The sequence below is a fragment of the Propionibacterium acidifaciens DSM 21887 genome (genome assembly GCF_000426605.1).
In the GTDB taxonomy this organism is placed as follows: domain Bacteria; phylum Actinomycetota; class Actinomycetes; order Propionibacteriales; family Propionibacteriaceae; genus Propionibacterium; species Propionibacterium acidifaciens.
In genome coordinates this window covers 1-57,671 of sequence record NZ_AUFR01000018.1, presented here as the reverse complement: position 1 = coordinate 57,671, position 57,671 = coordinate 1, and the positions used below count along the sequence as shown (strand labels likewise).

Here is a 57,671-nt window from a genome sequence, read left to right as displayed (position 1 = left end):
CGGTGTGGACCTCCCAGCCCTGGCACGACAAGCTCTTGACCTGGGGCGTCGCCCAGGCCGCGCGTCTGGTGGTGGCCGGCTCGTCGCGGTGCTCGTCGAACGGGTCGGGCGGTCCGGGGTTCGGCCCGCACAGGCGCAGGAGCAGCCGGTACGAGGAGTCCGACTGGTATTCCACGTCGAACAGGGTCTTCACGGCGTCACGTATCGCCGGGACGTCCCAGAACCCGGCGCGGACACCAGACCGGGAGAGCGGTCGGGCGAGAGTTCTTCCTTCCGGACGCGGGCGGGTTCCACCGCGTCCTGGTTCCCCGCATGCCCGGCCGGGACCCGGCGCATCCTGGTGCCCCGCCACTCGGCCAGCCATTCCTGCACCGTCCTCCCAGTGCGCTCAACCATCTTCGCGATGATGCCGATTCCGACTCCTTCAGAGGCGTACAGGATCGCTTCTGCTTTCATCCGTACCAACACATGATTGTCGGAACGCTTCCTCCACCTGATCAGGACGGCTGTTTCTTCCAAGGTGACCTCAACCTGCACGCCCCCACCGCATCCGAAACGGCACAGGAAATCCACGAAAAATACGGTTTCGTCTCATGCCGGCTATATCAACAAACCACTATACACCCCACTCAATCAATCGCCGAGCAAGGTCAGACGCGAGAGCAGCGACACCCGGCTCGAACATCATCGTGACGTGATTACCCTTAATTGGCACAATACGTAGCCCAGACAAGTGTTGTCCCCAGCCCAGATCCTCACTGGTGTTCATGGTCTCGCTCGTCCCGAGGGACTGGTCCGTCGCTCGGTAAAGAATCGCTTCCCCGTTGAACACGGGTGCCCGGAATGAACTCAACAAGCTAATACTCTTGCGGTAGGCTGACTTGAGATCACGGAGCACGTCGGCGACCCCCATTCCGTCCACATTTGACTCAGCGATGACCCTTTCGACGAATTCGTCGTCTGTGCCCTCATCACCCATCTCGTTGGCCACCTCCGTGACTCTGGGTCCGAGGCGATGCGACAGATAGAGTGCAAATCGAGCTCGATTCAACCCAAATCCCATCTGTGGATCAGGAACCGACGCGTCCATGATGACCAAGCGAACTCGGTGTCCCCGCTCGGCCAGCAACTCGGCCATTATCGAAGCGACAACGCCGCCGAACGACCAGCCACCCACCACGCAAGAGCCGTCTGGATTCAGGTCGAGCACCCTTCCTACGTAGTACTCAGCAAGCTGCTTCAGGGATGTGAGTTCGGTGTCGCTGTCAGGTTCCTGCAAACCGTAAATCCTCGTACCGCTGGAAAGCCCCTGCACGAGGGGAAGGTAGGCCATCGCATTACCGGCAGCCGCATGGACAAGGAAGACCGGCTGTGACGAGCCATCCTGAAGCAGCACCACCGTGTTCGGACGACGTCTTTTATCATCGAACGCCTTCCGAATCAGTCTCGCCATGCGGCGCGGTGTGGGTTCCTCCAGTAGTTCCCTAAGCTCAATGCTGACGCCGAAGCTCTCGTTAACTCTCGAGCACAGGGCCATACCCAGCAATGAGTTGCCACCGGCGTGGAAGAAGTTGAGGGTCACTGGAAGCGGAGAGGCGTGGAGAACCTCCCCGAAGAGCCGCGACACGACGAACTCGACGGCGTCGGCCGCGTCAGCGTCAGCTTCGGTCCGCTCGATGGAAACCGGATCCGGCAGACGCGCCTTGTCGACCTTGTTGTTAGAATTCATGGGAAGCTCCGCCAAGACAGTGATGCTGTCTGGTCTCATATGCATCGGCAGAGTGTTTTCGGCGAGCCGGTACAAATCCTCCACGACGCGCGTCTCCCTGCGTCGTTCGAGCGGTGAGTTCACGCCACGATTCGCCTGCGTCCCGTCTGCGAATTGCGACGTGAGCGCAGCCCGCGCTTCCACGCTCAGGCCGCGTGACACCAGCAGCCGAAGCGCTCCCGCTTGGTCGCCTAAAACAGCGTCCATCTCATACCCCATGCCAGCCAGCCGCACAGCGACATCTGCCACATCGACCGGCTCACCGCCGACGGGGGATTCTCCTCTGTCGAGCGCCACCCACTCATCAACAAGGGCCACCGTCCTGGAATCGCGAATGCCCTCGACGAGGATGATCGGCAAGTTGTCACCGATCGCCCTCCACAAGCCATCAAGGCCCCTTACTTCACACGTCCTCGAGGGAAATTCGGCTGACCCAGCTAGATCTCTCACCCTGAGGATGCGAACATCGTAACGAAAAAGCGACATCTCGTGGAAATCTGGTAACTGCTTGGCGACTGGAGAAACTCTCGCGTCAGGCTTGTCCGCTGCCCACGAGGAGAAGAAAGAGGGGCTGAGAACCAGCTCTTCGTCATCGCGCATCGCAACTCGGACCCTTTCGACGGTGACCGGATCACCGGATTTCCGCTCGTGTTCAGCCAGTCGGGCGAGATGGAATTCTGGCAGTAGCTGCAAAGACCGCACATCACCTACGAACAGCTGACCGCCCGGACGTAATTTTGACCATGCCAAGTCCAAGACGCGGGTGAGATAGTCCGACGAGGGGAAGTATTGAACCACCGAGTTCAAGACGACAGCATCGAAGGTCTCGTCGATGTCGGCTATGCCATCAGCGGAAGCCGCTTGGAGGTGGATCTGGCCAGCACCAGATCCGAGCGCGTCAGTGCTGCGGCGGACCTCGTCGAGGGCACGCTTGGAGATATCGACGCCGGTGACGTCGACCCCTGCGACAGCAAGGGGAAGTAGGATGACCCCTGTGCCGCAGCCCACGTCGAGCACATTCGCGGGCTCGCTCGCCAGAACCCGAGAGACAGCCTCGGCGCCCCATCGACTCATCTGATCGGTGGGAATCTTCTGGTTTCCGAACGAGTCCCGCCAGCCGACGAAGCGTCGATGCTCATCGTTCTCATGATTGGCCGTCTCGTAGATCGCCTCGTAGAGCTGACGCCATGATTCGACACGCTCACTGGCTGCCTCCGAGCCAGCTTCCTGCTCCGGATTGAGGACCACGTACGCGCTAAGGCCACGGTCGACTCCAGAACCGCGTCCCACAACGACAACTCTGATGACCTCAGGATGCGCGAGCAACGCATGTTCGATCTCGGCAGGCTCAACCCGGAAACCACGCACCTTGACTTGATCGTCCGTGCGTCCCTTGAACAACACAAGCCCGTCATCGCGCCTACTGACCAGATCACCTGTTGCGTAGAGACGGCCGAGGCGTGTCGTCTGGAAGGCCCGCTCGGTTGCGTCGGGCTGCTTGAGGTAACCGCGGGCCAGGCTCGCGCCCCCAAGGAACAGCTCGCCGGGCGTTTCGAATGGAATCTCTGTGTGGCCGGGACCAAAAATGTTAGCTTGGGTGTTGTAGGTCGGTGTCCCGATCGGGGGATCTCCCTCAGAGGGGGTGCAGTAATGATCAAGAGTCACGATGCTGGCCTCCGCCGGGCCGTACAGGTTGAGCACCCGGTAGCGTCCCGCGTACTGCTCAACGAGGTCGAGGGAACACTTCTCGCCCACCAATCCGAGCATCTGCAGCGAGGGGACCTCCAAAGGAACGGGCAGAGCAGACACCGCCGACGGGGTATAGATCGCATGTGTAACTCCGAGGCGACGCATGAATTCCACCATGCGTCCGGTGGGGGCCACGTCCTCGTCCCGCCCGACCACCAGCGTCGCCCCTACGCCGAAGGTGACAAAGACCTCCAACACGAAGACGTCAAAGCTGATCGCACAGAATTGTAATACCCGATGCTCCGGCGCTAGTTCCATCCGGTCGATCTCGTGGTCCACGACGTTGCGTAGGCCGCCATGAGTGACCATAACTCCCTTGGGCTTGCCGGTCGATCCAGAGGTGAACACGATGTAAGCCAGCTGGTCAGCATCAGTGGTCGTGGGGAGTGAGACCTCAGGCCCGGGCGAGGCAACAGAGTCCTCGAACACAAGAACGTCCGGATCATCTACCAAATCGTCGGGAATCTCATCCCTTCGCACGACCACAACAGCGGGCTCAAGATCCTCGCGGAGAATCTCCCAGCGCTGGGCCGGCTCCTGGGGATTCACGACGCAGAAAGCAGCACCCGCGCGATGGGTAGCAAGCATTGCCTCAACAAGGTCCGAGGAGCGTCCCATCACCAGCGCAACGATGCGCTCGGGACCTGCTCCCGCCGCGACCAGCCATGACGCGAGTCTTCCGGTTCGCTCCTCCACCTCGCCATAAGTGAGCTGTCCTGAGATACCATCGAGCGCGACCCGAGTGGGTTCTGTATGAGCTAACTCGACGAAACGATGGTGCACGCCGGGAATGCCGACCGTCCTGTCCGTCGCATTGGTCGAGTCGACGAGCGCTCGCTCAGAGTCAGTGAGTAATGGTAGCTCGTTCACCAGCGTCTCCGGAGCTTCGGCCATGGCCCTCAGCACGACAATGAAATGGTCGAGAAACTTCTGTGCCACTGAGCGTTCCACCCGATAGGGGTCAAAGATGCAGCGCAGCCGCAAACCTTGGTGAGTAAAAGCCATCAGCATGATCGGAACCCCGGTGCGGACGAAGAAATCCACGCTGTCGATGCGGAGGTCAGCGAAGTGGTTCCAAGCGTCCCCGTCTTGCAAGGAGTTCTGGAGCACCACCGAGTTCTGCAGCAACGGTACCCCGACCGAGTCCGGTGACTTCGGTAATTCACGATCACCGGAGAAGCTGTGCTCCATCACGGCACGTGACTGTTGTTGCACCTCGTGTAACCACTGGCGGACGGTGACGCCCTCGGGGGGAGCCAGCCGAAGCGGTGCCACATCGACATAGACGCCGACGTGCTGGGTTGCCCCGGGAAGGTCCAACGGGCGGCTAGCGTTCGTGAGGCCGACGACGGTTTCTGCCGCACCAGCATGGCGCTGGACAGTGATCGCCCAAGCGGCAGTCACCAGGGCGGACAGAGTGATCCTCTCCCCAGCCAAGCTCTTCTCCCATTGTCGCAAGATAACTTCAGGTATGGTGTGCTGCACCCACGAGTCGACGTCGGGATCGGTCATTTCGCTTCCAGGAATCGACCCGATACCTGGAAGAGGTTCGGGAACATAGCCGGACAGCTGCTGCTGCCAGAACTCCCGTCCTTCGGAATCATCGCGGGCAGCCAGCCAATCTACGAACTCGTGGTGAGCCCGGCCCTGCGGGGTGGGTTGGTCTCCGTCCGCGTAAGCCTTGGCGACCGTGGTGACGAGCAAGGCGACGCTCCAGCCGTCCATGATCAGGTGATGGTGCGTCCACACAAAAGCTTGTGAATCATCGCCCAAGAAAAACAGCGCAAAACGCGTCAGCGGCCCACGGCGCAGATCAAAGCCGGCAGCACGGTCAGCGACCACGAAGCGACGGATCTCGTCATCTTGCTGCTGGACAGTGAGCCCGCTGAGGTCTCGCACGTCCCACCCCGGCTCGATCGAGCGCAACACGACCTGCAGCGGTTCGACGCCGCGCCACGCGAACACAGTGCGGAGAGGAGGGCACGCCTGCATGACCTGCGCCCACGCTCGTTGAAACCTTGTAAGATCGAACGCTCCGGTGAGACGTAGGACTATCTGTTCGACGTAGAGACTACGATCGTCGGAGGCAAGGCATTCCGACAGCATACTTGCTTGTGAGGGGACTAATCGGTAGGCGTCCTCGATTCGCGCAACCCCTGACGCCGTGAGGGGGATCGTCATGATTTCCTTCCTCTATCGCTGTTATCGCTGTGGACGTGCATTCACGAGCATTCACGAGCCTGACTTGGCCTACAGACCGAGCTCGTCAGCAAGCGATTCTCGGAGCTCCTCGGGGAGCTCGTTCGACCGCGACCGCTCCCTGAGAGCCTCAACGAAGTCATGCTGCAGCGCCTCGACCTCTCCGGTCTCAACTACTGTCGTGTCATACCACCAGACGGCTGTGATCTCGTCGTCCTCGCGTGTCACCTCAACCTGCAACTCGTGGCCAAGACCAGGTGGCACCTGCGCCTCCAATGCGCTGGACCGCACGATCTCGATTGAGGCAGCGACGGGCGCGGGATCCACCGCACGATAGTAGAGCAAAACGCGCGCCTGAGGAGGCCACTTCGGCGCCTGGTCAGGCGCGAGACGGATCGCGTCGTATCCGAACCCCTGCAGCGGCGGAGCCGTGGCCCCTTGACCCTCGTGCCACGCCACGGGATAAATCGTCGTAAACCAACCTACGGTACGGGAGAGATCAGATCCTTTCACCCGAAGGGCACGCATCGTGCCTTCGAGCTCGATTGTGACCGTACCTGAGGATGAGCGGTTAGCAAGGACCTCACCCAACGCATCGGCTAGGATGGCCTTCATCGTCACGCGGCTCGATTGCTGGGCGGCGACCAAATCAGCGGCAAGGTTGGGTTCAAGAGGCAACACAGAACGCTGATAGCTTCGCTGCATCGGTCGTCGAACCGAAGCTCCTGCGGAACGCTGCTCAGTCCCCTGGGTGACCAGCGGATGCTTGGCCAGACGCGACGCGAGCCGCGTCCAAGAAACCCAGCTTGAAGTGGTGGGAGGCAGGTCCTCGACGCCGTCGAGCAACTTCGCGAGCTCGTCGAGCAAGATGACCTGCGAGGCGTCGTCAACGAAGGCGTGAGGGAGAGCGAGGCCCAGCAACGATCCGCCCGACTCGCCGTCCCAAAGGTGCGCCTCAACGACCGAGTCGTCCGCGGGGGGCTTCGCGCAACAAGTGGCGAGAATCTCCTCTGCATCAGACACCTCGCCAGCGCCGTGGAATGTCATTGGCACGCGACGGTCGGTGTCAAGACGTCCCGTCAGTGGCAAGGTGGTGGCGTCGATGGCAAGGCGCAAAATGTCGTGGCGTCGTACCAAGCTGGCTATGGCCTGCTCGACAGTGTCCTGGCCGAGCCGAGTCTGGCTTCGGACCAGCAGCGGAACCCGCCAAGCACTCCATGGCCTAGCGCCCTCGTGTAGAAGACGAAGCTGGGTGGGGACTAGATCAACCAGCACATGGCCGTCTTCGTCAGTGTCGGGGTCGATCAGCCCCTCGCTGAGGCGGGTAGCAAGGTAACCGATGCTACCGGCTTCGAGAACGTCCTGGGGGGTCAGGGACCAGCCCAACTGAGTCATCTCCGCTGCTAATCGGATCGCGACGACCGAGTCACCGCCTAGGGCAAAGAAGTCATCCTGGGCGGTAACGCCCGTCAGACCCAGCGTCTCTTCGACCCGCGTTATGAGAAGATCGGTGATGCTGCTGAGCGACTGCGCTTCCTGCTTGTGGGCAGCAGTCGTGGTGCGAGAGGGCGGTGCAGTCGCAGTTCCGCTTCGGGGCTGCGGGGCGTGCCAGTACTTGGCTCGCTCGAACGGGTACCCGGGGAGATTGATCGCCCGAACTGCGCCCGCGCCGACGTCGCTGGCGACAGCTCTGCCATTAGCCCACAGGTCACCGATGCAGCGCGCAAGATCGTCGCCATCTTGCGGGGCGCTCTTCGGTCCGAGCGTGAGCACACCTCGGTGCTTTGAATCGTCCCAGGATGCCGATATCTTCGCAGCGGATGTGAGGGCACGTCCCGGACCAACTTCGACGAGAATCACGGAACCACGCCCGAGAACCAGATCGAGGTCGTCCGCGAAGCGCACTGTCTGACGAATTTGACGTCCCCACCTCTCGGGGTCGATAGCCTCGGCGGCGGTGAGCCACCCGCCAGTAAGGTTCGACGTCATTGGGAGCTGAGGCGCTCGCAAGGCGGCCGCCCGCATGCTGTCTACGAAGGCGGCCGCTGCCGGCTCCATCGCCACCGAATGGTAGGCATGACTGGTGACCAGTCTGTGCACTGTGACCTCGGCGGACGAGAGTCGGTCCACCACCCGTTCGAGCCTCTCCGCGCTGGCAGCGAGCACGATGTCATGGGGCGAATTGATTGCGGCGACATCCGCTTTCTCTACCAAAGCTGCGTCTAAAATTGTGGTGCTTTCTCCCCGAAAGGACATCATCGCGCCGGGTGGACAGGCGGCCATGAGTCGCCCCCGCTCACAAACGAGGCGTGCAGCGGTTTCGAGATCCATGACCTTGGCCGTCGTTGCTGCAGCAAATTCCCCGATGTCGTGTCCCACTACTATTTCTGGCACGAGTCCCCGTGTTTCGAGCGCCTTCGTCCAAGCGTACTGAACAGCAAAAAGGAGGGGCTGGGAGAGATCGGTTCGGTTGATCTCTGCGGCGGTGGCGGTGGCCAAGACGTGCGCGAGATTTCGACAGCTGATCTCGCTCAGGTGGTCTAGGGCCTCGTACAACGGCGCCGCGAAGTCAGGTTCGGCTTGAGCAAGCTGCATTCCCATCGCGGGGAACTGAGCACCTTGGCCAGCGTACACAAAGACCAAGGAGCTCGATTCGGCGCAGGGAAGGGCCATCCGCTGGATCACTGGCCCTTGAAGTCGGGAGGCGGCGTCGTTGACCGTGCGAGCCACGATTGTGCACCGATGCGAGTGGGTTCGGTGGCGCCGCTCTAGGGTGGTGGCGACGGCGTCAAGACAGGGACGCTCCCGGACGAGGTGGTCAGCGAGTATCAGACGTGACCTAGTGAGCGCTTCTTCCGTCGCAGCGCTGAGCCGCAGCATCGCGGGACGTTCTGCGGAGGCCGTCGCCTCCGGATCCTCGGCGGACTGCACCACGAGGTGAACGTTAGTTCCGCCGACGCCGAGCGACGTGACGCCAGCCTTGCGGGTTACATCGCTCCACTCGCTGGGCTCGGCGGTGATCATGAACGGCGTCCCATCGAGCCGAAGCTCCGGATTGGGAGCCTCGTAGTGGCAGGTGCCGGGGATGACGCCGCGTTGAAGCGTGAGCACGGTCTTGATGAGGGAAGCCATTCCGGCTGCTGCCTCAAGGTGACCGACGTTGCCTTTTACCGAACCCAGGACGCAGGGAGTCGATGACCCGGCAAACGCGCGCATGAGGGCCTGCACCTCGACGGGGTCGCCGAGCGGCGTGCCGGTTCCGTGCCCCTCGATGAACCCGATTTCCGCTGGTGTCACGCCTGCGATCGCGAGTGCGTCTGCAACAACCTGAGCCTGCTGCATCACGCTGGGTGCGCTGAACCCCATCTTTAGGTTGCCGTCATTGTTGATGGCGCTTCCCCGAATAATGCCCCGGATGGGATCTCCATCCTCAAGAGCCGTTTGGTAGGACTTGAGGACCACAGCACCCACTCCACTGCCAAAGACAGTTCCGTCCGCCGCAGCATCGAATGGGCGGCAGCGTCCAGTCGGAGACATGATAGATCCTGGCTCGGCGAAGTAGCCAACATCTTGCGGCACACGCACCGACACCCCGCCCGCGACCGCTGCGTCACAGTCGCCAATCAGCAGTGACTGGCAGGCCAAGTGGACAGCCACAAGGGAACTTGAGCACGCCGTTTGCACGCTCATCGCAGGGCCCGTCAGGTTGAGCGTGTGTGCAATGCGCGTCGCGATGTAGTCCTTGTCATTGCTGAGAGCGAGCTCGACCGCGCGCATGTTTGCCCCGTACGCCATTGAGTCGTTGGGGTCGCCACTCATCAGATTGTTGAGGAGGTACGCGCTGGTGCCCGTCGCCGCGAAGACCCCAGTACGCACCGGGACGGACCATGGGTCGATCGCGGCGTCCTCCAACGCATGATGTACCGTCTGAAGAAAAAGTCGCTGCTGAGGGTCCAAGACAACCGCAGTCGCGGGCGTGAATCCAAAGAGCGAGGCATCGAATTCGTCGACGCCGTCGAGTTTGAAGGTCCGCTTTACATACCGAGTTGCACCAGCTATTTCGGCCGGGACACCTGCCTCGATGATTGCGTCCAAGGCGAGATCGACTCCTGCATCCCGACCACTCACTAAAAGGTCCCAGTAGGAGTCCAGATCGGGGGCGCATGGGAACCGGCCTGCCATGCCGACGATAGCCACCCAAGATTCGGTTGAATCGAAGACATCCTTCATCGTTGCACCTCCATCTCGGAGGTGCGAGCATGCATGACAAAGGCGCTGTCCTCGCTAGGCGCGGCGCACATCTCGCCGAGAATCTGCTCAGTTTCCTTCCACAGGAAGAAGTGACCGCCCTGGAATCGATGCATCCGTAGCGGGTGGACGAATAGGGACGCCCACGCCTCAAGGCTACCCGGCTCAACCATCTGGTCATCGCTGCCACTGAACACCTCTGGGATCGGCGTCGCGAGCGGCTTGGTGGCTTGGAATCGATAGGAATCGGACAGTTTGAGATCCGCAATCAAAGGCTTCATTAAGAGAGTTGTCAGCTCCTCATTCGCCAAGATCTCGCGAGGGATACCACCCAGCGCGGTGAGCACTTTGAGTAACTCGTCTTGGGGGAGCATACTCAGTTTCACTCGAGCTTGGTGCTGTGGAGCAGAACGCGCAGACAACCCCAAACGCAACGGTGCCACCCCCGCACGAAGTTCCAAGTTTTGAGCGACCAAGAACGCCACGAGAGCGCCTAGAGAATGCCCAAAGAACATGAAAGATCTGCCATCGTGCTCCTTGATGAAGTCACGCGCGAAATCGGCAGCCATTTGCTGCATGCTGTCTGGGTGAGGTTCCCAATACCTACCGTGACGCCCCGGCATCTGGCAAGCCACCACCTCGACGTCCGAGGGGGCGCGCATCGCCCAATCACGGTAAGCAGCAGCCCCACCCCCGGCGAATGGGAAACAGTAAAGCTTTCGAGAGGCACGCGGTCGTGGGTAAAAAATCAAATATCGGCCGGGGCAACGGTTTATCATGAGCGCTTCCCTCTCTTTCTGAGCCGGTTGAGATGCGCGGAACGGATTTCAGCGCGAGTCTCAGCAGTTTCGCCAGTTGTGGTTGTGTTCACTGAATCATCACCAAGGGTGGTGTTCGGCAGCATTTTCGAGGCGACGTGCTCGGCGATCTCTGTGGTCGTCGCTCCCTGCAGGAGCGCGGCAACGCCAAGCTTCACGCTAAATACATGTTCGATGCCCCGCACGATGCGAAGCACCAGCAGTGAGTCGAGTCCTAGGTCCGTGAGCGGCTGGTCCCTCGGAATTTCAGAGTCGCCATAGCCCAAGAGCTGCGCTACGACACGGGTCACTCCCCTCTGGATTTCAGCTTGGGCCTGGGCCGGAAGCATCGCCCGCAGGGCGTCAACACTGATCGAATCTTGGGCTGCGCCCGAAGCGATCAGGGAGGCGTAGAAAGGTTGATCCGCAACTTGAGGGAAATTAGCCAACAGGACCGACTCGTTGAGCCGGGCGGCAAGGGTTTCTGGACGATCGGCAACAATTAGCCGTCTCAGGATCGCGACACCTTGGTCCGGCGGGATCAGATCCATCATCCGGTCACGGGCGTCGGCGGCCATGCCGACTTCCCCCCATCGCCCCCATTGGACGATGGTACCCGGAAGACCTCGACGTTGACGATCAGCGACAATCCCTTCCATCGCAGCGTTAGCTACGACATACCCGGCCTGACCCGGTGATCCCAGGATCGTGCCGGCGGTCGAGAACACGATGAAGAAGTCGAGTGGGTCGTCCGCTGTATCGGCGTCAAGGCGGATGACTCCGCCAACCTTGGGCCGCCACATCCTATCGACCGTCGTCGAGTTCAGCCCCGCAAAGGTTTGATCAGCGACAACGCCGGCAGCGTGCACGACTCCTCGCAGCTCCAAGCCGCGACTGAACACCTCAGCTCGGCACTGACCCACAGTGTCTTCGTCAGCGATATCTCCCAGGACGATTACTACATGCTCGTCCCTGATCAATTTGTCGAGGGCAGCGTTGCTGCCGGGCTGGGGACGGTTGCGCCCGTTCAGGATCACGCAGCCAGCCCCCTCGCTCGTGAGAGCGGCCGCGATTTGGAGGCCGAGGCCACCCATTCCCCCGGTGACGAGGTAGGCACTGTCCGGACGGACCAGCATTCCTTCAACCGTGCGTGGAAGTGACGCACGGACGCACCTCGCCATCTCCGTGCCCTCAGACGTCAATGCCAGCGAGTCGGCGCCCCATAACCTAGTGAGGAGAGAGCCCAGCTCCTCGGAGTTGCGTGACGCGCTAACGGTGCGAATGGGCAGATCGGGCACCTCTAGGGCGGCGGTACGCACGAGTGCGCGCGCGGCGCGGGCCGCGCCATCACCACGATTCCCCAAGGTCACAAGGGTCACCAAAGCGGGTCTCGATTCCGAGGCTACCAGTGAGGCCACTGAGTCCAAAAGCTCCCTAGCGGCGTCCTGACGCGTCGACGCTGCCCCATCGACCACGATGACGGTATGGCCGGGACCGAATCCTCCCTGGTCACGAGCTGCTATCAATCCGTGTGCGACCTCCTGGGAGGCCTCCGACGACGTCGCATCAATTACTGTCAGGTTCGTGGGGGCAGTTCCTACATTGGCCGGATCGGCCTCAGCCACCCATTCCACCTCGTATAGGGAACTCGACCAAGAGAAGGGCGCCTCCGCGCGACCCAACGGCCGCGCCCGAAGGCCGCGCACGCTGACGACAGGCTCTGTTTCACCGTCAGCCCATAGATCGAGATCCATGCACCAATCGCGGCCCTGCTGCCGTCCTTGGCCCACGACTCGGACCACCTGGCTTCCTGGGGAACCCACGAACATCCGATCGACTGAAACAGGGATGATTACTTGTTCTTGGGCGCCATCAGGAAGGGCGGCGGCCATCATCTGGATGGCCGCATCCAGCGTGCGGGGATCGACCACGAGTCCCCGGGGCGCTCCCTTGGGCTGCGCGACCGAACCTTCCACCCAGCCATCGCCGAAGTCGATCACCTCAGTCAACAACTGGAAGTGGGGTCCGTACTCCTGTCCGGCTCTACGAGCTCTCGACAGCAACTGCTCGGGCTCAATCCGTCGAGCCGACGCCGTGCCATCGAGTGACGGTGACACCAAGGGCGTGGGCCATTCTCGCTGCTCAAAATCGACGTGCGCAGTCGCATGCGTAGTGGTGGATGTACCGTCAGGTGTGGTGATCACCTCGACCGTGTGGTCATCCTGACTGACGAGGACTGTGATGGTCACGGAGTCTTCGAGGGGCAGCATGCCGAGAAACCGAACGTCATGCAGGTTGACTACGGATCGTTCCGGGCTCGCAGCGACCGCAGCCGAGGCGCACAGTTCCATTAGCGTCGAGCCTGGCGCCACGGGAGTTCCAAACAGACGATGGTCAGCGAGCCAGGGGCACCGCTCCGATCCGAGATCCCCTTGCAACACGTGACCCTGGCCAGGGAGCGAAACATGCATGTCAACCAGACCCCACTTTGGGTCAACGCGTTGTGACACCTGGGTGTTGTTGTACCAGAAACGCTGGTGACGCCAATGCGGCGGCCGTACTTGGATGGCACGCGTCTTCACGCCCAAGCCAGTGTCCCGGTCCACCGCGTCTAATAGCACCGGATGCGGAGAGACTTCGGTGAAACGATTTGCGCCTTCCGCCACCGCTTTGGCGACGGAGTCCGAGAACTTGACGGGCTCTCGCAGGTTGGCAACCCAATGCTCCGCACCCCAGTCGTCGTCGAGGCTGCAAGTACTAAAGATGGGGTACCGGGGCGGGCGCGTCGGACCCAAATCGTACAATGCGTCACGTAGCTGCTCGAGGATAGGGTCGACGAAACGGCTGTGGGACGCGACATCCACCCGAATGACTGAGACGGCTGGCCCGCGCTGTGTCCGGCATTTTTCGGCGAGTGCGTCGATGTCATGGACTGAGCCAGCCAGCACGGTGTCCTGAGGACCGTTGAGTGCTGCCACCTCGAGTTGTCCGTGATCTAGCTGGCTCCAACGACGAATTTCGTCACCTCCGCAACGCACAACGGCCATCGCGCCACCGGATGGCAATTCACTGAGCAACCTCGATCGTTCTGCAATGACTCGCAATCCTTGTTCCTGGGTGAGAATGCCGGCAACCACCGCGGCGGCCACCTCCCCCATGGAGTGGCCAATCACTGCGGAGGGAGCACCCTGCGTCGCCTCAAGCATGGACGCCGCGGCGAGCTGAAAGCCGAAAAGAGCGGGTTGTATCGTACCAATCCCCTCCAGCTCCGCGGAACCGTCGAGCGCAGAGCGCAACGAGACCCCGACCACGGATCGAAACTGCGGATCGAGCTCGTCCACCTTGGCTGCGAAGTGCGTGTCTTCGTGAAGGAAGCGGCACCCCATGCCCGCAAACTGACCGCCCTGTCCCGGGAAGATCCAGACGCTGGGCCACTCCGTGTCGACATGCGTGCTGAGCAGAGCATGAGCGTTGGTGCCCCCGAAGCCAAACGCAGATACGCCGGCGACTACTCGTCGCGCCTCGCCCGGTAGCTCCTCAAGCCGAGTAGGGACTACAAGACGTGTACCTGAGATCTCCATCGCAGGATTCCACGAGCGGAAGTGCAGATTCGGCGGCACTTTGCGGTGACGGAGGCAGGAGATCGTCTTGACGACCGACAGCGCCCCCGCAGCCGCCTCAAGGTGCCCCATATTGCTCTTGATTGCTCCAACGTAGCAGGTCTTGGTGCCGGCGCCGTACACGTTGGCAATCGCACCGAACTCAACTGGGTCGCCTAAGGGTGTACCCGTGCCATGGGTCTCGATATAGACAACCTCGCGGGGGTCGATGCCCGCCCCAGACAATGCCTCGCGCATCACGGCGATCTGCGATGCTTGGTTGGGCGCAGTCAAACCGTTCGAACGCCCATCTTGATTCACCGCAGAGTTCAGAATGACCGCCAAGATGCGGTCACCATCGGCCTCAGCATCCTTGAGCCTTTTGAGAACTAGCACGACGCAGCCCTCGCCACGCACAAATCCGTCCGCTCGAGCATCGAACGCTTTGATCTTGCCCTCAGGCGAAAGCATGGACCAAGCCTCCAGAGCCTCAGTACTGTGCGGATCCAGCATGAGATGGATGCCCCCTGCCAAGGCCAGAGCACACCGATTTTCTGCGAGACCGTGCACTGCCGTGTCGATCGCCACGAGCGACGACGAGCAGGCCGTATCGATCGCAAGGCAGGGGCCGCGCAGGTCGAACTGATACGACACGCGTCCGACAGCTACCGAGTGCGGATTTCCTGTCGCCGAGTAGGCATCTATCGGAGTGTTGGTCTTCGCGCCCACAGTAAGGTAGTCGTTCGAAGACAGGCCCATGTAAACACCGGTCCGTGATCCCCGCAAGGACTGTTCGCGCAGTCCGGCGTGAGCAATCGCCTCAGCTGTCACTTCCAAGAGGTGACGCTGCTGCGGATCCATCGTGATTGCTTCTAGCGGAGAAATCCCAAACCGGCGAGCGTCAAAGCCAGCCACGTCGTCGATGAAGGCGCCCCAATCCCGCGCATTCGCGGACCTGTCGCGACGACCGGGCCAGCGGTCCGCTGGCACCGGTCCAACGGCGTCGCCGCCACGCGCAAGGAACTCCCACAATTTTTCCAGGGACGTGATCGCCCCAGGCAGGCGAACCGCCGCCCCGATCACCGCGACGAAGTCAGAGGATTCCCTCGGGTCTTGACGATCCAGTTCCTGTCGCAGTGCTTCGCGGGCTTGCGGCGTCAAGGACGACACAATATTCGCGATCTGATTCATGCTTATCCCCCCTCGTCGCCGCGCAGCGCCTCAGCCAAGTCGAGGATCATCTGTGCGTCTTCATCAGAAATTGCGGGTTCGTTCACTGGTCCGTCTGCTGGTTGTTGCTCATCTGGCCGCATTGCACCCAGCAGGGATTCCGCAAGCTGCTCCACCGTTGGCGACGACCAGATGACAGTTACTGGTAGTTGAACGCCGCTGGCTCGTTCCAGCCGATTCCGCAGTTCGAGCGCCATCAGAGAATCGAGCCCGAGGCTGGCAAAGGGTGACTGCGGGTCGATGATGTTCGAATCACAACGCAAGACCGCGGAGAGCTCTTGGGCTACTAGGTCGCGCACGCGCTCGCGTACCTCTGTCTCTGACATCACGCCAGCCAATAGGTCGGGACCGGACTCGTCGGAGTCGAGGTTAACCTCAAGATCCGAGAAATAGGGAAGCTCACTGACCGCCGGGTAGGACTGGAACCACTGCCGAGCGTCAACGTCAAAGACGCCAGCCCGCTGCAAGGAGGAGCAGATAATGCGATTCAACGCATCGAGGCCCTCGGCGTTGCTCAGCGCGTGGTAACCCAGCGTCGTGAAGTTTGTGGCCAGCCCGGTCTGCGCCCACGGGCCCCAGTTGATAGACTGGACCGTCATCCCCTCGTCGGCGTACTGCTGCGCAAGAGAGTCCATGGCTGCATTTGCCACCGCGTAGGCGCCCTGGCCGGGAGAGCCCAAGAGGACCGCCGCCGATGAGTAGAGCACGCAGAAGTCGAGTGCATCGGGCAGGACCGCGTCGAGGATCAATTTCGCACCAACAAGCTTCGGACGGAGGACGGCACGGATGGTCTCTTCGTCGACGTAGCGGATGGTTTTGTCCTGAACCACTCCAGCGCTGTGGATCACCCCATGCAAGGACCCGCCCGCCCGGGCACGGTCCACAAGCTCACTGACCGTGGAGGAATCGGCGACATCACCCAGAACGATCTCCACCTCAATCCCGCTTTCACGCCATTCCTCAATCATCGACGTGCGGTCGGCATCCGGCGGCCGGCGCCCATTGAGCACGAGCCTGCGGGGTTTCTGTGCGGCGAGCCAGCTTGCGGTCTGCCAGCCAAGCCCGCTGAACGCGCCCGTGACGAGATACGCGCCGTTCGGGCGAACCACCCGACCCGCAGGAGGCTGGGCCTCAAGTCCCGCCTCAGCGGTCACGACGATCTTGCCTCGATGCTCCTTCTCGCTGAATGCGCTCAGCGCCTCATCAAGGCTCCGCATCCCAAAGGTCCTAGTGGGAAGCGGTATCACCCAGCCAGCCGTGAGGCCCGCGACGACCTCACTCAGCAACCGACGAGTAGTGTCCCTGTCGTGATGCATGAGGTAGGCCAAGTCCACGGCGCTGAAGCTACCGCCCCGCGCGAGGGTGGCCAAGTCAAGCGCATGGTGTCCGAAGGTCGCGTCCTTGCTCAATTCAACGAACCGACCGCCTGGCCGCAGGGTACTGAGCAGCTGTCGAAAGGCCGAACCGGTCAGAGTGTTGAGCACGACATCGACTCCACTGGTGCGCTCCATGATCTGCTCGCCAAGGTCAAGGGCATACGAGTCTAAGACATCGTCCAGCCCCAGTTCTTGGAGGAATTCTCGTTTCTCTGCTGTGCCAGCCGTCGCGATGATCCGAGCTCCGCGCCTCCTTGCGACCGCCACGGCCGCCAGCCCTACGCCCCCCGAGGCGGAAGTGATGACGACTGTTTGGCCATCTCGAAGGTGTGCAACCTCGTCAAGGCAGTGCACTGCCGTCGTGTACGCCACCGGGAGTGCAGCGGCATCAATGGCCGACATCCCATCCGGTACCTGGCTGAGAAGGTCGGCTCGAGTGCGAACCATCGTGCCGATGCCACCCGTCGCTAGTCCAAACACCTTGTTACCCAAGTGGAGGGTGACGTCAGGACCGCAGGCGACGACGGTGCCAGCCACCTCACCCCCGAGGACAGGATGCTCGCCATGGTGCAGCGGATAGGCTCCGCGCCACTTGAGGACGTCTGAGAAATTCAGCCCGGCCGCCTCCACCTGCACCAAGACTTCCCCGCTCTCGAGCACGGGGCGGGCTTGTTCGACCCAGGCAATCTCACCGTCGGAGACCTCTGCCCGTACGACGTTGGATTCCGTGACCGGCAGTGTCAAGTCGCGTAACGGTGCCTGAACCTGCTGGATCCTCAACGCACGAGCCCCGTCCGCAAAGAATGCCACGTCTGTTTCCGGCGTGTTCGAGCGGACCAAAGACGCGAGCGCTAACTCAGATGAAGCGTCGAACGAGACCACAGAGGCGCACAAGTCGGGATGTTCATACGCAAGTACCCGACAGAAGGCTCTCAAGGCCGCCTCAATCTGCCCAAGAACACCCGACGGAGTGACGTTCACCAGACAGTAGACGCGTGGTGTGTCGCGCAGCCCCCACCCAAGCACGGTCATTACAGTGCGTTGAACCGCCATGAGGCATCCGACCACATCAGCGGAGGCCCTGCCTACGGCGTTAATCACAACACAGACCGCATCAGGGACGCTGTCAGAGCTAACCGTGGAGTCGAGCTCGGTCAGGCCGCTGCCAAGCGAAGTAGCCACACGGGCTGCGAGCTCAGAGGACGCGGGCCCTTCCGCCACAACGCGAATTTCATCGACCGCAGGCCCAGAATGGCCGGGTAGCGAGACCCACTTCTGGTCGAACAGCGGGAGACGTGCGCTTACAGGCGCGTCCATTTGACACAGCCGGATGCCCGATACGTCGATACGCCCACCCTCGGCAAGCATCAATACGTTGCCGGTCGCGAATCCCACACTGTCTCTCGTTAGCTTGGCCCACGCCGTCGCCTCCCCGACGAACTCGCCGGACACGCGAATAGTGCCGATCTGCTCGGGCAGGACGAACCCAGCTGAGTTTTCGGCCAGCGATGACACCGCCAGCGTCTGAAGAGCTCCGTCGAGCAGGGGAGGAAAGACGCGTGCCCGACGATCCACTCTACGGGTAGGGTTCGCTCTGAGGTGAGTCGTAGCGATGCCGTCAGTGCTTAACCACGCCTCCGTGATGGGCGCGAAGATTCCGCTGTGCTGCTGGCCAACGCTGCGGAGCCGCTCATACAGTCGTGAAACTGGAAACTCAGCCCCGGCCCTCGATGCGGGCTCAGTGTCGATCGCAGGTTCGTCCTGGGGCGTTAGGACGGTGACCTGCGCCGAGGCGTGGAGCTGCCATGAGGGAGTTTGTGAGCCAATGCGCACCGCCCAAGCGTTCTCGCCCACCGGTCGCAACGAGGTCGTCACAGGGACGGAGCTGTCCGGAATGTAAGCGCTGTGCAGCTTCAACCCGCTGATTTCCACGCAGGTGGGCGACCCCTTGATAGTGTCGACGGCCTCGACGATCATCGCCGCCCATCCCGCCAGCGGCATGACAGGAACTCCATCGACCCGATGCTCGGATAGCCACGGAGCAGTACGCATGAGATCAGGGTTCGTGAACACATGCTCACCCGAGGGCGTCAAGGCATGCTGGCCCAGCAGCGAACTGGTCTCACCCTCGCGGACGGTCGTCTCAAACCAGTGGCGCTTGCGGTGCCAAACGACAGGGGGAAGAGGGGACCGTAGGTTGGGGCGCACTGACGGATCGTGACGGCGCATACTCGGAATGAATGTTACTTTCCGACCGTCTGCGCAATCCATCACTGACGCGCCAAGCAGCGGATGTGGCGACATCTCGACGAAAAGGGTCTCGCCCGTCGCCATCGCGTTCTGCAGAGACTGCATCAGTCGGACGGGTCGCCGGAGGTTGTCAGCCCAGTAATCAGCGTCAAATCTCGGGTCCTCGGCGACAGTCGACAGGAACTTGACCCGAGGCTGTTGCGGCATGAGCTGTGCGAGTTCCTTTCGGAGATCGGACAGAAGCTCGTCCGCTTGGGGAGAGTGTGAGGCCACGTCCACAGCGATCTCACGTGCGAACAGTCCACGAGCCTGAAAATCCGCCGTAATCGCCCGGATGGCTGTGGGGTCGCCCGACACTACGGTCTGCCCGGGAGAACCCAGGACGGCGATGTCGACACCTGGATGACCGCGGATGATCTCTCGCGCTGCCGATTCGCTGGCCTCAAGCATGGCCATGAGACCCTTACCCGCGATCCTCTTGAGAAGACGCGAGCGGCGGGCGATGACAGCCATGCCGTCCTCGGCCGTCAGAGCTCCCGCGACCACGGCGGCCGCGACCTCTCCCATGGAGTGGCCTATGACCGCCGACGGTTCCGCTCCCAGCGCCCGCCAAGTTGCGGCGAGTCCGACTTGCATGCAGAAGATCGCAGGCTGCACAAGATCGATACCAGCAAGCTCCGCTTCGCCCCGAAGGAGCGGAAGCAGCGCGCGACCGGTCTCACGCTTGAAATAAGGCGCGAGATCCGTGATGGTTTCAGCAAAGGCTGGGCTGTCATCGAGTAGTCCTGCACCCATTCCATCCCACTGCGAGCCCTGACCTGAGAAGAGCCAGACGCCGCCCTGCGATGCAGTGACTGAATCTGAAGCGCTGGGCGCCTCTTCAAGGACCACGTGCACATTCGTGCCTGAAGCGCCGAAGCTCGACACGCCCGCGCGCGCCGGGTGACCCGTGCATGGCCACGGCACCAACGTCGTTGGGATCTCAACTCGCGAGCCCCGAAGCGTGACCTGTGATGTCAACCTTTCGAAGTGAAGGTTCGGTGGAATCTTGCGGTGCGACAGGGCCAGTGCGGTCTTGATGATACCGCCAATACCCGCAGCGGCCTCCATGTGGCCAGTCACACTCTTCAGCGCCCCGATGATGATCGGGTTTGTACGGTCACCAAAAACCTCGCCGAGCGCCTCCAGCTCAATCGGATCACCGACAGCGGTCCCGGCACCGTGGGTCTCGACGAAATCGATGTCGTCTGCAGTGAGCCCGGAACGCGAGAGAGCATCTGAGATCACGGCTGATTGCGCGGCGCCGTTAGGAACAGTCTGACCCGCGCTCTCACCGTCTTGGCCGCATGAGCTTCCCCTCAGCACCGCGACCACGCGATCACCGTCCCGAACAGCAACAGACAACGGCTTCAGCATGATCATTCCGGCGCCCTCGCCGCGGACGAACCCATCGGCGGACTCATCGAAACTCGCGCAGACGCCTCGAGGCGACAGCATGCCCCAACGGGTAAACGAGACGGAGGTGTCGGGGGCCAGCATAATGTTCACGCCGCCGACAAGCGCGGCGTCACAGGTTCCGGAGCGGAGCTCACCCAAGGCAACATGCAGTGCAGTCAGGCTGCTGGAGCAGGCCGTGTCAATCGCCATCGCTGGACCTTGAAGTCGCAGCTGGTAAGACACACGACCTGCGGCAAAATTCGCTGCGCTTCCCGTGCCCGTGTACGCATCGATATCCTCTAGACTCGTGGCACGAGTCTGCCTGACCATGTAGTCGCGCGTGGTGATGCCAACAAACACGCCTGTGCGCGTTCCTTGAAGGCCTAAAGGAGCCAGTCCAGCGTCATTGAGTGTCTCAACGGCCAACTCGAGCATAAGGCGTTGCTGGGGGTCCAGAGCGGCAGCTTCACGGGGCGATATCCCGAAGAACTCAGCATCAAATTGCGTGGGATCCCATCCAGTGAGGAAGCCGCCGCGATCAGTTCGAATTGCTCCAGGCGTGGTCGGGTCAGGATCGATCAGGCTTGCAGCGTCCCACCGCTCAAGAGGGACCGTACTGATGGCGTCGCGCCCGGTTGACAGGGTTGTCCAGAACTCGTCGAGACTTTCTCCTCGGGGGAAGCGGCACGCCATGCCAACAATCGCAATCGGATCGTCAGACAAGGCCGCAGGCCGGGCCGATTCGCGACGTTCCTCGGTCGCGCCCCCGAGCCGCAACCGCTCCAAGATCTGCGACGCGAGAGCTGCGACTGTCGGATGACTGTAGACGACGGTCGGGGACAGCCCTACCCCGAAGTCTTCGTTGAGAGCTCGCTGCACCTGCACGCTCATGAGCGAATCTAGGCCTACATCGAACAGTCCCTTATCCACGGGCAACTGCTCAGGGTTGCGCAAGTGCATGAGGTTAGCCACGACTCGCCTCACCCAAGTGACGACAGCATCACTGCGTTCCCGTGGAGGGGTAGCAGCCAACATCGATGCTCCTCGAGCCTCGGGTTCCGCCTCGTTGCTCGGCCAGAGCAGCTGATCGACCAGAGTAAAAGAGGTTCGTGTCGAGTACGCGACCCGGACGAGTTCCCAGTCCGCGTCCGCAACCATGACCTGACAGAATTCGTTCTGGGCCAGCAGCTGGTCAAGGGCATATATCGCGAGCTGATCATCCATCGCTTGCAAACCGGAACCCTCGACGTGGCGGCGCTCGTTGTCTGAAGTCTCATCCAGCCGGCCTGCCCAGATGCCCCAGTCGATGGCGAGCGCCGGCAACCCGCGCTCGCGGCGGTGGTACGCAAGTCCATCGAGAAAACCGCTGGCTCCTGAGTAGTGAGCGAGCTGCCTAGAACCGAGGCACCCCGTCGTTGAGGAGAAGAGCGCGAAGATCGATAAGTCAAGTTCTGAGGTAAGTCTGTCAAGGTAGACGGCTGCGTCCACCTTCGGGCGATACATCGCGTCGACATCCTCGGCCGTCAGGTCCTCAAGGGAGCAAGGACCGCCAGCGAACGCCGTCAGGAACACGCCGTCCAGCTCTGGACGGTCCCGCCCGAAGCTGCTGATCACATCTCGCATCTGAGACGGGTCATCAGCGTGAGCCAGCGTCCATTCCACATCAACTCCCTGTCGATGAAGAGCGTCCATGCGGAGGTTCAGAGGCTCCTTCGGTTGACCGCGACCGGTGAGAGTGAGGTACTTGGCCCCACGCTCCGTGAGATAGTCGAGCAGCGCGAGGCCCACAGGGCCGTTCGCTCCGATCACAAGATAGCTCCGATCTTCCCGGAGACTGGCTGGTCCGGCCTCTGTCAGGCTTTCGGGCGCCGGGACGAGTCGGGGGACGAGGCGTCGGCCCTCACGCAGGACCATGAACAGCTCGCCGTCATCAGATCCCAAGTGGGTCGCCACTGCTTGGGCAAGCCCCTCGACATCGTCTGCGTCGACTGCGCCAGCGAAAGTCGGCCCCAACTCAAGGGCGCAGGCTCGGGCCCAACCCCACCACGAGGCGGCCACGGGATCGATCGATGGCCCGCGCAGGGCGCGTTGCGTTGCGAAAAGGATCTGATGGTCGGTCTCGCGTCCGCATCGTGCGGCGACCTCCGCCAACATTGACGCCTCATCTTTCAACCCCTCCAAGTCGGCGAGGTCATGCCCCGTCTCGGGAGTGACCACTGCGATGACGGCGGGATCCGGTTGCCAGAACTCGAAGCTTCCCGAGATCGTCACCGCACCGAGCGCTTGAAGAGCGTCCGCAAGCGTTGACGCCGCCACCCCTGAGGCCGATCGGACATCAAGGCGTAAGCCATCGAGCGGGACAGCCTCAGCAGGAGCCTCGACGAGATCAGAGATCAGGAACCAGTTCTTGGGGGTCCGAACGCCTCGACCAGGAAGAGGCCACGACGTATCATGATTCCATTGGCGCGGATGCCTTCGCGGCCAAGCCGCCGTGCTCGATCCCTCCTCAAGAATGACGTGCGCATTGGTACCGCCGAAACCAAAGGATGAGACCGCGGCCCGGCGCGGCCTGGTCGACGGCCAAGCTAGAGGCTCACTCGCAATTCGGAGTCGCGTGGGCCGCTGAGGAATATGGGGATTAAGACGCTCGAAGCCAGGATTTCTAGGGATACGTCCGGACCCCAGCACGAGCATCGCCTTGATAAAACCGACGATACCGGCAGCGGCCTCAAGGTGGCCGATGTTCGATTTCACAGCGCCAAGCACGCATGGGTCGCTGGTCGTCGGAATTCCATAGGTTTCATGGAGAGCTTCGTACTCAATGGGGTCACCGAGCGCTGTTCCCGTGCCATGCGTCTCGACGTAGCCCACTGATTCCGCCGAGATCCCTGCGTTCGCCAGCGCTTGTTGGATGACGGCGACCTGAGCGGCCCCGCTCGGCGCAGTAAGTCCTTGGGAGCGTCCATCCTGATTGATAGCGCTTCCACGGATGACAGACAGGACCTCGTCCCCATCCCTGAGCGCATCAGAGAGCCTCTTCAAATAAACGGCACCGGCTCCCTCACCGCGAACGAAACCGTCAGCGGCAACGTCGAAGGAGCTGCACCTCGCGCGTGGCGACAGCATTCCCCATGACTCGAGACTGTCGTGCGTGCGACGCGACAGCATCACGTTGACTCCTGCCACGATCGCGCCATCGCATTCCCTCATGGCAAGGCTGCAGGCCGCCTGATGAATCGCAACCAGCGAGGTGGAACAGGCCGTATCGAAGCTAATTGCGGGACCGCTTAAGTCTAGGATGTAGGCGAGCCGCCCCGCAGCAATAGAGTGAGCGTTTCCACTCGCCGCGTAAGGGGATGGCGCAGAGATAAACACTTCCTCGAAATCGTGGTGGTAGATTCCGAGGAACAATCCCGTGGCACTACCACGCAGGTCGTCTACACTACGGCCTGAATCCTCAATCGCTTCGACGGCGATCTCCAGCGCAAGTCGCTGCTGAGGATCAAGCGATTCAGCCTCGAGAGGCATGATGCCGAAGAAATCCGCGTCGAAGACGAGGGGGTCCGAAAGGAAACCCGCTCGGATGCCGTGCGAATCTCCAATCCAGCGCCGTGGATCAGTCTCGGTGATTGGCGTAGCGCCCTCGGTGAGCAGTCTATCGAAGTCGTCGACTCCGGAGACGTCGCCTGGCAAACGCACTGAGACCCCCAAGACGGCTATCGGCTCGCCTCGCAGCTGGGATGATGCGGAAGAAAGAATCTCGATGATCCGATCGCGTTGGCTCTCCTGCAAAACGGCCAAGCGGGCATAGGTCGACTTCTCGGTCATTGTTCCTCGATCTCTTTCAGAAGTTGTCCGAACGCCGAAGCCGTGGGGGTCGGATCCGACTGATCACTGCCTTCGGGATGAGGGCCATCGAGTGAGTCACCCAGTTCGAGGGCAGTCGCGATTGCGTTGACCGAGGGGTGATCCCAAAGGAAACCGACGGGCAGCTCCTGCCCAACGAGGTCGTTGATGTTGCGCAGCATCCGTAGAGCGAGAATCGAGTCCATCCCGTATTCAGCCAAGGGCCGATCGCGCGAAAGGCGCTCGTTGGTGATTCCTAAGTGGCGGCGGACGATTTCCTCAATCAAGCGAACCCGCTCGTCGGTGTCGGCGTGTGTCCACACGCCAGAGCGGTTATCTTGCTCAACGACCTCACCAACGATGACTGTCTGCGTAGTCTCGCTACTTAAAGCCCAGGCCAAGGCTCGCAGCGCCGCGTCAGGCTGCAGATCTGTCCAGCCAGCCAGCCGGAGTACCTCCGAGGCCGCTTCAGCCTGGGCGCGGCCAGCCAATCCGACCGATGCCCAAGGACCCCAGTTGATGACCTGCCAGCGTCCCCCACGGCTGACCACGCTACGAACCATGCCGTCTACCAAGGCATTAGCCGCAGCATAGGCGCCTTGACCCGGCACACCGCTGACCGAGGCAGCCGACGAGAACACCATTCCGCGAACGTGCTCACCACAGGCATCTAAAAGATCACTCAACCCGCCCGCCTTCACGGACAAGGACCGCTCGATCTCTGACTCGGTGAGGTCAGCTACGGAAAGATCCGGCGAGTAACCCGCCAGATGGAAGACTGTGCTGATCGTGTCCCCATGGATGCTTCTCCACTTCTCCAACCACCTGGTGAGTGACCCGCGGTCCGATAGGTCAACGGGAACCACCCAGACTGTGACTCCAGCTTGGTGTAATTCGTCTAAAATCGACGCGTCTGGTTGGCCGCGAGTCGTGAGGATCATTGCCCGCGCCCCGTGCTCCGCCAAGTAGCGAATCAGGAGCTGACCGATCCCACCGAAGGCTCCGGTCACTAGCACGACGTCGTCTTCCGTGAATCTCAGAAGTTTCGGCTCAGGCACAGGGACGAACGAGCCGCTCGACAGCGTCCATCCCTCAAGCCTAGAGGACGAAGACCCTGTCGGAGAGTCGACGATGCCAGCCCAACGATCTGGCTGCTCGGCAGCTATCACACCTGCAAGCCCCCACAACGCGCAAGCCGGTTGCGCTGACGAGTGCGCGTCCTTGACTCCATGGGTGATGACTGCCAAGCGCTGGTCCGGCCCCAAGCCCTCAAGTCGTCGTTGTGCCTCGCAAATCAGGTCGGCAGCAGTGCCGACCTGATCATGAGTTGATACGGACGGCACGTCCCACACGTCGGTCCGGGTGCAGTCAAGCGCGGTCAGCTCCCAAGTAAGCTCGGCCCTCATCGCTTGAGGGTTGCTCTCGCGCAGATCGTAGGCAGCCAGATCAGATAAACACATCAGAGATGTGCCAGACTCGTCCCTTGCGACAACGTGCCAGAGGTCGCCCTCGCGCATTCCGAGTACCGTCGCCACCCCACAACATATTTCGTTCGAGCAGCCGACAGCTCCAACGCCCACCGGGGTCATCGGACCGTCAGCGCTGAGCGACGGGAGAATGCACCCCGCATCAAGCAACGCTGCCAATGCAGAGTCTTGGTCCGCAGGTAGTTCCAGACGCAGCGCGGCCCAAGCGCCCCCACGTGCCCAGCCAACTACCCGGCCCCGAGCCGTGAGCGCGTTTTGGGCGCCGTCATCAGGCATCTCCCACTGTTCCGGCTCAAAGAACGTAGGCGCGGTCAGTTGCTGCCCTGATTTTCGAGCGGACGCAACCAGCACCGCTTCGGTTCCACCGGAAGAGGTCGCATAGATTGACAGGAGTTCTCCGCTGGCGGTGGTCAGCACTTCTTGTTCTTGGTCCTCGTTCAAGGGAGAATGCAGTCTGACATCTTGGAGAGAGCTGCCACCAGCTGCCAGTAGCGTGGTCAGCAGCCTCCAAGCGGGCACTACTCGCCTGCCCTGCACCAAGTGCGCCGGGAACCCATCTGAATGCTGCGGCACGAGTGTGGCACGCCAGATTCGCTGTTCCACCTGACCCGGCAATCGTGTCATCGAACCCAACAGGTTGCCAGGGCCGCAGGCCAACGCGGTCCTCCCGACACGTCGCCGCGGGCGAATGTAAAGGTCAGCGTCGCGGCGCCACTGCCGACGTGCTGGTTGATCCTCCTGGATGCCCCGCATCAGGCCGGCACGCACCGTGATGGGCTTGGGTCGAGCGGTCTCGACGATCGGTGTCAGAAGCGACGGGTGCGGTGATACCTCCACAAACGCCCTCACGCCCAAGGTCAAACACTCGGCTACGGCTTCCGCGAAGAGGACAGGTTGCCTCAAGTTGGTGATCCAGTGAGATGCTCCGTCGCTCGGGTGACTGTTCGCGACCGTGCTGATGAGCGGTATCTCGCCCGGGAGAACCTCTAGATCGGAGATCATTTGCCGAAATGGCTCGAGGATCCCCTCGACCAGCGGACAATGTGAAGCGAAATCGACGTCCACGCGGCGAGGGTCGTAGCCGGCGGCATCCAGACGCTCCTCGACCTCCTCGATGGCCATTGGTGCCCCAGAGACGATCGTCGTAGTGGGACTGTTGTGCCCGGCGAGCCACGCATTATCGATCTCGTGAATTATGGCTTCAGTCTGGTCAGCCGATGCATGGCTGATCAACATAGCACCGGACCCAGAGAGCGATTCGACGAGGCTGGCACGGTGGCAGATAAGACGGGCGGCGTCCTCCGGCGAGAGGATCCCAGCGACGCATGCCGCAGCCACCTCGCCCATGGAGTGTCCGATCACGAACGCCGGTTGTTCGCCGCGATCGCGCCACAAAGCGGAAAGCGCCACCTGCACCGCGAAAAGGGTCGGTTGCACATGCGTGAGGCCCGTGGGTAGACGTCTTTCACTCAGTAGATCGAGCACCGAGAATCCACTGTGTTCGTAGATGACCGGATCGATTCGTTGGATCATTGCTCTGAACCCAGTCTCGTTGAGCAGATCATGCGCCATGCCAGCCCAGCGAGAGGCCTGCCCAGAGAACACCCACACCGGGTCGGCGCCCGAACCGTAGCCAGGCGAATCCTCAAGAATCACGTGCGCGTTGGACCCTCCAAACCCGAACGACGAGACGCCAGCGCGATGCAGACCTGAGTCATCGAACCAGGGGCGAAGGTCTGTAACGACTTCGAACCCTGCGAAGTCGATGAGGGGATTAGGGGTAGTAAAATGTATGGAAGGAGGTAATAAATCGCGGGACATCGCCAGCAAAACTTTGATGACACCTGCCATACCGGCCGCTGATTCGAGGTGACCAATGTTGCTCTTAACCGAGCCGACGAGCAGCGGCTTGCTGCTGCTTCTCCGACCATAGGCGAGAGCAAGTGCCTCCAGCTCGATGGGGTCTCCGAGAGGGGTCCCCGTGCCGTGGCATTCGACATATGAGACGTCCTCGGGCACAACGCCCGACCGTGTCAGGGCTAGGCGCTCGACCGCCGCCTGAGCAGAAGTGCGCGGTGCCAAGAGACCGTTGGAGCGACCATTCGTATTCACAGCCGTGCCGCGCACGACCCCCCAGATACGGCTGCCGTCGCGCAGCGCCGTGTCGAGGGGCTTCAGAACGAGGACACCGCATCCTTCACCTCGGACGTATCCATCCGCCTCAGCGTCGAAAGTCTTGCAGCGGCCATCGGGCGCCATTACGCCAGCGCGACTGAACGACAGACCACCGGCGGGTGAAAGCAGGACATTCACGCCGCCGACCAGCGCCGCCTCGCACTCGCCCGATTGGATACTGGTCACGGCTTCGTGCAAGGCGACAAGCGATGACGAGCACGCAGTATCGATGGCCATGCTGGGTCCGGAGAGATCGAAGTAATAAGAGATCCGGTTGGCCAGCATAGCCGCCGAGGCACCTGAGTTAGTCCACGCGTCGACGTCGGCGAGGTTAGTCGACGCGGCCAAGAGATGGTCATGCCCACTGACGCCGACGAAGACTCCAACGGGTCGCTCCGCAAGCTGTTCTGGAAGCAGACCAGCGTCCTGCAAAGCGTCGCTTGCTACCTCCATCAGCATCCGCTGCTGTGGATCCATGCTCGCCGCCTCAGCAGGGGAGATCGCGAAGTACTGTGAATCGAAACCGAAGGGATCATCGACCAGACCCGCGAAGCGTGGCACGCCGAGTTGTCGTAGATACTCCGGATCAGAAGCGGAGTCGCCCCACCGGAAGCCGGGAACCTCGCGGACCGCGTCGGTGCCGGACGCCAGCAAGTTCCAGAAGGCCTCGTGACCATTCCCGGCACCCGGAAACCGACACGACATACCAACCACCGCAATGGGGCCGCACTGCCCCGATGTTGTCGCGTTCTTGGATGCCGATTCGGATGACTGCTCTCCCGAGAGACGCTGGGCCAGCTGACGCACAGTCGGGTAGTTCCAAGCCGCTGCCACTTCTAAAATCAACCCGCTTGACTCCTCGACGGCAGCGGACAACGCGACCAGGTCGCGCGAACCGAGTCCAAGATCCGACCAAGTGGCCGTCGAAGATACGTCAAAAGACAAGTCGCCGAGTTGTCGTCTCACCCAGCTCTGCAACCAACGTTCCCATTCGGATGTTGTTCTCATGCCTAGCACCCCTCAACTCCGTAAACGATGCTGTTGTGTGCCGCAGCGTCTCGCACTCACGCTCAGTCGGCCCAGTCAGCGCACCACTTGGCATAGGCCAACGGACGCTGGATCTTCCCACTCGTCGTCAACGGGATGAAGTCAGGTGGGACCAAGGCGACGATCGACGAGGCGAAGCCATGGTTAACTGAGACCGCCGAGCGGATGCGCTTCGAGAGCTCCTTAATATCGGCGTCCGTCCGCGTACGGGTTTCAGCGATGATGAGTGGAATTTCCGTCGATCCAGTGTCGTGAGCGACGACAGCGACCCTGCCAGGTCGAATACGCGGATCGACCTGCTGAACGGTGCGTTCTAAGTCCTCTGAGTAGTGGTTCCGCCCGTCGATGATAAGCATCGACTTGAGTCTGCCGACAACGTAGAGACTCTCATCGCACACAGCAACGAGGTCACCGGTCCGGAGCCAGCGCTCATGGAGGTCATGTCCTGGCAACTCGACAATGGTTTGCTCGGTGTGGATCTTGTCACCCCAATACCCGCGAGTGATACTCTGTCCGCGTAACCACAGCTCACCAACACGTCCAGAAGGAAGCACAGCGAAAGTGACAGGATCGACCACGACGTGGTCGGTGCCTTCGGCGATGCGGCCGCAACTCACCAATTCTGTGCTGTCATCCTCATCCTTCGGGTCAGCCACAAACCCATTGGTCAGTCTTTGCCGGGAGATCATCCTCGTCTCGAGGTGCGGAGCAGCCGATACGAAAACGGTCGCTTCAGCCATCCCGTATGAAGGTCGGATCGACCCACTAGGCAATCCGTACCTGGCTAACTCGGCTTCGAACCGCGTAACGGTTGATGGACGCACAGGCTCGGACCCACTCAGGAGCCATTGCACCCTTGACAGGTCCAAGTTTTCACATACCCCACCTAAACCCTGTTGAAGCGTGTACTCGTAGCCGAAATTGGGTGATGCACTGATCGTGGCTTCGGTGCGGTCCAATGCCCGGATCCAACGACTCGGGCTGCATAAAAAAGAATCGGGAGACATCATGGTAACCGGGATTCCCGTGACGATCCCAAGGCCCAGCGCGAACACCAGTCCCATGTCATGGTAAAGAGGAAGCCAAGTTACCGCGCGGTTCTCACGGGTGATTCCGAGGGAGTCGCAGGACTGCTTTAGGTTGAACTCGAATGCTGCATACGTGATCTCAACACCCGATGGGCGCGAGGTTGACCCCGAAGTGTACTGCAGGTAAGCGACATCGTCGGGTCCAGGCCCGGAAGCAGCTAGCCAATGCTCAATGGGCGCCTCATCCTCGGGACTACCCATCAGTGCGTCAACGTCTAGCACGCGTGTCTGCGAACCCACATACTCAGATATCACTGACAGTGATGCTGAGTTCGTAAGAATGACGCGCGGCTGGCAGCTCTCAAGCATCGAGTTGATGCGTCGGTGATCCGTACGGTCGAGCGTTGGCTCAAACAGCGGGACAGCGATCACTCCAGCGAGTGCGCAGGCGATGAACGCGACCCAGTACGCGCGAGAAGTGGGAAGCATGATGGCCACTCGCTCCCGTCCATCCTGCGATCCGACCCCTACAGTCTCGGCCACGCGGGAGGCTTGATTAAGTAGCTCCTGCCAACTGGCCGTTTCTCGTTTCTCGGTACCTCCAGGGAAGGTTAGCCATTCGATCGAAGGGGTCAACGAATCTTCTTCAAAACGTGCAGCAACCAAGTCTCTGATAGTCATCGATGCCTCTTGACGGTGTGGATATAGTGGAGTGTCAGGGCTCATTTGTTTGTTCCTATTTGCGCACCCCTTCGAGAAAATTTCCAATTTCAGCATAACTCAGGGCGATGACATGTCAAGGAGCGAACAGGAACGCGACTTGGTCTTGCGGTACTAACCCGGGAGATCCCCCTGCGCGCCCGGACCCGGACGAGCCGTTCTGCAGCCCCCGTCGAACATGGTGCGCATCGCCCCGCACGGGCCGGACGCTCACCCCAGCCGTTCGCCCGGGCGCAGCCCCGCCTCCTCGGCGGCGGCACGGGCCGCGGCGAGCACGTCGACCACGGGCCTGTTGAGCCCCGCGGCGAGGGCCCGCACGTCGTCGAACTCAGGCTGGGCACGGACGATGGTCCCGTCCCGGTGACCGATCTTGACCCACACCGCATGGCCGTCGACGGCGACCGTGCGCCAGTCGCGGGCCAGCACGTCGCGGACCACCCCGCTGTAGCGGCGCACACCGAAGGTGCTCGTCAACGCCATGATGCGGGTGCTCAGGGCGTCGGCGCGCCCGGGCGCGCAGAGCACGTGGAGGACGTGGGCCGGGCGCCCCTTCTTCATGAGGGCGGGCTCGGCCCAGACGTCGAAGGCGCCCTCGTCGAGGAGAGCGGCGAGCACCTCGGGCCACACGCGGGGGTCGAGGTCGTCGACGGTGGCGGCGAGCTCGCAGACCCCGTCGGAGCCGGCCGGCCGGGCGTCCTCGTCCCCGACGAGGACGCGCACCACATTGGGACGCCCCGGCGTGTCCCTGCTGCCGGCGCCGACGCCGACCGCGCGGGTGGTCATGGCGGGCTGGGGGCCCGGTCGTTCGGCCAGGACCGCGACGAGGGCCATGCCGGTCGGGGTGCAGAGCTCTCCGGGCAGCGGGCCCTCGGCCCCACCCTGCTCGTGGTGACCCGCGGCGTGCTCGGCCGCGTGGCCGCCGCCGTGGTGGTGCCGATGCGCGTGGGCGTGCTCGTCGTGACCGGGATGATCGTCGCCCTGCTCGTAGTGGGCATGCGCCGGTCCGGGATGCCCGTGGTCATGCGCCGGGTGGCCGTGTCCCGGCGCGGGGTGGTCCTGGTGCTGCCCGTGGTGCCCGGCCGGGACGACACCGGCCGCCGTCGGCCAGCCCAGCGCGAGCTGCGCGACGGCCGGCACCGGCACGGGCATGAGCCCGTGGGCGGCGCGGACGCTGCCGGCGCCGACGGCGACGGGCGTGGCGACGACGCGGTCGACGCCGAGCAGGCGCAGCCCCTCGCAGCAGGCGACGACATCGGCGATCGAGTCGAGCGCGCCGACCTCGTGGAAGTGGATCCGCTCCGGATCGACGCCGTGCACGCGGCCCTCGGCGCGGGCGATCGCCTCGAAGACGGCCAGCGCGCGCCTCCTCGTGTCGGGCGCCAGCGCGGCCTCCTGGAGGGCCGCCCGGATGCTCGTCCAGGTGCGCCGCGGCGGGTCGTCGACGAGCACCTCGACCTCGGCCTTGACGGCGCGGATGCCCCCACGGACGGTCGGCGCCGCGGTGAGCCGCACCGAGCCCGGCACGACGGCCTCGACGGCCGCCTGGAGGGCGGCGAGCTCGGCGCCGGCGTCGACGAGCGCGCCCATCATCATGTCGCCGGCCATTCCGGCGGATGCGTCCAGCCACAGGGTCGTCATCGTGCTCTCCTCACTGATCGGCTCGTGTCATTGACCGGTTCGTTGGTCGTCCGGGTCGAGGTTCGCATGCGCGATCTGCGCGGCGAGGTGCCCGGCGCCGTATCCATTGTCGATGTTGACCACCGCCACCCCCGGCGCGCAGGCGTTGAGCATGGCCAGCAGCGCGGCCAGGCCCTCGAAGGACGCCCCGTAGCCCACCGAGGTGGGCACGGCGACGACGGGCGCGGCGACGAGCCCGGCGACCACCGAGGCCAGCGCGCCGTCCATGCCCGCGACGACGACGACCGCCGCCGCCCGCTCGAACAGCTCGCGGCGGGCGAGGACCCGCTGCAGCCCGGCGACCCCCACGTCGACGAGCAGCTCCACGCGGCAACCCAGGTGACGGGCGGTGAGCCAGGCCTCCCGGGCGACCGGGATGTCGGAGGTGCCGGCGCAGGCGACGACGACGAGCCCGCCCCTCGGGGCGGGGGGCTCGCCCGGCCAGGCCAGCAGACCGGCCCGCTCGTCCCAGCGGGCCCCGGGCAGCACCGCCGCGACGGCCTCGGCGCGCGGGGCGTCCATGCGGGTGAACAGGGCCGTCCGCCCGTCGGCGCGCCCGCGCAGCGCCGTCGCGATGGCGACCAGCTGCTCCACCGACTTGCCCTGCCCGTAGACGGCCTCGGAGATGCCGCGGCGGACCGCGCGACCGGCGTCGAGCTCGGCGACGCCGGGCAGCCGGTCGACGGCCCGCCCGTCGGGCCCGGACTCAGTCATGACGCCCCGCGGCCACGAGCGGCAGGGTGAACGCGCCCGACTGGATGCCTGCCAGGTCGAGCGTCACGAAGCGGAACCCGGCGGCCCGCACGCCCTCGACGAGACGGCGGCGCAGCGCGGCGTCGGCGAGACGCCCGAGCTCGTCGGCCGGCACCTCGATGCGGGCGACGGGGCCGTGGTGGCGCACCCGCGCGTCGCTGAAGCCGGCGGCCAGCACGACGTCCTCGGCCGCGTCGATCCGGTGCAGCTTCTCGGCCGTCACCGGATCTCCGTGCGGGACGCGGCTGGCCAGGCAGGGCGCCGCCGGCTTGTCGGCGACCGGCACCCCCCAGGCGCGGGCGAGGGCGCGCACCTGCGTCTTCGTGGCGCCGCAGTCGGCGAGGGGGCGCAGCACCCGGTGGGCGGTCGCGGCCCGGGCGCCGGGACGGTCGGGCCGCATCCGGTCGTCCGCGTTCTCCCCGTAGGCGACCGCGGCGAGCCCGTACTGCGCGGCGAGCTGCTCGTCGATGACGGTGAACAGCTCGTTCTTGCAGAAGAAGCAGCGGTCCGCGCCGTTGTCCGCGTAGCCGGCGACCTCGCCCTCGTGGGTGACGACCTCGACCAGGGGCACGCCGATGGACTCGGCCGTGGCGTGGGCGAGCCGGCGCTCCCGGGAGGCCAGCGAGTCGGAGACGGCCAGCAGCGCGAGCACCCGGTCGGCCCCGAGGGCCCGCACCGCGGCGGCGCACAGCAGGGCCGAGTCGACGCCGCCGGAGTAGGCGACGCCGAGTCGGCCGGACGGCAGCGCCTTCCGCAGGTGCGCGATGAGCCGCTCCGCCATCGAATCCGCGCCGTCGCACGGGGGAACCGGTGCCGTGCTCACATGCGCTCCGGGGCCTCGATGCCGAGCAGGTCGAGGCCGGTGGCCAGCACCCTGCGGGTGGCCGCGCACAGGCCCAGGCGGGAGGCGAGGACCTGCCCCGTGCTCCTCAGCACGGGGCAGTTCTCGTAGAAGACCGAGTACTTGGTGGCGAGCTCGAACAGATAGGTGCACAGCTTGTGGGGAGCCAGCTCGTCGGCGACCTCGTCGACGGCCTCGCCGAAGCGGGTCAGCCACAGGGCGAGCTCCTGCTCGGCGGGCTCCTCGAGCACGGTGACCGGGCCGCTCGTGCGCCCCTCGGCCTCGGCACGGCGCAGGATCTGGCAGACCCGGGCGTGCGCGTACTGCAGATAGGGGCCGGTGTCGCCGGTGGTGGCCGTCATGCGCGCGGGGTCGAAGACGTAGTCCTTCTGGAGGGCGTTCGACAGATCGGCGTACTTGATCGCGGCCAGGGCGATCTGGGGGGACGCGTGCTCCTCGGCCTCGTCGAGCAGGTCGTCGAGGTGAACGGCCGTGCCCTCGCGGGTGGAGAACTTCTTGCCGTCGGGGCCGAGCACCATGCCGTAGCCGACGTGGCGGGCCTCGACGCCCTCGGGTAGGTAGCCGGCCCGGCGGGTGAGCGCGAAGACGAGGTTGAAGTGGCGGGTCTGCTCCGAGCCGACGACGTAGACGAGGCGGTCGGCGTGCAGGTCGTCGACCCGGTGGCGCACGGCGGCCACGTCGGTGACGTCGTATCCGTAGCCGCCCTGCGAGTTGCGGAGGATGGCCGGGGCTTCGTAGCCGTCGACGAAGGCGACGAGGGCGCCCCCGTCGCGCACGGCGATGCCGCGGGACTCCAGGTCGTCGCAGATCTGCGGGAGCATGTCGTTGTAGAACGACTCGCCGTCGTAGTCGGCGTCGGTGAGGCGCACGTTCATCCGCGCGTAGGTGCGGTTGAAGCCGGCCTTCGACAGGCCGACGAGCGCGCCCCACATCCCGCGGGTGGGGCCGTCACCGGCCTGCAGGGCGACGACCCGGTCGCGCGAGCGATCGGCGAAGTCCTCGTCGGTCTCGATGTGCGCATTGGCGCGCTTGTAGAGCTCCTCGGCGCCGGCCAGGTCGAGGGTCGACAGGTCGAGCCCCTCGTCGAGGGCCTGCTCGATGAGCATGCCGAACTGTCGGCCCCAGTCGCCGATGTGGTTCTGCGGGATGACCGTGTGGCCCTTCGCCGCGAGGACGCGGTGGAAGCAGTCGCCGATGATCGTCGAGCGCAGATGCCCGACGTGCATCTGCTTGGCGGCGTTCGGCGCGGAGTAGTCGATGACGACGCGCTGGGGCCGTTCGGCCTGGACGATGCCGGCGTGCTCGTCGGCGTACTGGTCGTTGACGGCGGCGGCCAGCACGTCGGGGCGCAGGCGGAAGTTGATGAACCCGGGGCCGGCCAGCTCGGGGGGCTCGCACAGGTCCGAGACGTCGAGCCGGTCGATGATGCCGGCCGCGAGCTCGCGCGGCGGGCGCCCCTCTGTCCTGGCCAGGCGCAGGGCGACGTTCGACTGGAAGTGCCCGAACTGGGGTCTCGTCGCGGGCCTCAGTTCGGGATCGGCGCCGGCGACGGCCTCGATGCGGGCGGACAGCTGGGACGGCAGAGACGACATGACCTCATTGTCCCACGGCCCCCGGCGGCTTGACCCGCTCGTTCTCAGCCGCGCAGCGGTGGACCGGTGCCGCCTGACGCGAAGCCGCCCGAGAACGCCCGACCAGCGCCACGACCCGCGATGTGCGCAGCCGCCGATCGTGGCGGGGACGGCCGTTCCGGCACGCAGCGGCTCTGGGCCCGCTCAGCGCGCCAACGAATCAACCACCGTGCCCCGTGGTACCGGCTCAATACTGCCGGTAACCGGTAACATGACTGGCGCCAGTCAAGGGTGCAGCGCAGCGCGCAGCGCGACCTGCGCCCCAGGGAAGCCGGTGAGAGTCCGGCACTGACGCGCAGCGGTGAGCGGTGACGGGCGGGGCATGAGCCACTGGGCCACAGGTCTGGGAAGGGCCCCGTTCGGATGACCCCGAGTCCGAAAACCTGCTGGCCGGCGCATGCACCCGCATGAGTCGTGACGGCACGCAGGCGACGCACCGATGCGCATGCCCCGCCTCACGTGCCATTCGATGCTCCGCGTCTGAGCCATCCGGAAGGAACCTCATGTCACCGACCCCTCACAAGCCCGTGTTGGCCGCCCAGGCAGCACTCCTGTCCATCCTGCTCGTCGGCTGCTCCCAGCCGCCAGCGCCCACCACGGCCTCACCGGAGGCGACCGGCTCGGGCCAAGGCAGTGTTCAGCTGACCAACTGCGGCGAGGAGAAGACCTACGACACCCCGGTCGAGCGCATCGTCGCCACCAGCAACTCGTCGAATGTCGGCACCCTGCTCGATGTCGGCGCCGTCGACCAGATCGCCGCCATGTCGCTCAACGAGAACAACGACGAGGTGTTCCAACAGCTCTACGGCGTCGACGTCTCGGCCATCCCCCGTCTGCAGTCCCCCATCCCCCTCGAGTCGATCGTCGCGAAGAACCCGGACCTGCTCATCGGTTCGTACTCCGGTTTGTTCGCCGGCTCCAGCGGCGTCACCCCCGAAGTGGCGAATGCCAACGGCATCCCCACCTATGTCATCTCCGACTCCTGCCGACAGGACCCGACAGACCCTGGCTCGAAGCTCGGCGTCATGGGGCCCTGGGATGCCGTGCGCACCGACTTGGCCAACTACGGTGAGCTGACAGGTCACCAGCAGCAAGCCGAGGAACGGATCGCAGACCTCAACGCCCGGCTCGACGCGCTCGACGCCGCACCCCGGCCAGAGGCGGCGCCCAAAGTGCTGCTCTTCGACTCCGGTACCGATGACCTGTACACCTCCGGGGGCAACGGGGCGCCGCAGGGCATCATCGAGAAGGCCGGCGGCCAGAACATCTTCGCCGATCAGGACACCACTTGGTTCCACGCCAGCTGGGAGTCCGTGGCCCAGGCCCAGCCCGACGTCATCGTCATCATGGACTACCGCAGTGGCAACGCTGACGAGGTCACGACCAAACTCGACACCTTGCGCAACCAGGAGGGGCTGAAGAACCTGCCGGTCATCGAGCAGAATCGGATCATCGTCCTGCCGCTGGCTCTGTTCACCAGCGGCTCCCCGAACATCGCCGCCGCAGAGTCGCTGCGCCAGCAGTTCGACCAGATGGGCCTGACCCCCGACTCGGGGATCACTGGCGCGTTCGGCGGGTACGGCGCGTGAGCCACTCGCAACACCGTGGTAGCCAAGTCGGCCGACCACGGGCGCGGCAGCTGCCCGCTGCGCCCGTGGTCATCGTTCTGCTGGTCGCGATTCCCCTGAGCATCGCCGCTGCCACTGGCATCGGCGCCTCGGACGTGCCGATTTCCGAAGTCATCTCCGTCATCGTCAACCGTCTGAACCATGCCGGGGCCCCCAACGTGGCGGACACGATCGTCTGGAACATCCGTCTGCCCCGGGTCCTGCTCGCAGCCATCGTCGGCGCGGGACTTTCCCTCGCAGGTACGATCATCCAGACCCTCGTGCGCAACCCGCTGGCGGACCCCTTCCTACTCGGCATCTCCTCAGGAGCAGGCATGGGTGCCTCTGCTGTCATCACGTTGGGCGTGTTCGGCGCCGCCGGCCTGTGGGCGCTGTCGCTCGGTGCACTCGTCGGCTCGCTCACAGCAGCAGCCCTGGTGTTCGGGATCACGCTCCTCCAGGGCGGGCTGACCCCGTTGCGGCTGGTGCTGACGGGCACCGTGCTCAGCTCGGCGTTCTCTTCGGTGTCCAGCTGTCTCATCTTCCGCAGCGCCGAACCTCAGGCCGCGCAGTCGGTCCTCTTCTGGTTGCTCGGCAGCCTGTCGGGGGCCGACTGGAGCAAACTGCTGCTCCCCTTCCTCGCGGTCGTCCTCGCCCACGGAGTCGCCCAGGCCGCTGCCGGTTGGCTCGACGCCCTCGCCACAGGTGTTGATGCCGCGCTCTCGCTCGGGGTGCCCGTCAGACAGTTGCGCGTGCTGTTGTTCGTCCTGCAGTCCGGGCTTGTCGGTGTCGTCGTGGCCGTCTCCGGGGGCATCGGTTTCGTCGGTCTCGTCGTGCCGCACATGGCACGCATCCTGGTCGGGGCAAGGCACCGGTCGATGCTGCCGGTCTCACTGCTGCTCGGCGCTTTCCTCATGATCTGGGTCGACGCTGCGGCGCGTGCCACGGCGGCACCGATGGAGGTACCGCTGAGCGTCGTGACAGGCCTCGTCGGGGCCCCGGTCTTCCTCCTGCTGCTCGGACGACGGCGCTACCGGTTCGGAGACGAGTCATGAGCAGGCAGCAACCATTCCTCAGCGCCACAGGGCTCTGCTTCGACGCAGGAAGGCATCGCATTCTCGATTCCGTCTGCCTGGCGTGCATGCCCCACGAGTTCCTCGCAGTGATCGGGCCCAACGGGTCGGGCAAGTCGACGCTGCTTCGCCTGCTCGCAGGGCTACGGCGCCCGGCCAGTGGGAACATCGAGCTCAGGGGCCGACCGCTGAAGCAGTGGCCCTTGCGGGAGCGCGCAAAACAGTTGGCCTTCGTCGAGCAGGAGGCCCTCGGCCGCCCCGACGTACGGGTCAGCGACGTCGTCGCGCTCGGTCTGCTGCCGCACCGTCCCCCGTGGGGACCCGGGGACGGTGCGCAACGGCACGTCATCGACGAGGCATTGCGCGAGGTCGACATGCTCGACTTCGTCGACCGACCCATGAGTGAGTTGTCCGGCGGGGAACGGCGCCGCGTCCTGCTCGCCAGGGCCCTGGCCCAACGCACGCCGCTCGTCATTCTCGACGAGCCCACGAACCACCTCGACGTGCGCTACCAGCACAGCTTGCTGCACACGGTACGTGGCAGTGGGCGCACAGTCATCGCCGCCCTGCACGACCTGGGAATGGCGATGAGGTACGCCGACCAAGTCGTCGTGCTCGACCACGGACAGCTCGTCGCGCACGGCGCCCCGGACGAGGTCCTCGTCCCCAGCGTTCTGGAACCGGTCTTCGGTGTGCTGATCACCACTGTCCATCATCCTGTCACCGGGGAACGGCGCCTGCTCATGGACCCGAGCTGGGAGGAGCAGGGCCCCTGACCGGAACCCGCTGGCCAGTCCGTCCGGGAACGGCCACGCCAGCGCCGAGCCGAGCCGCGTGCGAGGGTCCGCGTCAGGCTGGCGATCATGATCGGCGACAGCAGCCACGGCCCCATCGGGACGGGGTTCAGCGCCCGTGACGGGCCAGCGCATCGGTGACCGAGGTCTCCTTCCCGCCCATGATGGTGGCCTCGCGGCGCCTGAGCAGGTCGACGGCGAGCTTCACGTTCGACCCGAGCTCGCGGACGACGCCCCGGCGCCAGGTGCTCGTGCCGTGGGGCTGCTCGTTGCCGACGCCGATGGCGTCCAGACCGAGCATCCGGCAGGTCGTGACGGCGCGGGCGATGTGGTAGCTCTGCCCGATCACGGTCACCGAGGAGACGCCGAAGATGTCGCGCGCCCGGTAGCAGGAGTCGTAGGTGTCGAGCCCGGCGTAGTCGGCGATCACGTCGTCCTCGGGGATGCCGCGGTCGATGAGGTAGTCGGCCATCGCGCTCGGTTCGGAGTACGAGGTGGTGCGGTTGTCCCCGCTGACGAGGACGACGCTCACCGAACCGGCCCGGTAGAGCGCGATGGCCTCGTCGAGACGCCCCGACAGGTACGGCGACGGCGTCCCGTCGGACGTCAGACCAGCCCCCAGGACGAGGGCGACGTCCCGGTAGGGCGCCTCGCCCGCGCTGACGACGCGGTCGCGCGCGACCGTGCGCACCCAGGCGAAGCAGCCCACCACGACGACGACGGCCAGCACGATGACGGTGCCGATGAGCCGGCGTAGGAACTTGATCACCGTGAGGCTCCTCTCGAGGTCGGGCTGTTCCCCGTGGGGAACCCCTCCGAGGCTACCCGCGCCCGGGGCGGCTGCCGGAACCCGACCGGCGGCCGGGCGCCGCCGACCCCGGCGGCGCCCCGAGCCGAGGCGGACAGCGAGTCCTCCAATGATGCTTCGAGGCTTGCTCGCAGCACCCATGGACCCAGCCACGACCAGGGGTCATACCTTTCGCCGAGCCTCCTGCGAACAAACCCTCCCCTCGGAGGCGGCGTCCCGGGGCGGGCCGACCGCACCTTGCCAACCGACCGCACCTTGTCATGCTCCGGCCGCATTGCAGCGCGTCCCCGGGCCGGGGCGAGCCGACCGGCGACTAGCGGGGTCGTCGCTCGGGGTGCAGGAACCACTCGCGCAGCGCGGCGGTGCGCTCGGCGACCTGCTCTGCGGTGCACCGGGCCAGGGGCGGGCCGCCGCAGTGGCGGCGCAGCGCGGCGTGGACGTGCGAGTGCGGCACCCCGGTGGTGCGGGCGTACTGCGCCACGAGCGAGTTCAGCTCCTTGCGGGAGGCCTCCAGCGCCTTGTGCAGACTCACCTGCTCCGGCACCCTGGCCCGGCGGTCGGCCTTCTCGTGACGGCGCACCTGCCGGCGCTGCCGCTCGCGCAGCAGCGCGCTCACCTGGTCGGGTTCGAGCAGGCCCGGCAGGCCCAGGTAGTCGGCCTCGTCCTGGCTCGTGGCGTCGGCGGGCAGCCCGTAGGCCTGCGAGTCGTACAGCACGTGGTCGAAGGAGGCGTGCGCCTCGAGCGCCTCGAACTGGCCGAGCAGGTCGTCGACGGCCCCCTCGGCGCGGTTGGCCTCGGCGATGAGCGCCTCCTCCGGCGCCCACAGGTCCCCCTCGTCGGTGCGGGGCCGGCCGATGACGTGGTCGCGCTCGCGCTCCAGCAGAGCGGCGTGGGAGAGGATGATCGGCACCGTCGGCAGGAAGACGGTCGCCAGCTCGCCCCTGCGTCGGGTGCGGACGAAGCGCCCGACGGCCTGGGCGAAGAACAGCGGCGTCGAGGTGCTCGTCGCATAGACGCCCACGGCCAGACGCGGCACGTCGACGCCCTCGGAGACCATGCGCACGGCGACCATCCAGCGCTCCGTGGACCGGGAGAATCCGGTGATGCGCTCGCCGGAGCTCGCGTCGTCCGAGACGACGAGGACCGGCGGTTCGCCGGTGATCCGGTGGAGGATCCGCTGGTAGGCGCGGGCCAGCTCCTGGTCGGCCGCGATGACCAGACCGCCGGCATCGGGCATGTGGACGCGCACCTGGCTCAGGCGGGTGTCGGCCGCGCGGAGCACCGAGCCGATCCACTCGCCCTTCGGGTCGAGGGCGGTGCGCCAGGCCGAGGCGGTGACGTCCTTCGTCAGCGGCGCGGCCAGGTCGGCCTCGACCTCGTCGCCCATCCTGGTGCGCCAGCGCATCGTGCCGCCGTAGGCCATGAAGACGACCGGGCGGACGACCTGGTCGCGCAGCGCCTGCGCGTAGCCGTAGGTGTAGTCGGCGTGCGAGTGGAGCGAGCCGTCGTCGAAGCGGTCGTATCGGATGAACGGGATCGGCGTGTCGTCGCTGCGGAAGGGCGTGCCGGTCAGGGCCAGCCGCCTCGTGGCCGGCTCGAAGGCCTCGGCGATCGCGTCCCCCCAGCTCAGCGAGTCGCCGGCGTGGTGGATCTCGTCGAAGACGACGAGCGTCCGGGCGTTCTCGGTGCGGGCCCGGTAGTGGAAGACGCGGGCCGCGACGCCGGCGTAGGTGACGACGACGCCGTCGTACTGGCGGCTGCGGCCCCGCCGACCGCCCCCGCCCAGGCCGGGGTCGAGCTGGATGCCGACCTTGGCGGCGGCCCGGGCCCACTGGGTCTTGAGGTGCTCGGTGGGACACACGACGATGACGCGCCGGACCGTACGGGCGCTGAGCAGTTCGGCGGCCACCCGCAGGGCGAAGGTCGTCTTGCCGGCTCCGGGGGTCGCCACGGCGAGGAAGTCGCGCGGCGCCGACGCGGTGTAGAGGTCGAGGGCGGCGCGCTGCCAGGCGCGCAGTCGGCCCGAGGTGCCCCACGGGGCGCGGCCGGGGAAGGCCGGAGACAGATGCTCGAAAGCCGAGGCGCTCACCGAGCCTCCCCTCGATCCGATCGTCCTTCCCTGCCAACGTCCGTTCCGGGACGCCTCGCGGACCGTTCGGCGGGTGCCGGGGGCACCGTCGGAGCCCGGACCGCAAGGCCCCTCATGCTAGTCGCCCCGGGCCCCGGGAGGGAGGCCCGAGGTCCGCGGACGGTCGCGGGCCCGCTCAAGGAGCTCCCACCCGGGCGGAACACCACCCCTCATGACCCCCGGAACGGACCCCGTTGACTTGGCAGACGCATTCCCGCGAAGGACAATGGATCTGTTCGGCTCCTCTCGGGTCCGCGCGGCCACACGGCCGGAGGTGAACGGATGAGTGTGAGAGAATTCCGGGCACCGTCTCACAGACGCTCCGCGACCAGTGCACAGTGCCGAGCGACCGGAACGCGCTGGGCTGAGGCTCGTACGAGGCGGTCCGCACGGGGCAACCGGCCTCGCGAACCGGCGGGCAGGGGCGAACGCGACGAAAGGCGAGCATGAGCGAGAACAACGGCCACAGCACCCCTCGGCCAGACGCTCAGAACGAGGCGGGCGGCCCCGTGCAGGGACCCGCCGGCGGCGAGGGCGCCGACGAGACGCGCGTCCGGGGCGCCGACGAGACCGTCGCGTTCGGCCCGGACGAACAGCACACCGTCGCATTCGGCCCCGCTGCCGACCAGACGATCGCCTACGGCTCGCCGGGGGAGCCGCCCTGCGAGCAGACCCTTCTCGACGCGACGGGACAGGGCCCCGGAGCCCCGGCGCAATGGCCGCAGCCCGACCCGTCGACCCAGTGGACCGGCCAGGCGGCCTCCCCCGGTGCGGGACAGCAGTCCCCCTGGGGCCCGCCGACCGACCCCTGGGGCCGACCCGTCCAGCAGAGCCAGCACGGTTACGGCCCCTATGGCCAGGGCGACGGCTATCCGCAGAACGGCTACCAGCAGGCCGCAGGCCAACCCGATCCTTACCAGCCCTACCAGTCGGGCGATCCCTACCAGTCGGCCTGGTCCGCCGGCACGACCGGCGCCGACCCCCAGCAGGACCAGAGCGGGTACCCGCAGAACGGCTACCAGGACCAGGGCCGGTATCCGCACGGCTACCAGCAGGACGCCGACTACCAGCAGCAGGCGAGCTACCAGCAGGACGCCCAGGGCGGGCCCTGGGCCGGCCCGTACCCCCAGGGCGCCGGCGAGCCCGCCTGGGGCGCCGCCGGCCAGTTCGGCCCCTACCCGCAGTCGAACCCGCAGGTCCAGGGCTACTACGACCAGTTCGGCCAGTGGATCCCCTACCAGCCGCGGAAGTCCCGGTCGACGTCGCGCGCCGTCGTCGGCATCACGATCGCCGTCCTCCTCGGGCTGGGCGCCCTGACGGTGGGCGGCCTCTGGGCCCGGAACGCGGCGAACCCCGGATCGAGCGGCAGCCCCTCGCACTCGCACTCGAACGTCCAGTTCCCGGTGCCGAGCTCGAGCTCGAGCGCCCCGACCGGCGAGCAGACCAACGCGAACGATGCCCAGTCGAGGGGCGTCGTGATCATCGAGAGCGAGCTCACCGACGCCACCTCGGCCGGCACCGGCATGGTGCTCAGCTCCGACGGCTACGTGCTGACGAACTACCACGTCGTCCAGTCGAGCACCACGATCTACGCGAAGGTCGCCATCACGGGCGGCACCTACAAGGCCACGATGGTCGGCCACGACGCCACCAACGACATCGCGCTCCTCAAGCTCACCGACGCGAGCGGTCTCGACACGGTGACGGTCGACTCCGACGCGGTCGCCGTCGGGGACTCGGTCACCGCGGTCGGCAACTCCAACGGGCAGGGCTATCTGTCGGCCGCCGACGGCGCGATCACCGACACCGCAACAACCGTCACCGTCGAGTCCGAGCTCGCCACGAGCGGCGAGGAGACCCTCACCGACGTCTACGAGACCACCTCGCAAGCCGTCCCCGGCGACTCGGGCGGCCCGCTGTACGACTCGGAGGGCGAGGTCACCGCCATGACCACCGCCGGCGAGCAGAAGAGTGGCTACGGCGCTTCGAGCACGACGCTGCGCAGCTGGGCCATCCCCATCGCGAAGGCCATGTCGATCGTCGACAAGATCAAGAGCGGCGACGAGTCCGGCACCGTCGAGATCGGCCCGAAGGCCTACCTGGGCGTCAACGTCCAGGAGAGCACCGGCGGCCTGTCGGTCTCCTCCGTCGAGGACGACGGCCCGGCCGCGCGGGCGGGCATCGGAACGGGCGACCGGATCCTCTCGGTCAACGACACGGCCGTCGCCACCGAGAACGAACTGTCGACCGTGCTGGCCGGCCTTGAGCCCGGCGACGACGCGACGGTCGAGATCACCACGGCGACCGGTTCGTCCCAGACCGTCCACGTGACCCTCGGCGAGAGCCCCGTCAACTGACCACGCCCGGGCCGGCCGCCGGAGGGCGGGTCCGGCTGGTCATGTTCGCGGCCATTGCGCCGGGGCGGGCCGGCTCCGGTGAGGTTGGTGTCGGTGAGGCTGACCACGGCTGTCACATTCACGGTCATTTTGCCGAGCGGGTCTGGCTGTGCGGGCCGGCGCGGGCGAGAATGGACGCATGACCGCACAGGATCGTTCACGCACCAACGCCGCAATCAACCTTCGCCTGTCGCTCTTGGGCCTGCCCCTTCCGGACGATGCCGACGGCAGCGCCGAGACCGCCATGGTCGCGCCCCTCCTCGCCCGCCAGCGCGAACTGAGCCGGCGTCTCAAGCAGCAGCTAAGCGCTCCCGACAAGCGCATCCAGGCCTTCCTCGACGCCTACTTGGCCGACACCGGCCTGCAGCCGCAGCTGCCGCGCACCACCCTCGTCCTCGACGAACCGGGCCTGGCGCGCGGTCTGTCGCTGCCGGTGGACGGCGACGAGTTCCACTCCCCCGTCATCGAGTCCTACCGGCTCGTCAACGGCATCCTGCACAACCCGAAGAACGACCGACGCACGACCGCCGGCGTCTTCCACATCGCCACCGGCGGCCTGCCGATCCCACAGGACAAGATCGAGGTCGACAAGACGGTCTTCGCCCGCATCCTCGACGCGGCCCTCCAGGCCCCCGACGACGAGCTCATGCTGCCGTACACCGCGACCATGGACACCCCGGCCCACTGCTGGGTCTCGCTGCTCATGCGCCCGGTCGTCGTCCCCGAAGTGCCCGGGCGCACCCGCCGCCGCAGCTACGAGGTGCGCTTCATCGCACCGGGCGGCCTCGTCGCCAACCTCGACTTCGTCGAGGTCGTCTTCGGCAACGGCGGCGACCCGTACCTGCCCGAGAACGACGCCTCCCTCGACCCGGCCTCCTGGACCGGGACCACCGGCTGCGTCATCCTCGCCCCCCATCTGGTCGGCACCCTCACGAAGAAGGGCCTGGGCCTGCCCGCCTGGGACGACGCCACCGAGCGCCAGCGCCGCGACGGCCAGTGCTGGCGCGATCCCGACGAGCTCTACAACGACGGCAGGTCCTTCAAGATCTGCGCCCGCGACGAGCGCGGCGTCATGGTCACCGTGCTGGCCGACAACTACTTCGGCTACTGCAAGAAGGAGGTCAAGACCCAGATCTCCTACTCGGCGAATCTGCTCGGCTGCGCCGAGGAGGAGCACTCCGGCGGCGCCATCACCTACCCGGCGTGGAACCTGGGCGTCGAGTTCACCGACCGAACCCCCGACGAGTGGACCCTCGACGACGCCCTGGCCCGCGACCCGGACCGCTTCGAGGTGCAGCCCGAGGGCCACGCCATCGACCGGAAGTGGCCCAACATCGTCCTGCTGCCCGAGCACGCGCACTTCTCGATGCGCGACCAGCGCATCACGTGGACCCGCAACGGCGTCGAGCAGTCGATCAAGCTGCTCGCCGACAAGCAGTACCTGTCCCCCGACGGCTACCGCGTGCACGCCAAGCACCGCGAGATGGACGCCACCCAGTGGCACCTCATCGGCGTCTCGCAGGACCCCACGCAGTGCCACAAACCGGCCACCGTCTCGGGCGGCGGCAAGTCCGAGATCTCCAAGTCGATCGCCGACGCCTTCCAGTTCGGCAACGCCTACACCTACGACTTCGAGGCCGACATGGACGCGGTCGACGAGCTCTTCGCCGGCGACTACTCCAACCGTTTCGCCGACGCCTCCAAGAACGGCACCGACCACCGGCCCGTGCTGAGCACCGAGCGCAGCCTCGGCTCGGTCATCAAGCTGCTGACCCCCTCGCGGGCCTACACCGACGAGTACAACGCCTTCCTGCGCGGCATCCGCCAGGACGTCAAGGAACTGGCGTTCATCGTCAAGCGCTACCACCGCCCCGAGTGGGGCTCCGACTGGCGCTCGCACTTCACCGTCAGCATCATGAACGGGCGCCACGGCAACATGGTGCGGCTGGACGGGGAGAAGGTCATCGTCAACATGCTGCGCGTCGGCTTCGAGCCCGACGGCTCATGGCGGCTGTTCAGCCTGCGCCCCGACTTCTCCCCGGCGGTGAAGGTGCAGTCCGAGGACGACATCACGGCCAGCACCGTCACCCCGCCGTGGGAGGACCCGCAGGGGATCCCCCGCAAGTACGTCGAGAACTGCGAGATGCTGCTCTTCCAGCGTCCCGACGACGCCATCCACCGCGGCTACGACAAGCAGGCCGAACGCGATCTGTCGAGCGGGGACGACACCTTCATCTCGAACTTCGAGCCGCTCACCAGGGCGCAGGCCCGCGAGATGCTCACCGACGTGCAGGCCCTCAGCGAGTTCACCGAACCGGTCCAGGAACTCATCGCCCGGGCCGCCGCGGGCGCCGACGACGAATCCCCGGCCTTCTGGACCTGCTCGGACGAGTCGCGCCACCTGCCCGACGGCACCCGTTCGAAGAACCCGCGCTACCTGCAGAAGCGCCCGGTCGACGCGAACCCCGAGATGACAGCGGTGGCCGACGTGGCCAGCAGGCTCTTCCGCAAGCTGCCGATGGAGGGGCCGGCCCCACTGCCGATCGACCTGGTCGCCGCGGGCCGCCGCAACAACCCGCCAGAGGAGAGGATCCCGGCGCTGTGCGCCTACAACCCGCTGCACTACATGGAGCTGCCCGAGCTGTTCATGGAATTCATCAGCTCGATGACCGGCAAGTCGCCGTCCACGACGGGCGCGGGCTCTGAGGGCGCGCTGACGAAGGGCCCGTTCAACGCACTGGCCCCGATCGTCGACCTCAACGCGGCGCTGCTCAGCTACGTGCTGACCGGCTACGACGGCTGGCTGAGCTCTGCCGGCTGCATCGGCCCGAACGTGCGCGTCGATCACGACATCACGATGCTCGTGCCCGAGCTGTTCAGCCACATGAAGCCGGCCGAGCGCGACGCCCGGACCCTCATCGAGCAGGGCTTCCTCGACAAGCTCGAGGACTTCGAGTTCAACGGGCGCACGGTCCACGCCTCGCGCCTCGGCTACCGCATGAACGACCGCCTCGCCACCACCTACTTCGGGCGCATCTTCCTGCACCCGGACGTGGTGTTCACCGACGAGATGCTGCGCCCCGAACTGCAGGACGAGCAGATCTACGCCGACTCGCTCGACGTGATCGTCCAGACCCACCAGCGCGTCGCCCAGCTGTACATCGACGACGGCACGATCTCGGAGGCGGTCCCGCCGCTGCGGGGCCTGCTCGAGATCATGGCCACCGGGAGCACCTCCGAGGGCTGGACGCTCGACTCGCCCGAGTTCCGCGCGCTGTTCGCCCGCGAGTCGGTGCTGGCCTCCGACTGGTACGCGGCCCGTCTGGACGCCAAGCAGGCCGAGGACCTGCGTCTCGCGCACGAGGGCATCGAACGGCTGCGCGAGTACACCGACCGTCCGGACGCCGTCAGCACGGCCGAGCGCATCGGCCTGCCGCAGCGTCTGGCGGACCTCGAGGAGACCGCGCAGCGCATCGCCTCGGAGGAGTACCGCGCCTCGCTCGTGGGCACGGTGGGCCGCCAGGTGGACTTCCACTGACCGGACCCCTCGCGGTGGGGCCGCGCGATGCGCGGCCCCACCGCCGCGTCCGCTCAGGCTCCCCCGGCGGCCGTCATGAGCGGGGCGAGCCCCTCGGCGCGGGCCGGGGCCCGGTCGTCGCCGCAAACGGCGAGCCAGTTGGCGAGCATGCGGTGGCCGCCCTGCGAGAGCACCGACTCGGGGTGGAACTGCACGGCCTCGACCGGCAGGGCGCGGTGGCGCATCGCCATGATGATGCCGTCGTCGGCGGTGGAGCTGACCTCGAGCTCGTCGGGCACGGTGGCGGGGTCGACGGCCAGCGAGTGGTACCGGGTGACGGTCAGCGGATCGGGCAGGCCCGCGAAGCAGCCTCGGCCGTCATGGGTGATGACGCTCGTCTTGCCGTGGCGCAGCTGCGGAGCGCGGGTGACGGCGGCGCCGAAGGCGACGGCCATGGCCTGCAGGCCGAGGCAGACGCCGAAGACCGGCAGGTCGGCGCCGGCGCCCCGGATGACGTCGACGCAGACGCCGGCGTCCTCGGGGGCGCCGGGGCCGGGCGAGAGGAGGACGCCGTCGAAGCCCTCGCGCCAGTCGTCCCGGCCGAACCTCGGGTCGTCGTTGCGCCGGACGTCGACCTCTGCGCCGAGCTGGGCCAGATACTGGACGATGTTGTAGACGAACGAGTCGTAGTTGTCGATGACGAGGATCCGGGACATGCCCGAAGTCTAGGTCGGACGCCGACAGGGGACGCGCCGCTCCCGCGCACGAGCCGCCCGACCCGGGCTCGGCCAGGGGCACCCGGGCAGACCGCGCACGAGTGCCCGGGAGCGGTCCCCTGAGATGGTGCAGGGCGGGTCGAGCACTGCTCGCTGCCCGAGCGCGCCGGGCCCCGGGGCGGCCGTCCTCGGCGACGCCCGGTCGAACGCCGCTCCCGCGCACGAGCCGCAGCCGTGACACCCACAGCCGGGTGGACGGCCAAACGTCGGCCACTCCCGCACACGAGCCGCAGCCGTCCCGGCCGCCCGAGCCCTGCTCTCCCCGCCCCGGCACCGACGGCCCCCGGGCCGACCCACCGGCCTGCCCGGCACAGCCACCGGCCGACCCCATGCCGACGGATACCGCCGGGCCGGGTCGAGCGGTCCACTACTCTTGGTCGTGGTGCGCCCCTGCCGGCGCAGTCGTGTCGTCGTTCCGAGGAGAGCTCACCGTGCCCGAATCCAAGGCCCGCAAGAAGGCCGTCGACAAGAAGAGGTCGAAGAACAGGGCCAAGGAGAGGGCCGCAGCGAACAAGAAGCTCCAGTCCGTCCGCATCGCCGACCGCGCCTGGGTGCCCTACGTCTTCGTGCCGGTCGGTCTCATCGGGGTGATCTGGCTCGTCGTCTTCTACATCGCCGGCGCGACGCTCCCGTTCATGGCGGTGCTCGGCAACTGGAACTTCCTCATCGGCCTGGGGCTCATCGCCGCCAGCTTCTTCATCGCGACCTTCTGGAAGTAGCGTCACCGCGCCCCCTGCACACACGCCCCGCACCAAGGCACTCCCCGGCCCGGGTGTCGTCCCTGAGTGCACGGGTGACGCCGACCTCTCCACATCACGGGCCACCTGCTCGAGGCGTCGTCCCTGAATGCACGGGTGGTGCGTCGCCCGTGCACAATCCGCGGGCGGCGCACCGCAGCCGCATTCGGATCCGCCGACCGGCGGATCGGGTCGACCGACCGGGCCGGACCAGCACCGACGGGATCGGGTCAGTACATCATCGCCAGCCCGGGATCGGTGATGAGGGCGGCCAGGTCGGCCAGGAAGCGCGCCGCCTCGGCCCCGTCGATGAGCCGGTGGTCGAAGGACAGCGACATCGCCGTGGTCCAGCGCGGCTCGATGAGCTCCTGCCCATTGCGCTCGATCACCCACGGGCGGCGGCGGATGGAGCCGATCGCCAGAATCGCGCTCTCGGAGCCGCTGATGATCGGGGTGCCGGCGTCCAGACCGAGACCATCCAGGTTGGTGATCGAGAAGGTGCCGCCGCTGTAGTCGGCGGGCTGCAGCCGGCCCGCCTTGGCCAGCTTCACCAGGCGGCCGAGCTCGCCTGCCATGTCCTTCAGGTCGCGGTCCTGGGCATCACGGATGACCGGCACGAGCAGGCCGCGCGGAGTGTCGGCGGCGAAGCCGATGTTGATGGACTCGTGCACGGTGATCCGGTCCTCCTCGCCGGGCCAACTGGCGTTGATCATCGGATTGGTGCGCATGGCCAGGCAGACGGCCTTGCACCAGACGAGCAGCGGCGTCACGTGGAGGCCGGCGAAGTCGCGCCGGGCGCGCAGCGTCCCGACCAGCTCGACGGTGGCGCCGGCGTCGCACTCGACGAAGGCCGTCGTGTGCACCTTGGAGTCCTTCGAGGCGATGACGTTGCGGGCCGTGGCCCGGCGCACCGCGTCGACGGCCTGCGCCTCGTCGCGCCGGGGGCGGGAGCCGGCGCGCCTGCTCACCTCGTGGCGGCGCCGCCGCCGGACAGGGCCGGGCACGGCGGCCGTCGAGGCGCCGTAGCCGACCAGCAGCGGCGGGGCGGCGGGCCCGGACCGGGCCGGGGCATCCGGAGTCGGGACCTGGGCCGAGGAGACCGGGGCCTGAGCGGTCGAGGCCTGGGCGGTCGGGGCCTCCTGGGCGCCGTCCGGGTCCTGGACGTCCGAGGTCAGGAGCGCAGGGGCCTCCTCCTCGGCCGCGGCTCCGGGACCGGCCGGCGCAGGGGACTCGGCCGCGGAGGGCTCCGATGCAGAGGCCTCCGGAGCGTGGCCCTCTGCGTTCCCGGCCCGCCGCGCCGGGTCCTGCCCGTCGTCCCCGTCGGACCCGGAGCCGTCGTCGATGACGACGATGGGCGCGCCGACGTCGACCGTCTCGCCCTCCTCGACGAGGATCCTCGTGACGGTGCCGGCGAACGGCGAGGGCAGTTCGACGACGGACTTGGCCGTCTCGATGGCGAGCAGGTCGTCGTTGACCCCCACCTCGTCGCCGACGGCGACGTGCCATTCGACGATCTCGGCCTCGGTGAGGCCCTCCCCCGCGTCGGGCATGAGATATGCGGGCACGATGACTCCTTCGTGCGATGAGTGGGTGGTCAGTAGGCGAAGGACCTGTCGAGCGCGTCGAGGACGCGCTCGGCGTCGGGCAGATAGGCGCGCTCGGTCCTGGCGGGCGGGTAGTGGGTGTCCCAGGCCGCCACGCGGAGCACCGGGGCGTCGAGGGCGCCCCACATCTCCTCGTCCAGGCGGGCGGCGAGCTCGGCGCCGGGCCCGAGCGTGAGGCGGGCCTCGTGGACGACGATCACCCGGCGGGTGCGCTCGGCGCAGGCCCGGATGGTCGCCATGTCGAGCGGGGCGAGGGAGCGCAGGTCGACGACCTCCACGTCGCGTCCCTCCCCGGCCGCGGCCTGCGCGGCGTCCAGGCAGGTGCGCACCATCGGCCCGTAGGTCAGCAGCGCGGCGTCACGGCCGGGCCGCACGATCCTCGCCGAGCCCATCGGCAGATCGGGCCCGGACTCGTCCACCTCGCCCTTGGCGTAGTAGCGCGCCTTCGGCTCGAAGAGGATCACCGGGTCGGGGCACGCGATCGCCTGGCGCAGCAGCCAGTGGGCGTCCTGGGGGCAGGCGCAGGAGAGCACGTGCAGGCCGGGTGTGTGCATGAAGTAGGCCTCGGGCGACTCCGAGTGGTGCTCGGCCGCGCCGATGCCGCCGCCGAAGGGGATGCGGATGACGACCGGCAGGCCCTGCCGCCCGTGGGTGCGCGAGCGGTAGCGGGCCAGCTGGTTGACGACCTGGTCGAAACCGGGGAAGACGAAGCCGTCGAACTGGATCTCGGCGACCGGCCGGAAGCCGCGCAGCGCCAGGCCGATGGCCGTTCCGATGATGCCGGACTCGGCCAGCGGGGTGTCGATGACCCGCTGCTCGCCGAAGGCCTCGGAGAGCCCCTCGGTGACGCGGAAGACCCCGCCGAGGACGCCGACGTCCTCGCCGAGGACGAGCACTCCGGGGTCGGCGGCCATGGCCTCGTGCAGGGCCCTGTTGAGCGCCTTGACGACGGTGAGCCCGCTCATGCGCCGACCTCCTCGCCCGGGACGGTGGAGCCCGGGACGGTGGACAACCAGTCGAGGCACTCGGCCCGCTGCTCGGCCAGGTGGGCGCCCGGTTCGACGAGCAGATCGTCGAAGACCCGCTCGATGGGCGTGTCGACCAGCTCGCGGCAGGTGCGGCGCACCTCGGCGCCGAAGTCGTCGAGCTCCGCGTCGAGGGCCTCCAGCCAGGGCCGGTCGACGAGGCCGCGGGCGAGCAGGTGGGTCTGCAGCCGCTCGATCGGGTCGCGGCCGGCCCACTGCCGGGTGAGCTCGTCGCTGCGGTACCGGCCCGGGTCGTCGCTGGTGGTGTGCGCGCCCATCCGGTAGGTGAGCGCCTCGACGAGCACCGGGGAGCCGGCGCGCGCCCGTCCGAGGGCCCAGTCCATGACCGCGGCGCAGGCCAGCGGGTCGTTGCCGTCGACGCGGATCCCGGGGATGCCGAAACCGTGCGCCCGCTGGTAGAGCGGGATGGGGCTCTGGCGGGTGACCGGCTCGCTGATGGCCCAGCCGTTGTTGACGCAGCAGAACACCACCGGGGCGCGGCGGGCCGCGGCGAAGACGAGCGCCTCGTTGACGTCGCCCTGACTCGAGGCGCCGTCGCCGTAGACGGCGAGGGTGGCGGGCGCGGGACCGTCGCCGGCGCGCCCGAGAGCGACGCCCAGGGCGTACCCGACGGCGTGGAGCGGGTGGGAGCCGATGATGAGCGAGTAGGGCGCCATGCGCGTGGCCGCGCTGTCCCAGCGCGACAGGCCCGCCCCGCGCCACAGGGCGAGTATGTCGGCCGGGCTCACCCCCATCGCCAGGGCCAGGGACTGCTCACGGTAGGTGGCGAAGACCATGTCGGCCGGGTTCAGCGCGGCGGCGATCCCCGCCTGGTAGCCCTCCTGACCGACCAGCGGCGGCCACAGCCCGAGCTCCCCGTGGCGCTGCAGCGCGGCGCCCTCGACGTCGAACCGGCGGCCCCGGCGCATTCCGCGGAGCATCTCGACCAGGCTCCCGTCACCGCCCCGCCAGCGGAAGCGGGGGTCCTCGACGAGCTCCCCCTCGGGCGTGAGCAACCGCACCGGCTGCGTCGGATCCTCGATGTCCACCATCGTTCCTCTCACCGCACCACAACTTACGATCAAGTAACCTACTACCTGGTAACAAGGGGGGAGGGCGAGAGTCCCGGAATCCGGAACATCCCCTCCGCCTCGCCGGCCCGACCCCCAGGGGTCTACTCTGTGTGTCGAGTCGATCGCGCCCACTGATGTGGGCGCCAGGGAACTCCGGTGGAAATCCGGGACTGGCGCGCAGCGGTGAAGGTGACGGGGCCGGCACGAGACCCACTGGGGAGACCCGGGAAGGGGCCGGTCCCGGGTGATCCGAGTCCGAAGACCTGTCGGCTCGCCCGTCCGCTCGGCGTCTCGCGCTCACAGACGCCCCAGATGAAGGTCGAAGGTCCCGTGCCCCTCAGCGTCCCCCGCCGGTACCGGTCGCGCCGTGATGGCGGCGCCCTCGCCCACGCGCGGGGCGCCGCATGAGGACGAGGGGATCCGCCGCACCGGCCCGGCGCGGCGCCCGCGTCGCCCTGACGCCGGTCATCATCGGGCTCGTCGTCGCCATCGCGGTGAGCATCGTGCTGTCGCTGGCGTTCGGCTCCGAGCGCATCCCGCTGGCGGACGTCTGGGCGGTCGTGCGCGGGCAGCTGTCCGGCGACCCCGTCTCCTCCCCGTTCGCGACGATCATCTGGCAGTTGCGCATGCCGCGCGCCCTGCTGGCGGTGCTCGTCGGCGCCGGCCTGTCGATCGGCGGCGCGGGCATGCAGACCCTCGTGCGCAACCCGCTCGCCGAGCCCTATCTGCTGGGCATCTCCTCGGGCGCCTCGGTGGGCGCCACGGCGGTGCTCGTCTTCGGGGTGCTGGCCCGGTTCGGCGTCTACTCGCTGTCGGCCGGCGCCCTGCTCGGGGCGCTCGGCGCGGCGGGCGCGGTGTTCGGCGTCTCGCAGGCCCAGGGCGGCCTCACGCCGCTGCGCATGGTGCTGTCGGGCGTCGTGCTGTCCTCGGCGTTCTCGGCGGTCGCCTCGTTCATGGTCTTCCTCTCCGACGACAACCACGCGGCGACCTCGGTGATGTTCTGGATGCTCGGCTCGGTGGCCGGCGCCAGCTGGGAGAAGCTGCTGCTGCCGCTGCTCGCGGTCGCCGTCGTCGGCACCGCGATGCTGGCCGTCAGCAGCTGGCTGGACGCCCTGGCCGCCGGCCCCGAGACGGCGGCGGCCCTCGGCGTGCGGGTCGGGGCGATGCGCGTCGGCCTGTTCATCGGGCTCGGCGTGCTCATCGGCTGCCTCGTGGCCGTCAGCGGCGGCATCGGCTTCGTCGGGCTCATCGTCCCGCATGCGGCGCGCATGACGGTCGGCTCGCTGCACCGCCGGATGCTGCCGATCGCCGCGCTGGTCGGTTCGCTGTTCCTCCTGTGGGTCGACGTCGTCTCGCGCGTCGTCGTGAGCCCCCAGGAGATCCCGATCGGCGTCGTCACCGGCGTGATCGGGGCACCCGTCTTCCTGGTCCTCATGGGGCGGCGCCGCTACGCGTTCGGGAGTCGTGACGCATGAGGGGCGGCACGAGGCGCACGCACCGCGGCATCGGGCCGATCCCCGAGATCCGCCTCGAGGACGTCACCGCCCAGGTCGAGGGCCATGTCGTCGTGCGCGGCGTCAGCCTCACCGTGCCGCCCGGCACGAAGCTGGCGCTCGTCGGCACGAACGGCGCCGGCAAGTCGACGCTGCTGCGCGCCGCCGCCGGCATCGCCGAGCCCGCCGCCGGCCGGGTGCTGCTCGACGGACGCCCAGTGGGCGCCATGCGGCCCCGCGAACGGGCCCGCGTCATCTCGTTCGTCTCGCAGGAGGAGACCCCTCCGGACGACCTGCGCCTGGGCGAGATGGTCGCCCTGGGCCGCATCCCCTACCGGAGCCCGTGGTCGATGGACACGCACGGCGAGATGCACATCGTCCGCGAGTCGCTCGCCGCGCTCGGCCTGGGCGACCGGCTCGAGACGCCCTGCACGAACCTGTCCGGAGGCGAGCGCCGACGGGCCATGATCGCCCGCGGCCTGGCGCAGCGCTGCCCCGTCCTCATGCTCGACGAGCCCACGAACCACCTCGACATCGCCTGGCAGCTGCGCCTGCTCGACCTGCTCGGCGCCCAGCCGACGACGGTGATCGCCGCCATCCACGACATCGACACCGTGCTGCGCCACTTCGACCTCGTCGCCGTGCTCCACGACGGGCGCATGGAGGCCTCCGGCAGGCCCGCCGAGGTGCTCGATGCCGGGCTCATGGGCGAGGCCTTCGCCGTCGAGGCCATGCAGATCCCCCATCCGCACACCCATCAACCCCATCTGCTCATCAGCAGGGGAAAGGACACCCGATGAAGATCACCCGCATCGCACCGGTCGGGCTGCTCGCCATGGCCCTCGTCGCCACCGGCTGCGGCCCGAACGCGTCGTCCGGCTCGGCGGGCTCGTCGGCCGCCGGCACCGTGCAGCTCACCAACTGCGGCGAGACGAAGGAGTACCCGAGCCCGACGACGAAGCTGTTCGTCAACGACGGCAACATCATCTCGATCGCGCTGGCCGCCGGCGCCGCCGGCGACATCACGGCCGTGTCGAGCATGCAGCGCGACCGCGACGTGCTGGCCCTCAAGTACGGCGACGAGACCGTCGACGGCCTCAACCAGGTGGCCGACAAGTACCCGACGATGGAGAACATCGTCGCCGCGCAGCCGCAGGTCGTGTTCGCCGGCTGGGGCTACGGCTTCTCCGAGGAGAAGAACCTCACCCCCGACGGGCTGAACGAGCAGGGCATCGACACCTACCTGCTCTCGGAGACCTGCCGTCAGGCCGACGGCAACCGCGGCACGATGGCCCCCTGGGACGCCCTCACCACCGACATCTCGAACATCGGCGCGATGACCGGCCACCAGGACACCGCCGAGTCGGCCGTGAACGACATCACGACGCGCCGCCAAGGGCTCGAATCGGCGCCGCGGGCCGCCGACGAGCCGACCGCGTTCCTGTTCGACTCCAGCTCGGACACGATCTTCTCGTCGGGCTCCTTCGGCGCCCCGCAGGCGATGATGGACTCGGCCGGCGTCACGAACGCCCTGGCCGACGTGCAGGACACCTGGACGTCGGTGAGCTGGGAACGACTGGCCACCGCCGACCCCGACATCATCTTCTTCGTCGACTACCCGGGCCAGAGCTACGACGAGAAGGTCGAGGCGCTGCGGTCGAATGACGCGACGAAGAACCTGACCGCCGTCAAGGAGGGCCGCTTCGTCAACCTGCCCTACGCCATGTGGACCTCGGGCCCGCTCAACATCGACGGAGCCGAGTACATCCGCACGTCACTGGAGCACTACGGCCTCCAGCCGGCCTCGGACGTCCGGACGCACCTCGACATCACCCGACTGGCCGACCTGCCCGGCAACGACTGGCTGAAGTAGGCGGCCGGCCGGAGCGGGCCACCACGCCCCGACGGGCCACCGAGCCGGAGCGCGCCCGCCCGACCGGAACCGGCGGGCGGGCGCCACACCCGCCCGCCGGGGAGGCCGGCACGAGACCCGCCTCCCCGCATCGCGGCGGCCGTCGACAAGACGCCACGGGCATCATCCCACCCCACGGGACACCAACGAGCAGACGGCAGCACCCGGGTCGAACCGCCAGTACAACGTGTCCACCCCCGGAGCCCGAAAACGTGGAACACCAGCCGCCCCGGACATGGCCGGGGCACTCTTCCGCCCGGCTTCCTACGAATGAGCCTCAATATTCGCTGATGGCGTGGTCGAACAGGAAGAAAAATGCTCTTGAATCTTCGGCTGCGATCAGATGAGCCATGCCGTCAGACCATGGACAACGACGGCGGCTGCTGCACCACCCGTCATGCCCCATTCCCTCTTGCCAGCACCGATGACAGCATCGACAACTTGGACGAGCGCGGCTGCGACGAGCAGCACCTTGGTCGGCCACTGGTCTGCGAAAACGATGAATGGCAACACTCCGGCAAGAACCCCGAGGGGAATGGCGCGAGCTGCGTACATGTTCGCGAAGAAACGTTCACCCCCAGCCACATGACGAGAGCCACTGAACATAGAAGCTTATTCATAGGGATGATCTAAGCTGTTGTCGATGGTTTCGTGGAGGCGTGTCGCAGAAGACGAAGGGCGGCCTGCCCCGAGATAATTAATGCGTGACAAGAAACTATCAAGGAACAGGCCGCAGGCCCCATGCTATCACACGACTGACCCGAACCCAGATGCACGACCTGTGCCGGAGAATCCACGCGGCAACCGGCGGTGATCTGCCGTCGGCCGGTTCACGGCGGCTCGGCCCCC

General features: G+C 66.2%; 29 protein-coding genes and 2 riboswitches (1 of these 31 running past the window's edge). Of the genes, 9 read left to right on the top strand and 20 right to left on the bottom strand.

Going from position 1 to position 57,671, the window contains the following annotated elements; genetic code table 11:
* The 13 genes from K336_RS17015 to argS all read right to left on the bottom strand — a co-directional run.
* Positions 1-193: the 5' portion of a transposase gene (locus tag K336_RS17015; protein WP_051245525.1), read on the bottom strand. Its footprint begins 524 nt before the window's first position; only the first 193 of its 717 coding nucleotides appear in the window; its start codon is at positions 191-193; the stop codon falls past the left edge of the window.
* Positions 190-537 (bottom strand): hypothetical protein, encoded by a 348-nt coding sequence (locus K336_RS15300; RefSeq protein ID WP_051245524.1) that lies wholly within the window; start codon positions 535-537, stop codon positions 190-192. Before K336_RS15300 ends, K336_RS17015 begins: the two co-directional genes overlap by 4 nt.
* Before the next feature lie 79 nt (positions 538-616).
* Complete coding sequence (locus K336_RS0107660) at positions 617-5,698, bottom strand: non-ribosomal peptide synthetase (RefSeq protein WP_081660688.1); 5,082 nt, start codon at positions 5,696-5,698, stop codon at positions 617-619.
* 69 nt (positions 5,699-5,767) lie between these two features.
* Positions 5,768-9,946, bottom strand: a complete 4,179-nt coding sequence (locus K336_RS15295; protein ID WP_051245523.1) for a type I polyketide synthase — start codon at positions 9,944-9,946, stop codon at positions 5,768-5,770.
* Positions 9,943-10,743, bottom strand: a complete 801-nt coding sequence (locus K336_RS17730; protein ID WP_081660687.1) for a thioesterase II family protein — start codon at positions 10,741-10,743, stop codon at positions 9,943-9,945. The genes K336_RS15295 and K336_RS17730 overlap by 4 nt, the downstream gene beginning before the upstream one ends.
* Positions 10,740-15,551 carry a type I polyketide synthase gene (locus K336_RS17725; protein WP_081660686.1) on the bottom strand — a complete coding sequence of 1,604 codons (4,812 nt, stop codon included), beginning with the start codon at positions 15,549-15,551 and terminating at the stop codon, positions 10,740-10,742. The genes K336_RS17730 and K336_RS17725 overlap by 4 nt, the downstream gene beginning before the upstream one ends.
* A 2-nt stretch (positions 15,552-15,553) precedes the next feature.
* A complete protein-coding gene (locus K336_RS0107640) occupies positions 15,554-24,481 on the bottom strand; it encodes a type I polyketide synthase (protein WP_081660685.1) in 8,928 nt (2,975 codons plus the stop codon).
* Positions 24,478-29,169: an SDR family NAD(P)-dependent oxidoreductase gene (locus K336_RS17720; protein WP_081660684.1), complete on the bottom strand. Its 4,692-nt coding sequence runs from the start codon at positions 29,167-29,169 to the stop codon at positions 24,478-24,480. Before K336_RS17720 ends, K336_RS0107640 begins: the two co-directional genes overlap by 4 nt.
* 62 nt (positions 29,170-29,231) lie before the next feature.
* Positions 29,232-30,917 (bottom strand): fatty acyl-AMP ligase, encoded by a 1,686-nt coding sequence (locus K336_RS17715; RefSeq protein WP_162142582.1) that lies wholly within the window; start codon positions 30,915-30,917, stop codon positions 29,232-29,234.
* Between the two features lie 249 nt (positions 30,918-31,166).
* Positions 31,167-32,594 carry a nickel pincer cofactor biosynthesis protein LarC gene (larC, locus tag K336_RS15285; protein ID WP_021796882.1) on the bottom strand — a complete coding sequence of 476 codons (1,428 nt, stop codon included), beginning with the start codon at positions 32,592-32,594 and terminating at the stop codon, positions 31,167-31,169.
* 27 nt (positions 32,595-32,621) lie between these two features.
* Entirely contained in the window at positions 32,622-33,347 is a 726-nt protein-coding gene (gene larB / locus K336_RS0107615; RefSeq protein WP_028706706.1) for a nickel pincer cofactor biosynthesis protein LarB, read from the bottom strand.
* Positions 33,340-34,209 (bottom strand): ATP-dependent sacrificial sulfur transferase LarE, encoded by an 870-nt coding sequence (gene larE, locus K336_RS0107610; protein WP_233418742.1) that lies wholly within the window; start codon positions 34,207-34,209, stop codon positions 33,340-33,342. Before larE ends, larB begins: the two co-directional genes overlap by 8 nt.
* Positions 34,206-35,840: an arginine--tRNA ligase gene (argS, locus tag K336_RS0107605; RefSeq protein WP_043150557.1), complete on the bottom strand. Its 1,635-nt coding sequence runs from the start codon at positions 35,838-35,840 to the stop codon at positions 34,206-34,208. Before argS ends, larE begins: the two co-directional genes overlap by 4 nt.
* Before the next feature lie 303 nt (positions 35,841-36,143).
* Positions 36,144-36,264: riboswitch (cobalamin riboswitch) on the top strand.
* 118 nt (positions 36,265-36,382) lie between these two features.
* Between argS and K336_RS0107600 the strand changes: the two genes are divergently transcribed.
* Genes K336_RS0107600 through K336_RS0107590 form a run of 3 tightly spaced genes read left to right on the top strand, consistent with a single transcriptional unit; the run spans position 36,383 to position 39,335 of the window.
* Entirely contained in the window at positions 36,383-37,468 is a 1,086-nt protein-coding gene (locus tag K336_RS0107600) for an ABC transporter substrate-binding protein (protein WP_051245522.1), read from the top strand.
* A 50-nt stretch (positions 37,469-37,518) separates the two neighbouring features.
* Positions 37,519-38,541, top strand: a complete 1,023-nt coding sequence (locus K336_RS0107595) for a FecCD family ABC transporter permease (RefSeq protein ID WP_211223466.1) — start codon at positions 37,519-37,521, stop codon at positions 38,539-38,541.
* Positions 38,538-39,335, top strand: coding sequence for an ABC transporter ATP-binding protein (locus K336_RS0107590; protein ID WP_028706701.1), 798 nt, complete (start codon positions 38,538-38,540; stop codon positions 39,333-39,335). The genes K336_RS0107595 and K336_RS0107590 overlap by 4 nt, the downstream gene beginning before the upstream one ends.
* A 127-nt stretch (positions 39,336-39,462) precedes the next feature.
* On the opposite strand, the gene K336_RS0107585 is transcribed toward K336_RS0107590, so the two are convergent.
* Together K336_RS0107585 and K336_RS0107580 are read right to left on the bottom strand one after the other, a co-directional pair.
* On the bottom strand, positions 39,463-40,122 hold the full coding sequence (locus K336_RS0107585; RefSeq protein WP_028706700.1) for a SanA/YdcF family protein: 660 nt from the start codon (positions 40,120-40,122) through the stop codon (positions 39,463-39,465).
* Between the two features lie 352 nt (positions 40,123-40,474).
* Complete coding sequence (locus tag K336_RS0107580; protein WP_028706699.1) at positions 40,475-42,250, bottom strand: DEAD/DEAH box helicase; 1,776 nt, start codon at positions 42,248-42,250, stop codon at positions 40,475-40,477.
* A 485-nt stretch (positions 42,251-42,735) separates the two neighbouring features.
* On the opposite strand from K336_RS0107580, the gene K336_RS17010 reads away from it, so the two are divergent.
* Together K336_RS17010 and K336_RS0107565 are read left to right on the top strand one after the other, a co-directional pair.
* Positions 42,736-44,646, top strand: coding sequence for a trypsin-like peptidase domain-containing protein (locus K336_RS17010; RefSeq protein ID WP_051245521.1), 1,911 nt, complete (start codon positions 42,736-42,738; stop codon positions 44,644-44,646).
* A gap of 178 nt (positions 44,647-44,824) precedes the next feature.
* The gene (locus K336_RS0107565) at positions 44,825-48,223 is read left to right on the top strand and encodes a hypothetical protein (RefSeq protein ID WP_028706698.1); all 3,399 of its coding nucleotides are present in this window, start codon (positions 44,825-44,827) and stop codon (positions 48,221-48,223) included.
* Positions 48,224-48,276: 53 nt separating this feature from the next.
* Here the strand turns inward: K336_RS0107565 and K336_RS0107560 are convergent, their stop codons facing one another.
* Positions 48,277-48,918: an aminodeoxychorismate/anthranilate synthase component II gene (locus K336_RS0107560; protein WP_028706697.1), complete on the bottom strand. Its 642-nt coding sequence runs from the start codon at positions 48,916-48,918 to the stop codon at positions 48,277-48,279.
* A gap of 491 nt (positions 48,919-49,409) precedes the next feature.
* Between K336_RS0107560 and K336_RS0107555 the strand changes: the two genes are divergently transcribed.
* Positions 49,410-49,697, top strand: a complete 288-nt coding sequence (locus K336_RS0107555) for a cell division protein CrgA (protein ID WP_021796867.1) — start codon at positions 49,410-49,412, stop codon at positions 49,695-49,697.
* A gap of 248 nt (positions 49,698-49,945) precedes the next feature.
* On the opposite strand, the gene K336_RS15275 is transcribed toward K336_RS0107555, so the two are convergent.
* From K336_RS15275 to K336_RS15270, 3 genes are read right to left on the bottom strand one after another with little or no spacing between them, the layout of a single operon-like run.
* A complete protein-coding gene (locus K336_RS15275; protein WP_155945035.1) occupies positions 49,946-51,280 on the bottom strand; it encodes a dihydrolipoamide acetyltransferase family protein in 1,335 nt (444 codons plus the stop codon).
* 29 nt (positions 51,281-51,309) lie between these two features.
* The gene (locus tag K336_RS0107545; protein ID WP_021796277.1) at positions 51,310-52,284 is read right to left on the bottom strand and encodes an alpha-ketoacid dehydrogenase subunit beta; all 975 of its coding nucleotides are present in this window, start codon (positions 52,282-52,284) and stop codon (positions 51,310-51,312) included.
* Entirely contained in the window at positions 52,281-53,396 is a 1,116-nt protein-coding gene (locus K336_RS15270; protein ID WP_043120062.1) for a thiamine pyrophosphate-dependent enzyme, read from the bottom strand. Before K336_RS15270 ends, K336_RS0107545 begins: the two co-directional genes overlap by 4 nt.
* Positions 53,397-53,519: 123 nt before the next feature.
* A riboswitch (cobalamin riboswitch) is annotated at positions 53,520-53,702 on the top strand.
* A 170-nt stretch (positions 53,703-53,872) separates the two neighbouring features.
* On the opposite strand from K336_RS15270, the gene K336_RS0107535 reads away from it, so the two are divergent.
* Genes K336_RS0107535 through K336_RS0107525 form a run of 3 tightly spaced genes read left to right on the top strand, consistent with a single transcriptional unit; the run spans position 53,873 to position 56,783 of the window.
* Positions 53,873-54,892: a FecCD family ABC transporter permease gene (locus K336_RS0107535; protein WP_028706696.1), complete on the top strand. Its 1,020-nt coding sequence runs from the start codon at positions 53,873-53,875 to the stop codon at positions 54,890-54,892.
* Complete coding sequence (locus K336_RS15265) at positions 54,889-55,710, top strand: ABC transporter ATP-binding protein (protein WP_051245519.1); 822 nt, start codon at positions 54,889-54,891, stop codon at positions 55,708-55,710. The genes K336_RS0107535 and K336_RS15265 overlap by 4 nt, the downstream gene beginning before the upstream one ends.
* Positions 55,707-56,783, top strand: coding sequence for an ABC transporter substrate-binding protein (locus tag K336_RS0107525; RefSeq protein ID WP_028706695.1), 1,077 nt, complete (start codon positions 55,707-55,709; stop codon positions 56,781-56,783). The genes K336_RS15265 and K336_RS0107525 overlap by 4 nt, the downstream gene beginning before the upstream one ends.
* A 378-nt stretch (positions 56,784-57,161) precedes the next feature.
* Here the strand turns inward: K336_RS0107525 and K336_RS17710 are convergent, their stop codons facing one another.
* Positions 57,162-57,377, bottom strand: coding sequence for a hypothetical protein (locus K336_RS17710; RefSeq protein WP_211223465.1), 216 nt, complete (start codon positions 57,375-57,377; stop codon positions 57,162-57,164).
* Positions 57,378-57,671: the final 294 nt, after the last annotated feature.

Bases quoted from the DNA above. Each gene is read 5' to 3' on its own strand.
- K336_RS0107660 (WP_081660688.1), bottom strand. From the start codon at position 5,698: ATGACGATCCCCCTCACGGCGTCAGGGGTTGCGCGAATCGAGGACGCC.
- K336_RS15295 (WP_051245523.1), bottom strand. From the start codon at position 9,946: ATGAAGGATGTCTTCGATTCAACCGAATCTTGGGTGGCTATCGTCGGC.
- K336_RS17730 (WP_081660687.1), bottom strand. From the start codon at position 10,743: ATGATAAACCGTTGCCCCGGCCGATATTTGATTTTTTACCCACGACCG.
- K336_RS17725 (WP_081660686.1), bottom strand. From the start codon at position 15,551: ATGAATCAGATCGCGAATATTGTGTCGTCCTTGACGCCGCAAGCCCGC.
- K336_RS0107640 (WP_081660685.1), bottom strand. From the start codon at position 24,481: ATGACCGAGAAGTCGACCTATGCCCGCTTGGCCGTTTTGCAGGAGAGC.
- K336_RS17720 (WP_081660684.1), bottom strand. From the start codon at position 29,169: ATGAGAACAACATCCGAATGGGAACGTTGGTTGCAGAGCTGGGTGAGA.
- K336_RS17715 (WP_162142582.1), bottom strand. From the start codon at position 30,917: ATGACTATCAGAGACTTGGTTGCTGCACGTTTTGAAGAAGATTCGTTG.
- larC (WP_021796882.1), bottom strand. From the start codon at position 32,594: ATGACGACCCTGTGGCTGGACGCATCCGCCGGAATGGCCGGCGACATG.
- larB (WP_028706706.1), bottom strand. From the start codon at position 33,347: ATGACTGAGTCCGGGCCCGACGGGCGGGCCGTCGACCGGCTGCCCGGC.
- argS (WP_043150557.1), bottom strand. From the start codon at position 35,840: ATGTCGTCTCTGCCGTCCCAGCTGTCCGCCCGCATCGAGGCCGTCGCC.
- K336_RS0107600 (WP_051245522.1), top strand. From the start codon at position 36,383: ATGTCACCGACCCCTCACAAGCCCGTGTTGGCCGCCCAGGCAGCACTC.
- K336_RS0107590 (WP_028706701.1), top strand. From the start codon at position 38,538: ATGAGCAGGCAGCAACCATTCCTCAGCGCCACAGGGCTCTGCTTCGAC.
- K336_RS17010 (WP_051245521.1), top strand. From the start codon at position 42,736: ATGAGCGAGAACAACGGCCACAGCACCCCTCGGCCAGACGCTCAGAAC.
- K336_RS0107565 (WP_028706698.1), top strand. From the start codon at position 44,825: ATGACCGCACAGGATCGTTCACGCACCAACGCCGCAATCAACCTTCGC.
- K336_RS0107560 (WP_028706697.1), bottom strand. From the start codon at position 48,918: ATGTCCCGGATCCTCGTCATCGACAACTACGACTCGTTCGTCTACAAC.
- K336_RS0107545 (WP_021796277.1), bottom strand. From the start codon at position 52,284: ATGAGCGGGCTCACCGTCGTCAAGGCGCTCAACAGGGCCCTGCACGAG.
- K336_RS15270 (WP_043120062.1), bottom strand. From the start codon at position 53,396: ATGGTGGACATCGAGGATCCGACGCAGCCGGTGCGGTTGCTCACGCCC.
- K336_RS15265 (WP_051245519.1), top strand. From the start codon at position 54,889: ATGAGGGGCGGCACGAGGCGCACGCACCGCGGCATCGGGCCGATCCCC.
- K336_RS0107525 (WP_028706695.1), top strand. From the start codon at position 55,707: ATGAAGATCACCCGCATCGCACCGGTCGGGCTGCTCGCCATGGCCCTC.
- K336_RS17710 (WP_211223465.1), bottom strand. From the start codon at position 57,377: ATGTACGCAGCTCGCGCCATTCCCCTCGGGGTTCTTGCCGGAGTGTTG.